Source organism: Leptospira johnsonii (assembly GCF_003112675.1).
Lineage (GTDB): Bacteria > Spirochaetota > Leptospiria > Leptospirales > Leptospiraceae > Leptospira_B > Leptospira_B johnsonii.
This window is the reverse complement of sequence record NZ_BFAY01000011.1, coordinates 1383009-1440679: the sequence shown is the minus strand read 5'-3', so window position 1 is coordinate 1440679 and position 57671 is coordinate 1383009. Positions and strand designations below refer to the sequence as shown.

The following is a 57671-nucleotide window of genomic DNA, read 5'->3' as shown; positions in this document are numbered from 1 at the left end:
TCGGTCCTGATCTCGAATAACTTCGAGGACTTCTTATTTAACCCGAACGCGGTTTTAGATTATTATTCTAAGATCACCGTTCCTAAAAAACTTTTAATGAACGAAGGGATCCATGCAAGCGCAGAGTTGACCGGTATATTAGGGATCTCCGGTTTTGTATGGGATAACGCATACGATTGGTTCGATTATTGGTTGAAAGGGATCAATAACGGGATCATGGAAAAACCTCAGGTGACTTTCCAGAAACGTTTTGCGGGTCCTAGAGTAACTCTTCCTTCTTGGCCTTCTCCTACCGTTTCCGATAAAACTTTTTATCTAAAACCAAGAGGTTTATTCTCCAACGGAGAATTATCCACGAGCCAGAATACTACCACTACGAACACAGGGATCCTCTCCGGAGCGGATACAGTTGCCGGCACTGGATTTCCTTTGCTTTCGGATATTCTTGCCGCTCATGCTGAAATTCCCGTACAAACCAATTTAGGTTTCGTAAGTAGAGTGAACGGTATTGTATACCAATCTTCTACATTAGGCTCTGCATTGAAAATTAGAGGTAAAATGTTCTGGAACGGAAAGATCTCTTCCAGCCTTGGAAAGGCTAATGTGAACGTTTACTTCTACGATGTAGATAAATATGGCACCGCTACTTTGATCACTCATGGTACCGGGACTATTTTCGACGCGGGATGGTATGAAACAAAAGATCTATCTATCGATCTAAATGCGGTAGCTTATGATGTTCCTGCAGGAAATAAGATCGCGATTGCAATCGATACTTTCGATTCTCAATACGCGGTGCCAACTGTGCTGATTTATGGTCTGGATGTGAAACACTCCAAAACCCAACAATCCACTTTAGTGATCCAATCGGAGAATTAATTTCGGATTTCCATTCCTTTTTTAACGGCGGGCTTTGCCCGCCTTTTTTTATGCCTCTCTTTCCTTTCTCCACTGGATATAGTCGGGCAATTCTACTAGTTCAATGAATCCTTCTTCTTCAGGATCGTCGGGAAGCATTCCGATCTCATAATATCCTATTTCTTTGGTAAATGTATCTTCGCCCAGAAGAGTTTCCAATAATAGACCGACTGCTTTTTTGAGATGAGGATTTGACTCTACATTCGGGAAATCGGGGAAACAGATCCGAATTCCGAAACTTTTAGGAAGATTTGTGTTCTCCAAAGGAAGAAACCAAGTCTCTTCCGAATCTAACTCCAAACCTTCGTGAAAAATAACTGTGCCTTTTTCTTGGTACTGGTCTACGGAGAAGACATCCCAGCCAGAAATCTCGGGAGCGAGGTCTACGAACCTTTCAGCCTCCGCGTACAGATCCTCATCTCCTGCTGTGACTACAGTGAATTCGTGAGGGCTCTCGTCTCCCCCTCCGATCTCGAAAAAAAACTCGGAATTCACTTCCTGGAGTCGGTCCATGAGATCGTCTAGAAGACGATCTCTTTCTTTATCGTCCAGATCGTCTAGTTTAGTATAATACCGGCTGTTTTGGGAAAACCAGGTCCAAAACTTTTCCGCTTTTTCTTCCATTCATCCGCCTCAGTCACGAATCTATCGGAATTTCTAACCAAGAGACTCGATAAAAATATCCGAATGTATGAAAAGAATGTTTAAAGGGAAAGGATTATTTTCCGATTTCCGAATCTATCCAATGCAAATACTTTTGGTTCGCCTCTTTGATCTCCCAGGAAACGATACAAGGGACCGTGTAACTATGTAATTCCGAAATTCTTGCTACGACTTTTTCCGCCTCGGAATCTTTGGTTTTTAATAAAAGAACCGTTTCCTGATTATGCTCTAACCTTCCATGCCATCTATAGATAGATTTCATCCCAGGGATCAGATTGGCGCAAGCAACCAGTCTTTCGTTCACTAAAGTTTCCGCAATTTCCAAAGCTTCGGTTTCATTCTTTGTGGTGACGTAAAAAGTTCGATAGCTCATATCATAGTGATACTCCCGAAATTGAATTGTTTCAAGGATGATTCTCCTAATTCGTAAAACTAAAGCCCTAAAAGTTAAGGTAAAATTCTGGACAAAGTTCCCCTCTGGATTAAGAAACTCGCAATGGCTTCCAAAAAATCGCCGAATCTTATCTTTAAAAAATCGTATGACGCATTGGCTTTGAACTCCGCATTTTTCGGTTTTTATGCTCACTCCGGTTTTTCTCTCGGACTAAAAGAGATCGGTTTTAAACCCGCAGCGATCACAGGTTCCAGTTCAGGAGCATTGATCGGGTCTCTAGTTGCAGCAGGACTTCCCCCAGAAGAGATCACAAGATTCATTCTTACTTTGAAAAAGAGTGATTTTTGGGACGGGAATTTTTTTAGCCAATTCCTAAAACCGTTTAGAAAAGGACTTAAAAATTATTCCGGCATTCTTTCCGGAAAAAAGATCAGGACCTTATTGGAACCTTACTTGGGAGGTAAGGATATTTCTGAGATGCCTATCAAGATTGGGATTGCAGTTTCTAATCTTACCAAAGGTATCAGAGAATTAAAGACCGAAGGAAATATCATCGATATGATTATGGCCTCCATGACATTCCCCCTTCTTTTCGAAATTCCTAATCTTAAGGGAGAGGAATTTTTGGACGGTGGAGTTGCAGATGCGGAACCGATCAAAGAATTTATCTTGGATCCAAGTATCAAAAGGATTGTGATCCATGATATTGAGAACCGCAAACCTGTTTCGGGTAAAATTTTGATGAGAGCTTTCGACTCTTGTGTGAGTGTGATCGCAAGCGAGACCAGAGATCTAAAAGAATTATTAGCGAAGAAATACGGTAAAAAAATTATTAGAGTGGTGACCAATACCCCCTATCTTCATCCGAATAAAATGGAAAATGGAAGATTAGCTTTGGAGTTAGGAAGAAGGTCCGCTCATTTTATGAAATCCCAGATCTTAGGGAACTAAACGCAAAAGCCGTCCAATTGTGTCGGACGGCCCCGGAGAAATTGATCTAGATAATAATCGAAGTTCGGAAATCTTCTTTCCGTTCTTATATTATTTCTTTGCGTCTTTTTTAGGATCAGCTTTTGGAGCTTCTTTCTTTGCTTCTTCTTTTTTAGGAGCTTCTTTCTTTTCTTCCGCGCTTAAAGCAAAAGCTGCTACAAGAGACAAAGTGGTGATTGCTAATACTAGTTTTTTCATCTGGATTCTTCCTTTTCCTTAATTCCACCTTCCGTTTTCGCTTCCGGTGTGCAAAAGACCATATCAAAAGGCCATCCGTTTTACAAGCAAAATTTACGCTATAACAGATAAAAATCTGTAATTACATACAGGTTCGTCAAAAGGCAGCACGGGCCTAATGGGGAAAAAATAGCTGACAATGAGGGGAGGATCTTATGAATAAGAAACGGGAGTCTTTGGACTCCTATCGTCGCTTCACTCTTATATCCGGTGCGGTCTGACCTGCCGGATTCTTTTTTGAAAGTCGACTAACACAAAGTTCTTCTTAGCTGTATTGAAATAAAAAGGGCCTCCTTTATGGGAGGCCCTTTGTCGCTGCACTCTTATATCCAGTGCCGACGTCAATAAACCCTTTCGGGATTATTTTTTTGCTTCTTTCTTAGCGTCGGCCTTAGGTGCTTCTTTCTTTGCTTCCTCTTTTTTAGGAGCCTCTTTTTTCTCTTCTGCGCTTAGTGCGAAAGCTGCAACGAGAGAAAGAGTGGTAAGCGCTAATACTAGTTTTTTCATCGAAATTATCCTTTTGATTGTTTTGGCTCCGGTAAATGATCCCGGGTCCGAGGTTAAAGATAATCCGAAAAATTACGGACCGCCCACAATCAAAAATCAAAACTTTATATAAAATTTCGCTAATCTAGCCTTCTTCTTTTTTTATAAAACATATTTAAAAGAAGGATTTGAAACCTATATCATGGAACTAAATCGAAACCCATTCGGGTCTTAACGGAAGAGAGTTTGTCGTTCAGTTAATCTCAACTGGAAATTTATTTCCAACAGAAGTTTCAAAACTGATGCCGTCCTTTCGGCATTTATACGATTTCAGGATTCTTCTCACTTCTTCTAATCCAATCGTACGTTCTTGACTTGGTACCCTTCCGCTTAGAACCTGTTCCTTAGGGTTTTTCGTCGGGACCTTTTATCCGGACCGGTTTACCGGACGGTAGTCCCAATTTTATCCTTTCAAAGATCTTTTGTCTTTTGAAAAGAAACGCGGTTCGTACATCGCGTCTCCCGAAGAGACCCTTCATTCCAATTAAGGTTAGTTATAATGGATTTCGCTCTTTCAGACGATCAAAAAGCGCTTAGAGGTCTTGCCAGAGATTTTGCAAAAAATGAGATTCGCCCAAAAGCGGAGCATCATGATAAAACTGGGGAATACCCTCTTCAGATCTTGAAAAAGGCCTGGGAGATCGGTTTGATGAATATCCATATTCCGGAAAAATACAACGGAGCCGGAATGCATGAATTGGATGATGTTATTATCGGAGAAGAATTATTCTGGGGTTGCTCTGCGATGGCAACCGCTATCCTTGCGAATAACTTGGCATTAGCTCCAGTCTTGATCGGAGCGAGCGACGAAGTTTTGAAAAAATGGGTTCAGCCTATGACAGAGCAATTCCAACTCTGCGCTTATGCTGTTACTGAGCCTGGTGCAGGTTCTGATGTTGCAGGGATCCGAACTACTGCCAGAAAGGTTGGAGACGAGTATATCATCAACGGTTCCAAGATGTGGATCACTAACGCAGGTTATGCGGATTGGTTCTTCGTTCTTACTAAAACTGACGCTGCTGCGGGTCACAAAGGTATCACCGGCTTTATAGTTAGCTCCAAAACTCCTGGCGTGGTCGTAGGCAAAAAAGAATTGAATATGGGACAAAGATGTTCCGACACAAGAGGGATCACTTTTGAAGAAGTGAAAGTCCACAAAAGCCAGATGATCGGTAAAGAAGGCGACGGATTTAAGATTGCGATGGGAGCATTTGATCATACTCGTCCGGGAGTTGCAATCGGAGCTGTCGGTGTTGCAAGAGCTGCCATGGAACATGCATTAGAATATGCTAAAACTAGAACTGCATTCGGTAAACCTATCATCGAGAACCAAGCTATCTCTTTTATGATCGCAGAGATGGCGAGAGATATCGAAGCAGGAAGACTTCTTTGCCACCAAGCAGCTTGGTTGATCGATAACGGTTTCAGAAATACTTACCAAGCTTCTATCGCAAAAGCGTTCTGCGCGGATGCTTGTATGAGAATTACGACTGACGCAGTCCAAGTTTTAGGCGGTTACGGTTTTAACTCCGAATATCCTGTCGAAAAACTCATGAGAGACGCGAAAATTTTCCAAATTTACGAAGGAACTTCTCAAATCCAAAGATTGATCATCTCTCGTTACCTAACAGAAGGTAAAGGGATAGAAGGACCGAACCTCTGAAGGAATTTTCCTTAACATACGAAGAATTCCTGGAAAAAACGAAGTCCGGGAATTTGATCCCGGTTTTCAAACAAGTCTTCTTGGATTTGGAAACCCCGGTGTCCCTTTTTGCAAAATGGGGAGGCACCGAGGCCAAACATTCTTTTCTTTTAGAATCAGTAGAAGGCGGAGAGAATGTAGGCAGGAATTCCTTCTTAGGAAAAGATCCGTATAGATTGCTCTACGGTAAGAACGGTCTATTTTATGTTTCCAAAAGAAAAGAACCGGAAACTGAGATCATCACATACGATCCCTTATTCCTATTGGAATATTCAATGGGAGACGACAAATACGTTCCGGATCATAGGCTTCCTTCTTTCCAAGGAGGGGCTGTAGGTTTTCTTTCCTTCGGAGCTGTACGTTATTATGAAAAAATCCCAGATACTAAACCGGAAGATGAACCTGCTCCAGATGTTTACTTTGCTTTATACGACGAAGTACTGGTAGTAGATCATGTGGATCGTCTATTAAGGATCGTCGTCAATGCTCGTCTTTCCGAATACGAAGATCCTAAAGCTTGTTACGAAGCTACATTAGAAAGAATTGATGCGATTGAAAAAGAGATCAGAGAAGGAGAACTTCCCGGTTGGGTTAAGCATCCTTTAGTAACTAAGGAGAAATTGGAATACACTCCTAATATTCCCGACGAGGACTATAAAAAAGCGGTCCAGAAAGCGAAGGAATATATTTATGCGGGAGATATCTTTCAGGTCGTTCCATCTAGAAAGTTGGAATTCCGACCAGGAGTTCCTCCTTTCCAAGTTTATCGCGGATTAAGGACCGTAAATCCAAGTCCTTATATGTATTTCCTCAAGCTGGATGATATTTCCTTGGTTGGATCTTCTCCTGAGATCATGGTAAAATGTAAGGATAGAAAAACTTACCTCCGGCCGATTGCAGGTACGAGACCAAGAGGAGCCAATCCGGAAGCGGACAAACTTCTGGAAGAAAATCTTTTAGCGGATCCCAAAGAGATCGCAGAACATATCATGCTCGTAGACTTAGGAAGGAACGACCTCGGTAGGGTTTGCGAAGCGGGAAGCGTTCGAGTAGAAGATTTTAAAATTATAGAAAAATATTCCCACGTAATGCATATCGTAAGCCAATGTTCCGGCATCTTGGAAGAAGGAAAATCGGTTTACGATCTTCTTCGAGCTACTCTTCCTGCGGGAACAGTTTCAGGCGCACCTAAGATCAGAGCTATGGAAATCATAGACGAATTAGAAAGGACCAGAAGAGGGATTTATTCCGGGGCCTTAGGTTATATTTCCTACCAGGGAGATACGGACATGGCGATCGTCATTCGTACCATCTCTTTTTATGGAGAGAAGGCATTCGTCCAAGCTGGAGGAGGAGTTGTTTATGATTCTTCTCCAGAAGGCGAATTAGAAGAGACCAAAAACAAAATGGCCGCATTACTCCGAGCAGTGGACTTTGCAAGAAACGGATTGAAAGGAGAATGGAATAGATGATCCTTCTCGTGGACAATTACGATTCTTTTACATACAATCTGTATCAGTATTTTTCGCAGATAGGCAATAAGGTAGAAGTTTTTCGGAACGATAAGATAGATCTAAACGAGATCAAAAGATTGGCTCCGAAAGGGATCGTACTGAGCCCTGGTCCGGGACGTCCTGAAGATTCAGGAGTTTGTATAGATATTTTAAAAGAATTAGCGGGACAGCTTCCGATCTTAGGTGTATGTTTAGGTCACCAAGCCATAGGACTTGTCTATGGCGGAAAGATCGTAAACGCTCCAAATATTATGCACGGAAAAGTAAGCTTGATAGAACATGATGGAAAGGATATATATAAGTCCTTGCCTTCTCCTTTTTTAGCCACTCGATATCATTCCCTTGTGATACAACCTGAAAGCCTTCCAGATGTATTGGAAGTTTCCTCCAAGACGGAAGATGGGATCATCATGGGAGTGCGTCATAAGACAAAACCTCATTTATACGGAGTTCAATTCCATCCGGAGTCCATCATGACCCAAAACGGATTGGAACTGGTGAGAAACTTTTCTCGAATCGTGTCAGAAGCATAAATCAAATGAAAATTTTCTTCCGCTTAATGAGTTATTCAGTACGTTATAAGTACAGATTTTCATTAGGCATCGCATTCGCTCTTCTAACTGCGATCTTGAACGCGGTCTCCTTAACCTCCATTATCCCTCTTTTCGATACTATGGCAGCGGATCCGAATACCCGCTTCCAATTCGAATTTACGGAGGCAGAACAAGAGATCATCACAAAGGAAGAATCCAACTTAGAGATCCGCTTAAACCCGGTAGAAAGAGCTAAGAAAGTCCTGATCGACGTTAAAAGATGGTCTAACGGACGCACCAAATACATGGAGCCCAAGGAAGTTGTTTGGGCGGTTTGCCTTTTGATACTTCCTCTATACGGACTCAAACTGCTCACCTATCTTGCTTCGGTGTATTGCCTCGCGACTGCGGGTTATTGGGCTGTGCGGGATATACGACAGAACTTATTCGAGAAGAACCAAATGCTCCCTCTTACTTTTTTCTTTAAGGAAAAAACGGGACTTTTGATGAGTAGGATCATCAACGATGTAGAAGTGGTGGCTGCAGTTATCTCTTCTAACTTTAGAGATGCGACGATCAACTTTTTCTACGTAATCACTCACCTCCTAGTATTACTTTATTTGAACACTGAACTTCTTCTTATCGCATGTGGAACAGTACCTTTGATCATCCTGCCTGTGACCTTATTCACCAAAAAGATCACTAGATCCACAGAAAGGTTTCAAGAGAAATTGGCGGACTTGAACGCGAATCTACAAGAGATGATTTCCGGAATTAAAGTGATCCGCGTTTTTAATACCGAAAAATATGAGAGGGACAAATTCCAGAAGATCAACCAAAACGTTTATCGTAGGAATTTTAAAGGGCAGTATTATTTACAGATCGCGCCCAGCCTAGTGGAGTTAACTTCTTCTTTAGTGGCCCTGGGATTTTTTGCATTAGGTGCACGGTATATTCTCGCAGGGAACGTGGGCTCTCCTTTCACAGTGGGACAGTTCATGGTATTCCTTCTCACACTTCTTTTTCTTCTCCGCCCATTAACACAGTTATCACAAATGGTGGGAAAAATCTCCCAAGCAATCATCGCCGGAAGAAGGATTTTCGAGATCATAGATCTGGAAACAGAGGATCATAGCGAAGAAGAAAAAGTAAAAGTTCACAAGGTCACAAACTCCATCCAGTTCAAAGGTGTAACCTTTGCTTATCCAGGGACCAACGCAGAAGTATTAAAAGATATCAACTTGAACGTGAAAGTTGGAGAAACAATCGCGATCGTAGGTGCAAGCGGTTGCGGAAAGTCCACATTGATGGACTTGATCCCTAGATTCTTCGATCCGAGTGTCGGATCGATCGAGTTCGATGGGCAGAATATTAAAGATCTTTCTCTTGCCGATCTACGTAATAAGATCGGGATCGTAACACAGGACATTTTCTTATTCCACGGAAAAGTCGCAGACAATATCGCTTACGGAAAACCTGGAGCGAACAGAAAAGATGTTATCCGAGCTGCACGACTTGCTCACGCCCATGACTTCATCAAACAAATGGACAATGGATACGATAGTATCTTAGGAGTGAGAGGTTTAAATCTTTCCGGTGGACAAAGACAAAGACTTGTGATCGCAAGAGCTTTGTTAAGAGATCCTGAAATCATGATCTTGGACGAGGCCACATCCGCGTTAGACGCAGAGTCCGAAAGATTGGTCAGTGACGCTTTCCGTAGATTATTCGCAAACCGTACTACGTTTGTGATCGCTCACAGACTTTCCACCATCAAGGACATTCCACGCATACTTGTTATGGATAACGGAAGGATTGTAGAGGAAGGAAATCACACTTCTCTAATGGAGAAAAACGGTCTTTATCGAAAACTTACAGACAATCAATACGCCGGAGCGGGGATGCTGCCTTGAAACCATTAGTTCTTGTAGTGGACGACAACGATCGTTATGCAAATAATCTCAAAACTTATCTCCAAGAAAATGGCTGCGAAGTACTTCGCGCTTTAGATGCATCTCAAGGTTGGGATCTTTATCTTGCGAATAAGCATAAACTGAAAGCTGTCATCACCGATATCACAATGGAAACCCAGACCTCCGGCCTTTGGATGATCCGTAGGATCTACCAAGATGGATTCGAAGGAATTAAGGTAATCGCCACTACCGGTTTCGATGTTTCCGGAGTAATGGCGATAAGTAAATATTTCCTTCCGTGGTTTGCAGGAGTGGAATATATGGTACCAAAGGTTCCTTTAAAAAGAGGAGAAGTGGTTCTCATTCCTACGGATGGAGCGCCTGCGGACTTTTTGGGCAAACTGAAGTCCTAAAGCCAAACATTATACATTCTATTTTTATTATGTTTGGGAACTAAAACTGTCTCCGGCTTTCCATTACATAAGATAAAAGCCTGGCCGTCCGACCCCAGGCTTCCTTCCTCTAAACCCTTTCCATAAAAGCAAGAACTGATCCCAAGCGCCTTCCCTATATCCAAATCACTTTATGTTTTATTAATTTAAAGTAAACATTTGTTCATTAACTTAAGATTCATTTGCGACAAGCCAAATAATGCCGAGCAACAAACTAACAGAATTAACGAACAATTGTTAACTAACTTATTTAACTAACAAATGTTCATCAGCATAATATTTATGCATTCATATTATAAAATAGGAAAATAGATATGCATAGCATTTGTTACATCGTGCCAAACGAGTGTTCATAATTACGATTTTGATTTTATTAAGTATAAAAAAATTTTTTCTTGAAATCAAAACGTAAACTCTTCCATTTCAAATGAAATCTTATTAAATGAAAAATAAAATGGAAGGGTCAGTAAATGAAAACGAATTATTCAAGCGGAGCTTTATCTTCCGAACAAGTATCGCCAATCTATAAAAATCTTTCAGCTCAGTCTGCTAAAACATTCGTAACCTTCGCCGGACAGGGAATAGATCCTATTCCTGAATTACGCTCTTTCTATGAAGAAGGCAATTCTCGTTCGGAATTTTGGACAACTGTCTTCTCTTCTATCGAGGAAGAATGTAAAGCAATCCATAAAGACAGACTTTTAGGAGCATTGCCTTTAGGTTTTCGTTTAAAGGATTGGTTGGATCAGCCGGAATTAACTCCGGACCATTCTATCTTAAAGAATTGCTCATATAGTATTCCTCTTATCTTTTTAGCTCAGGCTTCCGCTTTATACAGAGTAATCCAAGACGAATCTCACTGGGAGTCTTTATATAACGAAATCTCAGGTATATTTGGTCATTCCCAAGGAGTGTACGCTGGATTTTTATTATCTTCTTCTCCTGATAAAACCACATTCTTAAAAAATTTATCACTGATACTTAGAAACCTGATCAGTCTAGGTATAAGAGTCCAAGAGGAATTTCCAATTTTAGAATTGGATGTTTCTGCAAAAAGACTTTTGAAGCCCGATGAGATCCCCTCTCCTATGGCGGCTTTAAAGTCGGAGAGCGACTCCTTATTAACGGAAGAATTAGAAAAATTTAACTCAAACAGAAGTTCCGAAGACACAATATATTTAGGACTGAAGAATGGACCAAAGGCCAGAGTGGTCTGTGGATCTCCAGAATCTTTATTAGAGTTCAGAACTTATCTTTCAAACAATAATTTCCCCAACCTGGATTCTTGGACATTTCTCAAAATTTCCGCTCCATTCCATAGCCCGTTATTAAGAAGGGTCCCTGTACTTTTGGAAGAAGATGTCAAAAGAATAGGATTCAACCCGAAACAATCCGATCTAAAAATTCCTCTATTCGATACAAGAGACGGAAGAGATCTCAGAACAGAATCAGATCTCGCGCTTGCCTTATCCAGAATGACAGTGGCAGAACCCTTGGATTGGGAAATCTGTTTGGGAAGTTTAGAAAAAGAAGAAAGTAAAGTTTTATTAATCTCTTTCGGGCCGGGAGTGGATGCCGAAAAATTATGCTCTCCTATCCTTAAAGGTAAATCCTATCTCACTCGAAACTTAAGCAAATCGGAGTCCTATAGATCTTTCACAAAAGAAACTAATTTAGAATTTCCTAAATCATGGAAGGAATTCCAACCAGAAACGGTAGAACTTCCAAATGGAAAAATTTTCTTAAAGAACAATTACTCTGTTTGGACGGGAAGAGCTCCTGTATTTGGGGGAGGTATGACTCCTTCTACCGTTGAACCTGCGATCGTGATCGCTGCGGCAAAAGAAGGATACTTAGTAGAATGGGCTGGAGGAGGACAAGTAACGGAAGAACTATTCCGAAAAAGAATGGAAGTATTTCGAAAAGAATTACCTCCCGAAGTCGGCATAGTTGTGAACCTTCTATACTTAGATGCCTATTTATGGAATCTACAAGTTCCCTTAGTAAAAAAACTCAAAAGTGAAGGAGCTCCTATCGAAGGAGTAACTATATCAGCTGGTATTCCGGAAACGGAAGAGGCCATTCGAATACTAAAAGATTTTGAATCTCATGGGATCTGGTTGAACTCCTTCAAACCGGGAACCCAAAAACAGATCCGACAAGTTATCTCTATTGCAAAACAAGTACCAGATTCAAAAATCCTAATGCAAATCGAAGGGGGAGCTGCAGGAGGGCATCATAGCTGGGAAGATCTAGAAGGATTGGTCCGATCTACTTATAGTGAGATCAGAGATTGTAAAAATATAATTTTGGCAGTCGGTGGAGGGATCGCGGAACCTCAAGATTCCAAGTCTTGGTTGTTCGGAACCTGGGCAGGAAAAAATCCAATGCCTGTAGACGCGGTATTCTTAGGCACCAGGCTCATGGCTGCAAAAGAGTGTGCTACATCAGAAAAAATTAAACAAGCTTTAGTAGAGATCTCAGGATCCGAAAATTGGAAAACCACTCAAGAAGGAAAGAACGCCGGCGGAGTTATTTCCGGACGATCAGGATTAGGTGCGGATATTTATTACGCAGAGAATACTTGGACCAAACTCTCTTCTCTTGCAGAAGAACTTACAAAAGGAAAAGAAACAGAAGAAGCCAAAAAAGCGGTTCAATCAAAAAAGAAAGAATTAGTCTCTCTTATCAACTCTACTGCAAAACCATATTTCGGCGATCTAGAAGAAATGAGTTACACTCAAATTCTTTCAAGATACTTAGAGCTGACCTGCCCTGGGCAAAGATTGATCTCTCCGGAAGGGTGGCCGGATCATCCTTTTATAGATAAAAGTTTCAGAAACAGATTGATAGAATTGGTGCAAAGATTCGAGGCCCGTATCTCCGAGCCTACGGATCAAAATTCTATATTAGAAAAAATCGGTCCAGATTTCGATCCGAATGTTTTTCTAAATGAATGGAAAACAAGTTATAAAAACGCGGATACGATCCTTATCTTACCGGAAGATACTATATTCTTCTTAGATGTTTGCAAAAGACCAGGCAAACCGGTAAACTTTATCCCTGTTATCGACGAGGATTTAGTAAAATGGATCCGCTCCGATTCCCTTTGGTATTCTCATTGTGTTGATATGGAACCGGATTCTTGCGCTTGGATCCCCGGACCAAAAGCGATCAAAGGAATTCATGAGGCGAACGAGCCAGTCTCCTCAATCTTCCAAAACTTTCTACAAGTAAGTTTGGAAGATTCTAAACCTAAAAAAATTCATTGGGAGGATCTGTTCGCTTCGGATGTCCAAAGTAAAAATATCTCTAATTTATTCTCAGAAGAGCAGATCAGAAACAATTCGATCTCCATATTCGAAACCCTTGATATAACTCCGAACGATTGGATGGTTCATTTAGCAGAATTAGGAAAAGGTTTCTTAACTGCCGTATTAAAATCTCCCAAAATCGGGCAAACTGCGTCGGATCTGAAATTATTCTTTGAACCAAGGATCGGCAGAAAATTTATCTGGGAAACAAGCGGCTCAGAAGAATTATTGCTGATCCAAGTCTGGGAGGAAAACAAACTAAAAGTAGAATTAAAACTTTCGGAAAAAGATTCTGCAGAGTTAAAATTATTTTTCTACGATCCTAAAGACGGGACTGCAATTCCTTTCCAAAGAAAATTCAGCGCCGGAAAAACTTTAGGAACATTTATAGAAGAAGATCATGTTTTCAAAGAAAAATCCGGTTTGGATCTTTATCTTAAAACATGGGGACTGGATCAAAAAATCGATCTGAATTATTCAAAGAATATTTCAGAAGAATTAGAATCAGAGGTAATAATCGATAAGGAATCCATTTTAAATTTCCGGAAAGCGATCGGAGAATTAAGAAGAACTGATTTAAAATCAGATCCAAATCCTCCTATTGGAATGAGTACCGCTTTTGCCTGGAAAGTACTTCTTTCTCCTTTATTTACATTAGAAAATAAGAATCTATTTAGGCTTTTACATTTCTCCCAAAATTTCCAATGGGAAAAAGAAGCAACCGAATTGGTTCCTGGGGATAAACTTAGATCCAAAGCAAGACTTGCAAAAGTCCGCAAACTAGGTTCGGGACAAGAGATCCAGATCTTGGGAGAAATTTCAAAAGACGGAAAGAAGATCTGCTCTTTCCAAACTGGATTTTTGATCCGAGATGTTTATTCTAAATTCGAAGAGTTCGACTCCTTACCTTTCGAAAAAAGTATCCTGATCAAATCGGAAGCGGAATCCAATCTTCTAAATTCTATCCCTTGGATTTTTAAAAAAGAAGACCAAGAACCGAACTCAGTCGGATCTAAATTAAAATTCACTTCTGAAAATCGCCACGTTCGATATTTGGGCGTAAATCAGGAACTTCATACAATCGAAGGTAAAATAGAAAAAGTTTCAGGCTCTCATTTTAAAGAATGGGGAAAATTCCAATTAGAAGAGAAAGTTCAGGTAGGAACTCCAACATCTTTGGATCGATTCTTCTCAAGTCTTTTAGAGGCGGATCAGGAAGTCCCACTCACTAAACCTTACAAGGTCGTATCAGAAACTTTCTTTGCTCCTTCCGATATGAGCGAATATTCTGCGGCATCAGGAGATACAAATCCAATCCATACGGATATTGATTTTGCAAAATATGCAGGCTGGAAGGACAGAATAGTCCACGGCTTATGGACTTCTTCTAGAGTAATTAAACAAATCGTAATGGATGTCGGACAAGGAGATCCGTCAAGATTATCGTCCTTCGAAGAAATTTTCGAAGCTCCAGTATATTTAGGAGAAGAATTACTTTTAGAAGCAGTACACATTTCTCAAAAAAAAGGATCTCACATCCTTTCGATCAGCTTACAAAATCGAGATGGAGAAAGAAAATTAAGCGCGAAAGCAATCGTTTCTCCTAAAAAGACCGGCTACGTATTTACGGGTCAAGGTTCCCAGTCCCAAGCCATGGGAATGAAGCTTAGAGATGAATTTCCGGAAGCCAGAAACGTTTGGCAAAGAGCGGAAAATACCACGAGAGACGAGTTAGGCTTCTCTCTTTTAAAAATTGTACAAGATAATCCAACTTCATTAAAAGTTGGGAAAAAAGTTTGGAACCATCCTAAAGGTGTTCTTCATCTCACTCAATTTACTCAAGTTGCTTTGGTCACTAAGTCCATGGCAGACTGGGAGATTCTGAAAGAAAGAGGATTCTTAGATCCGGATGCGCCATTTGCTGGACACTCTCTAGGAGAATTCTCGGCCTTATCCGCTAGAGGATTTTTAGGATTAGAAAATGTGATCCGGATCGTTTATGGAAGAGGGCTTACTATGCAAAGTCTTGTTCCAAGAGATAAGGAAGGGCGAAGTCCATTCGGAATGAGCGTAGTATTAGGAAATCGTCATGTAGGCCTGGATGAAGAAACCATTCTGAAAGTTGTTTCACAAATTAAAGAAGAGACAAGCCTTCCTTTAGAAGTAGTTAATTTAAACATAAGAGACAAACAATACTCCGTCACCGGCGATCTCAAAGCTCTCACTGAAATGGAAAACCGTTTTAAAGAGATTGTAAGAGGCAAAAAAACGACGATCCGTTTAGAAGGAATAGATGTACCTTTCCATTCCAGAGTGTTGGTAAACGGGGTTTCTGAATTCAGAAAAACTCTGGAATCGAATATCCCTCAGATAACCGGTTTTGAGGAATTAGACGGTAGGTATATCCCGAATTTAGTGGCGAAACCATTCTCCATTGATAAGGAATTTATAAAGTATGTTTGGGAAATATCTGGAAGTCCAATCTTAGAAAAGATCCTAAAGGAAGATCAGAAACTTTCTAACGAAAAACTCAGAAGGATCTTGCTGATCGAACTACTTGCCTATCAATTTGCGATGCCTGTGCAATGGATAAAAACTCAAGACCAATTCTTCCAAGACCTGAAAGTCCGAAGATTGATCGACCTAGGCGCAAGAGGAGATCTTGCGGGTATGGCAAGGCAAACTCTGAGAGATTTTCCGGATCCTTCTTCATTCGAGATCCTACATATAGAAGAAAATCGAAATGTAGTCTTTTCAGAATTAGAAGATTGTGATACCGCTGAGTTTTCTAAACTCAGAGAAATTCCAGAACCAATAGCGACGGAAGTTCCTATTGCAAAAGCGGAGACCAAGATTGCATCGGCACAAGTGCAGGAAACAATCCAAGAACCCCAACAGTTCGGCGGAGAAGAATCGTCCGTAAATCTTACTAAGAAGGATGCATTATTCGTATTACTTTCTTTAAAGGCAGGAATACGACCCGAAGAAATTTCTGAAGAGGAAAATATAGATACTCTATTCGGAGGAAATTCTTCCAAACGAAATCAGGTGATGGCGGATCTGGGAGCGGAATTCAAAACCACAAGTTTGGATGGGGCTCATGAGAAATCCTTAAAAGACCTTGTAAGATCTTTGGAAGAGCAATCTGCATACACACAACCTGGGCCTTATCTCAGAACTTCCTTCGAAGAAACCTTGAAGAAATTTTTCCCGCCTGATTTCGGCAGAACAGAGATCTTTAAATATCTAAAAGAAGAAAGAGGCTTAAGTGCTTCGGGGATTTTTGCGATCAGTATCTTTCTTCCTTTATACGTAAGAGAAGGAGAGTCGTTACGAAAGGGTCCATTGAGTTCGATCGCATTAAACTCTCGGATCGGAAGTTCTAAGGACGCATCCAAATGGTTGGACAAAGCAGTGGATCTGTTTGCCCAATCCAAAGGAATACGGATCGGAAAACTTTCCGCAAGCAATTCAGGATCTGGCGGAGGGGCAAAAGTAGATGCAGCTGCGTTAGAAGAACTGGAAAGAAAGTATTTCGGAGCGGAAGGAATTTTTGGAAAAGCAATTAAGAACTTCCAGTCTAGGCTTTTAGGAGAAGATCCATTTGCAGAATTTTTAATAAAAGATCTGAATGTTATAGAAGAAGCTAGGCAAAAGATCCAAGCAGAGTCTGCTCCTTCTTCCCTATTCGACGAAAAGAAAATAGTTCGTTTTTCTAACTCGGAACAATGGGCAAAGAAAAAACTTTTGCAAGGTTTAACCAGATTCAGAGTCGGAACTGTAAGTCGTTTAAGTCAGGAAGAAGAAAAGTATTTTGCAAATCATGCAAGTCCTCTATTATCCCAAGTTTTAGAATACTGGGACCAAATCTTGGAGAAGGACGAGATCCAATTTCCTGAAAAAAAGAAAAACATCGGATCCAAAAGAGAATATTTGAGATCTCTCTCCTCTCACTGGGATCAGAATAAAAAACCGATCTTCCAGGCAGAAAACTCAGTATTACGTCCTAAACTAGAGATCTCTGAAGAAGGAAATTTAAACTTTAAAGAAGTAGAATATTCTGCTAAATTAAAGGACTTTTTCCAAGGAAAAATTTCTATCGGAACAAGTGAAGATCAGGGAGGGAGTTGGACAGAGAACCGGAAAGAAACCGAATCTATTCTGAATTCTATTTTGAGTTCTTCCGAGACTGGGATTTCGTTCTCCGGTCTAAAAGTTTTAGTAACAGGGGGAGGTCCAAACTCAATCGCATTAGAGACCGTATTCGTGTTACTCTCGGGTGGAGCGGATATTATCCTAACTACCACTTCTTATTCTTCAGAAAAAGTTAAGTTTTACAAAAGAATCTTCCAGAAGTACGGAGCAAAAGGAGCTTCACTTTCTTTAGTTCCATTCTCTCAAGGATCGTTCGAAGATATACGTTCTTTATCCGAATGGTTGGTCCAAAAAGATTGGGAGCCGGACGTTTTAATTCCATTCGGCGCAGTCGGAGAAGAAAATACAGGATCACAGTTAGATGATTCTTCTTTAACATCATTGAGAGTCATGTTACTCGGTGTGGAAAAACTGATCGGAACTCTGGGAAGAGTTAAGAACACGCCGACGGAAACTTCTCCGCTTCATGTAATCCTACCTCTCTCGCCGAATCACGGTATCTTTGGAAGAGATGGAATGTATGCAGAAACCAAATTGGGTCTCGAGACTTTATTCCGCAAAAAATTCTCGGAAGAAGACGATTGGGGAAAACATACAAGGATCCACGGTTGTGTGATCGGTTGGGTAAGAGGAACAGGCCTCATGGAGGCGAACGATCTCGTTGCCCAAGCATTGGAAGAAAGATCGGGAGTCCTCACATTCTCCAAAAGAGAGATGGGACTTCTTTTAGGAAATTTGATCCATACTTGTGTATTTCATTCTTCCGAACAAATCACTAAGGTAAATTTCACAGGCGGTTTGGATTCTCAAACCGATCTTGGAAAAACTTTAGGCAAAATCCGTGTAGATATTCTTTCCGAAGCAAAGATCAAAAAGGAAACCTTTTTGCTTAAGAGCAAAGTTACATTAGAAAAACGTGATACTAAAACAAGAGAATTCTTACCTAAAGAAGTGTATAAATACCCTTCTGTCCCTAGCCAAGCACGATTGAATGAGATCGGATATTTAAAAGGATTAGATTTATCTAAAACAATTTGTGTCGTAGGTTTTGCAGAACTCGGACCTGCGGGCAGTTCCATGACCAGATGGGAATTGGAAAAATCCGGAACACTGTCCTTAGAGGCTGCTCTCGAACTCGCTTGGATGATGGGTTATATTAAGTACCAAGCTGCAGATAAAGGAAGAAGTTGGACCGATTCCGAAACTGGCGAAGCGGTCGCAGAATGGGAAATCAAATCTAAATACGAAGAGAAGATCTTAGCTCATACGGGCATCCGGATAATCGATAAGGAATGTGTGGGTTTTGATCCTTCTGCTTTATTCTCCTTCGTAGATGTGGTTTTAGAAGAGGACTTCTTCATACCTGTTTCCAACTCGAAAGAAGCGGAAGAATTCAAAAAAGCAGAACCTGAAGCTACGGAGATCTATCATGATTCCGAAAAAGACAAATGGTTTGTTAGAAGAAAAAAAGGAAGTACGATCAAGGCAAGAAAGGCTTCTGACTTCAATAGAAAAGTGGCAGGGCAAATCCCGAAAGGTTGGGATCCGGCCAAATATGGACTGACCAAAGATCTGACCGCTCAAGTCGATCCGATCACAGTATATAATCTTTATTGCACATGCGAAGCGTTCTTACGTTCCGGAATGGAACCTATGGAATTGTATGAATTCCTACATCCAGGACTTGTCGGCTCCACAGTCGGCTCCGGTATGGGAGGAATGGGAAAACTCAAAAGAATGTTTCATGACTTCTTACTCGGAAAAGAAAGACAGCATGACGCGTTACAAGAATCGCTGATCAACGTTACTACAGCTTGGGCACTCACCTCTTACGTAGGAGGATATGGTCCCGTCCAAACTCCAGTAGCAGCCTGCGCGACTGCGGGAATTTCTTTAGAAATGGCGGCGAGTTTAATCAAAGAAGGAAAAGCGGGCTTTATGTTAGCCGGTGCCTTCGATGATTTTGCGATGGAAAGTTTGGTTGGATTTGGAGACATGCAAGCGACTGCAAGCAGCGTAGAAATGTTGGAACAAGGCATCGATCCAAAAGGAATGTGCCGCCCGAACGATATCCGAAGGGGAGGATTCGTAGAAGCGCAAGGAGGAGGAGTCGTCCTACTTGCAAGAGCAGACTTAGCTCTCGAAGCAGGACTTCCAGTGTATGGAATTTTAGCCTATGCAGGTTCTAAAACGGACGGTATCCAAGCTTCTATTCCTGCGCCGGGCCTCGGACTTTTATCTTTAGGTGCAGAATCCGAAAAAGAAAAATCCCCATTAAGAAACGCGTTAGCTCCTTTCGGTCTCACTGCGGACGATATAGGTGTCGCCTACAAGCACGATACTTCCACAAAAGCAAACGATAAGAATGAAAACAAACTTTTGTATAATTTATTATCCAAGTTAGGAAGAACTCCAGGAAACCTATTACCCGTAGTTTCTCAGAAATCTCTTACAGGACATTCCAAAGGAGGAGCCGCAGCCTGGCAGACTATTGGAATATTACAAACTTTAGAAGAAGGTATCGTAACCGGAAATCGAAATCTTGAAGAAGTGGATCCCGACATGAACGAATATCCTTTCATCACTTTTACGGACGAAAGCATTCCATTCGGTAAACATAATATTAAAGCCGGAATGTTGACTACTTTAGGGTTTGGACATGTGGGAGCACTTTGCCTTTTCGTTCATTCGGACTATTTCTTAGCGGCGCTCACACCAGAGCAAAGAGAAACCTATCTGAAATTAAGAAGAAAAAGAGAGATCACCAATCGGAACAGATACCATGAGATCAGAATGGGGTTAGGAAAACCTATGTATGAAAGACATACTAAGTCCTACTTCCAAGAAGAAGAGATCGGGTTACTCCTAAATGCTGGTTATAGATCCAAGCAGGGAGAGAAAAAATGAAATTAGGATCACAAACTCTTCCAAATTTTGAATCGGTAACCAGTCCGTACGCTTCCGTAGGAGTGGATCTAACTTTCATTCCGGAGTTCAAAGAAAGTTTACAGGATAAGGCTACCTTCTTCTTTAGAATCACTTTTACGGATTGGGAAAGGAAGCAGGGACAGACAAAACCTGAAAATCAAAAAGCCAGCTTTTTTGCAGGAAGATACGCAGCAAAAGAGGCATTGATCAAGGCCTTGGACGGATATCGCCTATTTCAAAAGCCTGACTTAACTGTAAACTATTCCGAGATTGAGATACGCAACGACGATTATGGTCGTCCCTATTTTCGTTTTTACGGAAACTTTGAAACTTATCTGAACAACTTAAAACCGAATTCTATTCGGTTAAGTATTAGCCATACGGGGGATTATGCATTTTCCGAAGTCCTCCTGATCTTTTAGGAGAAAAAGCGAATGATACCCACAAGAAAACCAGAACCAGATTCATTTACCCAAGGAATATTAAGCATTCCTGAAATAGATTCCGTCATCAGAGAATTGAAAATTTTAAACCCAGGGCGTTCCGAAAAAAGGGAAATTTTACCGGAAAGAAAAGGTGTCCTGAAAAAAGTACTGATCGCAAACAGGGGAGAGATCGCCAAAAGATTCTTTTTAGCATTAAGAGAAGAAGGTATCCGCTCCGTTGCAGTAGTAACCGACCCTGATAGAGAACAATCCTGGTATGAGTCCGCAGACGAGATCATATACATAGGAAGTTCCGATAAATATACGAATTCCCAGACAATCATAGCCGCCACCTTGCTTTCTGACGCAAACGCTGTATATCCAGGATACGGATTTTTGTCCGAAGACTTCAAATTTGTGGAATCATTGGAGGAAGCATCCCTAATATATAAAAAAAATATAATATTCATGGGTCCCAAAGCCTCCGTAATGAGAAAAGTGGGAAACAAACTGGATGCTAGAAAGTTGGCATTAGAGAACGGTATCCCACTTTTATTGGGAAGCGGACCCATCACAGGCGGAGAAGAGATCGCAGTCCAAGAAGCGGAAAGGATCGGTTATCCTATCATGATCAAATTGGACAGCGGCGGCGGTGGAAAAGGAATGGTCATCGTACGAAATTCCAAAGAGCTAGTTCCTGCAATAGAAAGTGCGGTCCGTATCGGCGTCCAATCCTACGGAAACGGTACCTTCTTCTTTGAAAAATACGTAGAGAGACCTGCTCACTTTGAAGTGCAAATTTTCAATTCCACCGCAGTAGGTATCCGAAAATGCGCGGTTCAAAGAAGAAACCAAAAAGTTGTGGAAGAAAGTGGAGAAACTTTTTTAGACGATAGGACCTTATTACAATTATTATCATCCGCAGAAAAGATCGCTCATATCTCAGGTTACTCGGAAGGATGTGCCGCGGGAACCGTGGAATTCCTACTAGATTGCGAAACAGGCAATTTTGGTTTTTTAGAAATGAATACTAGATTACAGGTGGAATATCCTGTGACGGACCAATCTCTTGGGATCGATCTAGCTAAATGGCAAATTCTATTTTTTGATGGAAGAGAACAAGAGATCCCTTATGACTCGGTGATCCGCAGAAGATTCTCTGACAGAAATCATTCTATCCAATGCAGGATCTATGCGGAAGACCCTTTTCAAAACTATTCACCTTCTCCGGGAAAAATAAAAGATCTGGAATTACCTACATTCAACGGAGTACGTTGCGATTTCGGATTCAGAAAAGGTGATAGAGTATTAGGTGATTATGATCCCATGATCGGAAAATTAATCACCACGGGAACCACGAGAGAAGAAGCGCTTCTCAGAATGGAAAGAGCTCTTTCCGATCTCTACATCCGAGGGATCACCACAAATATCGAACAATTGCTCAAACTAGTAAGACATGATCTGTTTCGTTCAGGAGAATATGATAATTTAATTTTATCTAATAATGAAGAGCTTACGAAAGCGGAAAAAGAATCAGAGGAAGTAGGAGCAGTCATCTGTTCCCTCGCTGAATCCGTTTTTATAACCGAAAATGATCTAAAAAGATCCTTTAGAGACAGGGATCTTCCCAAACTACTTCATTCCCAAGAGTCTGAATATTCACTTTATGAATTCGAATTAAAATCGGAGACGAAAACTTTTAAGACCCGCCTATTCCGAACTTCCATTTCCAGTTACAGGATTTTACTAAATGGAAAAGATTTTGGGACTATTGGAGTCTCTTTAAGCGGCGAATTGGGAGAAGAATTTTTAGTAGAATTTGCAGGCAGGACAATTCCAGTCCGAGTAGATCGTAGGCCTTCTTTTCACTTGGTGAGATTTCCGGATGAACAAGGAAAACTTAGGTATCTCCGATTTTCCATTTTATCCAAAGACAAAAAGAATAACGCATCCAGCGAAGGAGTATTACGTTCTCCTTTCCAAGGAACATTCGTAAAGATCTGTAATAACCCTCAAACGAACGAGACATGGAAAGAAGGAGAAACAATCCAAGAAGGAGATCCGATCTTAGTCATTTCTGCCATGAAGATGGAAACAGTTCTTACCGCGCCTGTTAGCGGAAAACTAGGATATCTATTAGAACATGGAGATGGTAGCAAATTAGTTCGAGGAATGACCGCTTCAGGAATGGTTCTGGGCAAAGGCTTGAGCGAAGGAGAAATACTCGCAAAAATCGAAACAGAGCAAAGATCCGAAGTCAAAAAAGAATTAGAAAATCATAATACTTTTGGAGGATCCATCTGGGAAATCTGGGCGTCCCTAGAAGCGGATATAGAACTAAAACTCTCCCCGATAGAAAAAACTTCGGGCTCCGATCTGAGAATTTTACTGAAGTCCTGGATCTTGGGAACCTTTAGAGAACAAGATGCAGTAGAAAAGATAAATTCTATACTTTCCAATTTTGAATTTTCCAAACTTCCAGATTCGGAAAATCGACAATGGGGAAATTTCTATTTAGAACTTTTGAAATTCCACGTATTAGTGCGCAGAATATTCTCTTCAGATCCTGGAACAAAATTTTCTCACTATGGAGAGATACAAAGAGCTCTATCGGAATGGGATACAGAAGGATATAATCCGCCTAAAACTACGAAAAAACTTCTATCGAATGCATTTCATTATTACGGAATAAAACCATGGAATCCTCTTCGAAGGACTAAAAACCAAAAGGATGCATTCATATTTTTGGTAAAAGCATACGCGAATCTTAGAGAAGGAAAAGAACTCGTCGCAAAACTTTTGGAAATACTTTCCATTTATGCTCCGCCTACTCCTTCCATCGATCTTGCATTGAATGGCATCTTGTATCTGGAAGAAAGAGAGAAGGAAAGTTCTCTCGAAAAAACGGTCAGAAGAATATTAAGCTCCAGAGGAAATCGTCCCCAAAAATTCAAAGGGGGAGATGCAACCATTTCCAGGAAACATGTATTCGATTATGTACGTTTTCTAAAATCACCTTGGTCATCCGTATCTGAGCAAAGATCCGAGATCTTAGAAGAAAAATTCAAAAGATCCTTTTCGGAAGACTTACCATTGATCCCTGAAAACTTCGATGAGTCCCTCACTTCGCAAATCCGAAAAAAAATAGCACATTGGCAATCCCAAGGAAGTATTAAGAGATTATTCTCCCCTACTCCCGGACATTTTTTGTATTTCTTAGAAACCGAAAAAGAAAAACAATATATACTCTTCTCCACTTTAAGCGCTGAATCGGAAAAGAAAACTTCTCGATTCGATCTGGAAACCACCGCGAAAGTAGGGGCGTGTATTTTGCAAGGCTCCCAAATATTCAAAAAAGTGGATATTTTCAGATTAGAAGTTCTAGTTTCCGGATTCAAGGTCAAATTCGATCCAGGATCCAATGACCAAGATGTATTCAATTATAATAATATAATGGAATCCTCCGGATCGGTTCTTCGTTTCTTCTTACACGGAGTTTACAGTCAATTCACGATGGATTTCCTTCCGGAAAATTCCGAAAAAACGGTAACTCTTTCCTTCTTCTTTAAAGATGGAAAGCTTAGGATGGACATAGCGCATCGTAATGATCCTAGATTTCCGTACTGCACAGGAACCGATCCAAAAGATCTGACTGTTTTCCAAAAAGGAAAATGGCCTTTGGAATGTTGGGTTTCCGAAATATTCGATATGGATTCCGCAAAAGAGATCATGATCCCGGGAACAGACGGTCTTCTCAGAAAAAATCCTAAAACAGGCAAAGAAGAGATCTATATACCAGGAGCAAAAATATTCGAAGGAAAGATTGGCGGAAAACCTGCATTATGTTTTTTTAAAGATTCCAGAGTAGCAGGCGGCGCTACAGGAGATTTAGAAGGAAGAAAATACATAGCAGCCGCATACTATGCCTATCGAAAAGACCTTCCTTTGTATATCTGGAATGACGGAGCAGGCGCTAACATTAAAGAAGGAATGGTTTCTTTAAATAGAGCCGCAGAAGGATTCTTCATGAACTCACTTTTAAGTGCAGGTTTGAAAGCTTCCGAATTCAGAGCCGCAATCGAATCACATTCAGATCCGGTCTTAAAAGAAGTATGTTCCGAAACTGAAAAGAAATACGGATCAGAATTCAGAAGATACAACTCTGAAGAAAGACCTAAGTTTTGTTTTACAGTCGCAGTTGGAACAGGATCCTCTACAGGACTGGATGTTTATGGCTCTTCCCAAGCCTCCTTACAAGTTCTCTTAAATGAAGATGAATCCTACCGAGTTCTAACAGGGTCTTCAGTAATCGAATCCGTAACCGGCGAAAAATTCACCAATTATGAGATAGGCGGGGCTAAAATAATGGGCCAAGCCACGGGAACTGTGGATTTTGTAGCAAACGATAAGATACAGCTCATTTGGATCATCAGAAGGATACAAGACACTTTATTGGGATGTAAACTTCTTCCAAAAGATAAAGGCCAAAGAGTCATATCAGAAAATTGGAATGTTTTAGATGAGAACGAACTCACCTATCATTCTGAGAGCGGATTTTTCCTGCCGATCAAAGAAAACTATTCAGGTTCAGGATCATTAGTCTCCGGATTCATTCGATTGGGAGAAGCTTCCGTACTTTCTATGGGGCCAAGAACCAGCGACGGATTCCATTCTCTTCCCTGTATTATCAAAGCGAAAGAATCAGTTCGGATCGCAGAAAAAACTGGAACAAGCCTGCTCTTAGTATACGGAAGCAAATGGTTCAGAAGTTCCCATTTGGATGATTACGATTCCTTAAGACCCAGAAGGGACTTCCAAAAATCATTACAAAATTTTAAAGGAGCCTGCTTACATTTCGTAAAAAATCCGGAAGGACTTAGAGTCTCCGAACTTACTTCAGAGGCGGATGTATGGTTACTTTTAGAACCGAACGAAAAGAGCAAAGCTTCCATACATAAGGAATTCTTGAATAAAAAAAGATGGGCGACATTCACAGCTAAAAACGAATCGGAAGCTTATGAGATCATTAAAAAGTTTTTCCATTTGTTAAATCATAGAAAGATCGAAAATTCTCCGGCAAACGGAAACGAGATCAAACTTCCGAACGAGATCACGGTTTCTTACGATATGAAAGAAGAGATCGTCCAAAAAATTTTAGACGAAAACACTTTCTTAGAATTCGGAGAATGGGACCCAGGTTCCAGTTTGATTACAGGACTCGGAAGAATACAAGGCAGAACCATTGCGATCATTGCGGACCAACCGAAAGGAGGAGGCTCTCCTGACGCACCTGGAACGGAAAAATTCAGAGTATTCACAGAATTCGCGAACAAACATTCCATTCCTTTATTAATGATCTCTGATGCTCCAGGTTTCGTTCCAGGTACCAAACAAGAAAGAGCAAGGATACAACAAATCGGCGGGGAATCCTTGGACGTAAACGTTCTCTCTGAAATGCCTGTAGTCTCCATCGTATTAAGACAAAATTACGGAGGAAGACAGATACATGCGTTCAGCGGATTTTTAAGACCAGGGATCGCATATTATTCTTTAGCAGAAGCAACTCTCGCTGTGATGGGAGGAAACTCAGCGTTCGACCTGTTCCAGGGAGCAAAAGTAGCCTCGCTCAGAAAAGAAGGGAATATTCAAGAAATCGAATCTATCCAAAAAGAATTTTTCGGATCTTTCATAAAGAAATCCAGGGCGGACTTCGACGCAAAAAATACCGGAGTCTTGGACGGCACTTTCAAATCTATTTCAGAGTTAAGAGAAGTTTTAAAAACAGGTTTAGAAGAAGCCGACCTTAAACTTTCCCTTTGGAGAAAGAACAAAAACAAGTACTCCGAAGGAGAAGTATATCTTTGTCCTCAAACTTCAGGAGAAGATTGGAAGGATCTAATCCTTCCTTAATTTGAACGATCCGTTTGTAGGAACTCCTACAAACGGATCCAACGAAAACGAAAGGTTCTTATCTTTTCCGGATTGCGATCATAGCGATATCGTCCGAAAGTTTAGAGAACCCTGTCGCACTTAGATCTTGTTGTGTATGAGATTCCACATCAGCGACGATTGTTTTGATCAACTCTTCCGGACGTTTTTCTCCGTTCGCGTGCAGTAATTTTGCAAGCCTTTCTCTGGTGTACATATCCGAGTTAGGACTTCTTGCCTCATCCAAACCGTCCGTATATTCGAAGAAAATATCTCCGGAATCCAAGGTTAATACTCTTTTCTCTATCGTAGTTTCAAAGAAGGAATTTTCATCCATACCGATCGGCAAACCACCAGCAGGAAGTTCTTTGATCTTTCCATCGGAAGCATCAAAGAATAAAGGCTTAACGTGGCCCGCAGAAATATATTCCAATCTGGAAGTATTGGAATCGAAGATAGCTAAGAAGAAAGTAATAAAAATATGATCGGGAGTGTCTTCATATTGATAAGCATTTGCCTCGAGTAAGATCTTTTTCAAATCCCTTTCTCCTTTCCGGAGAATCGCCCTGATCTGAGACCTGAAAAGAGCCATCACTATCGCAGGGCCCACACCGTGGTTAGAAACGTCGCCGATACAGATCGCGATCTTCCCTCCACCCAATTCAATAAAATCGTAATAATCCCCGCCGACTCCGGTCATCGCCTTATAGAACGCACCGAATTCCACATAGTCGTTCAAACTAGAAGGAAGTTTTTCAGGAAGAAGTCGTTTCTGGATCTCTTCTGCTGCCAAAAGTTCTCCTTTCATCTCTTCTCTTTCTTTCAAACCGTGAACCATATCGTTCAGGGATTCGCTCAATACTCCAATCTCGTCGTAACCTGCAGGAGGAAATTCCACATTCAGATTACCTTCCCCAATTGATTCAGCATTTTTACTGATCACTCTGATCCTGCGAACCACAAACCAAGCCAAACCGTAAGCTAAAAGAATTGCGATCGTCCCGATGATCCCGGTATACCGGATCATTTCCTCCCGGTTGGATTTCATTTGACGGACACCTTCGGTCCTATCTATTAGAATAATATTATATCCTAATAAGTCTTTTCGGAGAAGATCATAGACCAATCCTTTGCCCTCCTCTTCTCCCGGAGCTACAAGAGGAGTAGAATCCAAATCCCACATTACTTCTTCCGCTTCACTTCTGCTTCGGACTAGAATTCCGGAATCCCAAGCAATTCCCTTCGGAGCTTTAGGAAGTTCCGTCTCTGAATTCCCGGAAAGGATCCATTCTCTCAAAAGTCTCCATTTGATCCGAACGGACTTTCTTTCATTTTCATCCTTATAATATCTTCTAATTCCAGCAGGCCCTGTTTTGAAAGGAATAAAAGTAAAGTCCTCTAGAGCCGCTTCTCTCAGGCCGTAAAACGCATCCTCTGCTTTTCTTTCGTAGGAATTCCCCCAATCTCCCTTAGTAGATTCCAAACGAATTAAGGAATCTTTATATTCTTCTTGCTGGGATTCTAATGTCCTGATCTTTTCTTGGATTTCCTCCGGAGAAGTTTTATTTTCTCCCTCTTTAGGAGGGAATTTCAATAGCTTCTCCCATTCCAAAATTTCTTTGGAAGTGCTGGCGATCTTGTCTTTTAGAGATTTATGATCATCGTTCCATTTCTTTTCATTTTTCTCAAAAACCGATGTATACGGCTGTAACTGCTCCAACTTTGTGTCTCGTTTTTTGAGCATCTGTCTATAAGCAAGAGCTAGATTTTTGAATTCCTTATCGGAAGAAGGTTTGGCCTTTCCATCCTTACGAAGTTCCGACATTCTGGCCTTTAATCTTTGGGAAATCTCAGCAATCTCTGCGGAAATTTTTCTATCTTCTTCTAGATACTTTGCCCAATCTTTGGGATTCTCTAAGATCTCTTCCGCCATAGATCTGGATCTTTCCGCTGTGCTCGGGTTCCTGAAAACGGGACGATACACTACTTCATATTGTCTTCCACCTACCTCGTAACTTTCCGGCTCCGATTTGTTTTGAATGACTTCTAAAACATCCGAATCTCCAAAAAGACTCTTGCGGCTTTCGGTAAAATCCGCTTGCGAGAGTAATTTTTTGCCTGTCTCCGAACTTTGGGAGAAGAGTAAACCCGTATCTAAAGTTTCCTTTCCCACTCGATCATATGCTAAAATTCTAATTTTATCCGGAAGAAGTCCTAAAGAGGAAATCCTATCCTTAAACGATCCTCTGAAAAAATTCTGGAGCGCTTTTGTTAAAGCAGTCTCTCCTGATGCCGCCTTCTTCTCTCCATCCGGGATAGCCTTTTCTGCAGTCTTTTTTTCCTTCTCTAGTTTGTCTTTATCCGAAAGGTAAGTCTTTTTCTTTTTAGGATCCAAATCAGCTTTTGCTAATTCAGTATCTAGAAACTTGAGTTCTTCTCCAATTTCCTCTATTCTGATCTTAGAAGTCTCCGCACTGATCCTCGCAAGTGCAGTCTTCTCCGCAATGGACCTGATCTTTTCATAAACAGGAGCATCAATCGGAGCTCCATTCTCTTTTCTTAATTCGTTACGAACCTTGGACTCGAACTCTTGGATCTCTTTTTCGGAAAGATATCGAGTAAAATATGTATCAACGGATTTATAAACATTCCCTCTTTTAACATTCAATCCTATGGATTGGCCGAATGCTTTTAATGCACCAAAAAGTCCGCCTTCCTTCTGGACAACTGTCCTCTTGAACTTACTTAGTTGTTTCTTTTTCTCTTTTACCCTGACCTTGAACTCTTCTATCAAGATCATACTTCTGCTCAGATTTTCCAGATCTAAAACGACCGAGTTCACATATTCCAACGGAGCCTTTAACTCTGACTCAAGCTTCTCTTCTAAAGCTTTTGTCTGTTGGGAATAATGAATTATAGAAGTAAAACCTAATATGGAGATGACCAATGCGGCTGTGAAAAAGGAAAGTTTTGCCCGTATTCCGGGTAGAACCGCTCTTAGGAATTTGTTTTTAATCATCTTATTATCTCGTATGAATCAGAGTGAGTTTGTTACGCGGAGGATTTTTGAGACGTTGGTAACGTACGACCATTATCTTTTTAATGGAACGTAATCCGAAACCTCCGTCGGCCCCGCTTTCGTATAATTCCTTCCAGGTTTCGCTTTTTTCTTTGGTGGGATCGAAAGGAACGCCTTGGTCCAGGATAGAGAACTTCCAGCTTCCTTTATTCTTTTTCATTCTTAATTCGATTTTAGAAGAGTCTGGCTCCGAAAATCCATGCTCTATTACATTAGTCATAGCTTCATCTAAGCAGAATACGATCCTGCCCTTGACTATATCCGAACAGTCTTCTCCTAAAAATTCGCGAACCTCTCCCCGAATTTTAGAAAGCTCATCCAGATCGACGGAGTAATATAGTATTTTTTCCGGAATGGAATCCATGAGAGGATTCAAACCCCGCCTAACGCATCATCTAAAGAAGGAAATACTCTCACCTTTTTGGTGAAATACATAAGTTCCATCGTATCCTTCACTTCCTTTTTAAGGTTGCAGAAAACGATCTCTCCCGATTTTTCCTTCAGGAATTTTTGGATCGAGTTTAGAACGCCGATCCCTGCGGAAGCAATATAAGTAAGTGCCGAACAATCACAAATGATGGTTTTGATACCGTTCCCTACCGCCGCTTCCAATTTGATTTTTAGGTCCGGAGCGGTTTTAGCATCAATCTCTCCTGCGACCTTGAGGATCAATTTGCTTCCGTCCACTTTTTCGTTGAATGTGAGGTTTGCCATTACACACCCTTCCTTAATTCTTTCATTAAATCCTTCGCTTGGATGATTCCGTATAGTTTTCTTTCTAAGGAGTCTATTTCGTAATAATACTTTGTATTTGGATCCCCTTCGAAAATATGAGCGTATTTCCGAATGCCCTGGATCGCCTTCTTTGCATTTCCTTCTAATATACCCTTTGTTATGGAAAAGTAAAGTTCAATGGCAAGAGAATCTTTTAAGGTTTCCCTGAAACCGACTTCACGTTTTCCTAATGCGTCCAGAAGATTATCTACCTCTTGTTCGCTATAAGTTTCCGAATCACTGTAGTTAATTATATATCTGGAAAGTAGTTTTTTGCATCGGACTAGATTATTCACCTTTGCTGCAGAAAGTATCTGCTGGTATAAAGTATGGACTTCTGTATCCAGATATACCTTTTGTCTGGTCCCGTCCAGTTTTACAGGCTCGAAAGCGGACTTTAATTCTTCCTTAGAGAAATTCTTAATGGAATCTTCGAAAAGTTTTTCGTTATTATCGCTGGTTACTTTTTCGAATTCCTTCAGAGGTTTTTCCAATACAGCAATAAATTCCAAAGCTTCCGGCGAAGAAGCTATATTTCCTGATTCTTGGATCTTCTCCAAAAAGAAAATGCAAGAGTCACCCAAAGCGGAAAGACTTTCTATAATCGCCTGGGAGATCAAACGTTTGCATTGGTGAGAGAGAGTATGCAAATAAGAAGGATTATTAGAATCCTCTTGGATCTTATCGATCATCTTGCTTGCAGCAAGTGCAGAATGGGATTTTTCCTTTTCCCAACCCGCATAGATAAACGGATCGTATAGATATTTTTTAAAATTCTTTTTGCCAGACATGGCAAGAAGTCGAACGATTTTTACAAGTTCCTGTGCGAGATCCGAAGGGATCGATGTTCTTTTTTCGGCCATATCCAGGTCAGAATGATTTTATAAACTCTTAAAAAAAGCATAGCAAATTCCGAAATTCGAACAGAATACCGTAAAAGTAATAGGACATAAGAGCCGACCCCATGGTCGGGCCATTGAAGCCCAAGACATGTTATCGATAGATAGTTAGTTAGTTTTTGAACGGACTATAAATAGATTTCGAAATTGTAACAAAATCGACTTAAGTCGATTCGATGCTGATTTTTATGACATCCGCCAGGTTTCTGAATTCATCTACAATCTTTAGGATATCAAAATCCCGAGGCATCGCTATCGTAAGTTTGATCTGAGCGCTTTTAGCTTGATAATCCTGCATAAAAGATTCTGAAACCAATCTTAACTTATTTCTTAATAATAATTCCTTAAATCCTTTTCGGTGGAATTTTTTCTGTTTCAGATCTAAGATCAAGACCTTATATTCGTATTTTCCAAAATACCTTTCTTCTACTAGATCGAACAAGATCAGAATGATCAATGTAGCAACCGTGGTTAAAAATGCGGCAAAGTATAAACCTGCACCAACAAGCAAGCCGATCGCAGAAACGATCCAAATAGAAGCTGCGGTATTCAACCCCTTGACGGTTAATCCGAACTTCATGATCGCACCCGCGCATAAAAATCCAACTCCGGAAACCACCTGAGCAGCTATCCTGGAAGGATCTCCCCCCACTACGGAATAGAACTCCGGAATAAAAATAGACAATAACATCAGAACGGTAGAAGCAAGACCTATCAGGATATGGGTCCTAAATCCTGCCCCATGATTTTTACCTTCTCTATTCCAGCCTACCGCGCCCGCAAAAAGAATGATCAAACCCACCCGAATACTTACCGTGAAGGTATCGATCGTTTTAGAATCCAAAATGGTTAGAAATTCCTGCATATTCCAAGGAATGACTTAAGGTTTAAGTCGGTAAACTTCTTTTAATAAATCTTGGTCTCTACTTAATAAGGCAGACATACGGATCCTATCCCATTTCAAAGGATTGCCTACTTTATCCAAAGCGATCCCTCCTGCTTCTTCCAATGCGAGCACTCCTGCAGCAAAGTCCCAGACCTTGGCTCCACTTAAGTTCATGAATAGATCCGTCTTACCTTCTAATAATTCCAAAAATCCTGCCCCGGTCGCAGCCAAAGCACGGGTCGCTAAAGTATTTTTACTAGCGTTCGCAATCCAGCGATAGTCCTCATCTTGAAAAGTATTATTGATCTCAAGAGATAGAACGGAACGATCCAGACTTCCTCCTATTTTCAGAAGGATCTTTCTCTCATTTATAAAAGTGCCAGCTCCCCTTTGGGAAGTGAGATACGTATCCAATGCAGGAAAATAAATACATCCTACTTTAGGAGATCCTTTCTCCACATAAGCCAGAATTACACTGAACTCTTTGATCCCTCTAGAAAACAAAGTGGTACCGTCTAACTCGTCGCAAACGATAAAAGTTTCGGGAAGAGGCTCATGATTATTTTGCTCTTCCATCACCAAAGGAATTCCAGAAAATTCTTTTTTTAGAATTCCTTCCAGAACACGATGAGAATCCAAATCTGCTTGGGTCAAAACCTGCATAGGATCTTTCAGATCGAATGTGGATTCTTTTCCGAATAATTTTAGGATCTCTATTCCTGCTGATTTAGATGCAGATTTAAAAACGGAAAGAATTTTAGAAGGATCCATTGCCTTAAGGAAAGGACGAAACCTTATTAAGGATTCGGATTTTCGCTCTGAGTACTAGGAGCCGGATCAGAAGTTTCCATATCGTCCAGGATAGAAGGCTTTTTCGGTTTCTTCTTCTTTTCCTTCTCTTCCTTAGGCATGGAAATAGTCCTAACTTGGATATATTTTCCAAACACCCAGCCTTGGACAGTTTCCGTAAAAGCGTCCTTGTATTTGGTGTTTACCAAAACCTTATAATAAAAGTCCTCAATTCTCTGGCCTTCGATCGGAATGATATAAGCCACGGAATTTTTGCTGATTACCTTTCCAACTTCTCCCGCTTCCAGGTCACGGATCTTAGGAGCTCCTACATAAGGTTCTCTCAGAAGAGGAGTATTATCGGAAATAATAGTCATATATTTTCCGACAGCTTTTAATTTATACAGTCTAGCGCTGATCTCGTTTACTATTTCTTCGGAACCGGAGTTAGCATTAAGAATTCTTAATAATGCAAAGATCGCGAAAGAATTTTTCTGTTCCGTCAAAGTATCGAGGATCTGATTCCTTAGATTCGTTTTATCTTTGAAAGAATCTTCCAAAATTTTCATGGAAGTTCTGGTCTTATGCCGGCCTAAGGCTTCCACTGCCGCCTTTTGGAATTCTTCGTCTTCCGAATTCAGATAATCTATAAAAATGCGAAGGTCTTCCGGAACTTGGTAATATCCCAGACCTAAAAGAGTGGCCTTAACGATTTCTTTATCGTCCGACTTGAGGCCTTTTTTTAAGAGAACTTCTCTTGCTCCAGGATCTAAAGTTTTGCCCATCCCTCTGAAAGAGGCTACTCTAATCTCCCTGTCGGAAGACTTTGCGCCTACATAAAAGTAATCTAATGAACGTCTGGAACCTATATCCGCAAGTCCCTTATATGCCGCCTGACGCACCCACTCTCCGTCACGATCGATCATTTGATGTAAAATGTTAACACCTGCAGGATTTCTCAATCTTCCCAAGGCCAAGGCTGCGGCTGCTCTAACTCTCGGAATGGGATGGGTCAGACCGAAATGTTTTAATCTGCCGTAATTATATGTAGCTTCCGCTTCGAAAACCTTCAATAAACCGGTTTTTAAAAGATCATTATAACGTTTGGATTCAGGATCCAAGACCTGCTTTTTAGGTTTCTTTTTCTTGGTTTCTTGGTCATCGGAAGAAGAGGGATCTTCAGAGTCCGAGGAATTGTTCCCTACATCTGAAGTATTGTTAGTATCTTCGGGAGTTTGAGCGAAAACAGGTGAAAACCAGACTCCAAGGGAGGCGATCAGTAATAATCCTGGAAATAAAAATCTGAAATTCAATAGGGCAAACATTCTTTTAATCGAAAAGCAAGCTTTGGTCCAGGAAACATTCCCCTGCGTCAGCCTCTATTCTTTTTTTCGACCATCCGTTATCGTGCGATTACCTTTTTTTAAGGCCAAATCCATGATTGCAAGTAATGTAACCGTAAAAGTAATAATTTCTTTCCAGAACAGGATACGGATTTGCCCTCTAAACCTTTATATCTATAGAATTCGATCTTCTTACATTTTTTGCGATCGGAACTGCTTGACTCCCTTTTTGGAAAATGGTACCGTCTAATTCTTAGAGAAGAGGCAAATTTATCAGTAAGCTCAGCGGAAACCTTTCCGGACTCAAGTCCAACCAGATCCAAAGACTCAAAAAACTCTCCGAGCGTAGAATTCGGGAAAACGTGATCATCACGCCCGAAGTTTCCAGAACACTCACAGAACTTTCCTTCGAAATCAGCAGACAAATCGGGATCCTAATTGATAGGAATGGATACGTAACTCACGTGATCGTGGGATCGGATAGCTCCATCGACATCCCTTGGCTGGATCGTATCAGGACATCCGAAGCAAGGTTAAGAGGTGTCCGACTGGTGCATAGCCATCTTAAAGAAGAGAGTCTGAACCAAGAAGATCTTACCGACTTAGCTTTATTACGTTTAGATTATATAACTGCAGTTACAGTAGACGAAAAAGGTCTTCCCAAATCCTATTATTCCGCACATGTAAATCCGGAAGACGAAGAAGGAGAACCTTGGACGGTCCTTCCTAAAAAAGTTCCGGGACAATTGGAAGAAGGTATACTGGACGAAATTCTGGAAATCGAAGGACGAATGACCAGATACCGCAAGAATCTTAAAGGCGCTCAAAAAGAGAACAGAGCCTTTTTAGTAGGAGTGTATCCTGAGAATAATAGAATACGTCCTCCTGCACAGTCTATCGACGAATTAAAAGAACTCTGCAGGACTGCAGGAGTTCATGTAGTAGATTCATTTATACAAAGAAAAAATCGTTTAGATCCCTCTACCGTATTAGGAAAAGGTAAACTAGAAGAGATCGTACTAAAAGCGATCCAAAAGCAGGTGGAATTATTAGTATTCGATCTGGAACTTACACCTTCTCAAGCGAAGAAGATCTCCGACTATGCCGATCTCAAAGTTTTAGATAGAACCCAATTGATCTTGGATATTTTTGCAAGAAACGCAACAAGCAGAGATGGTAAGCTTCAGGTAGAACTCGCCCAATTAAAATATCTGAAAGGAAGACTTTCAGAGTTGGACGATAATATGTCCAGGCTCACCGGTGGGATCGGGGGAAGAGGGCCTGGGGAAACCAAACTGGAAATTGGAAAACGTAGAGTAGAAGAAAGAATTTCCAGATTAGAACAAGAACTTAAGTCCTTAAAAAAACGAAGAGAGATCGCAAGAAGAAGACGTAAGAAAAATGAGATCCCTGTCTGCGGTATCGTCGGTTATACGAACGCAGGGAAATCCACTCTGCTGAACGCGATGACAAATTCTACCGTACTGTCCGAAGACAAATTATTCGCAACCTTGGACCCGACATCCAGAAGAATACGTTTCCCGGAAGAAAGAGAGATAATAGTCTCCGACACCGTGGGATTTATCCATGATCTTCCCCCGGAACTATCCAACGCATTCAAAGCAACGCTCGAAGAGTTGGGAGATTCGGATCTTTTGGTACATGTGGTGGACGTTTCCAATCCTGACTTCAGACAACAAATGGAAGCTGTGGAAACTATATTAGAAGATTTGAATTTATCCGATATCCCTAGGATCTTAGTATTCAACAAAATAGACGGATTACCGGAAGAAGGCCGAAACGAACTCTTAAGAGAAGCGGATCTGGATACGATCTACGTATCCGCTATCCAAGGTTTTGGATTAAACACTCTATTGAATCGGATAGAAGATAGAATTTACTCCCAAGCAGAGGCAAAACTCTCTAGTTCTAAACTTTGGGAAGAAGATGAGGAATGGAAAGAGGAAACGGAAAAAACCTACGTTTAACGCAGGTTTTGGGACAGGCTTCTTATACTAGACCGGCTAATTTTTCTTGGTCCATAGCCAATCGGATCACAGAATTAATATAAGTTTCCCTATCTGATCTTCCGGTGATATAATCTTGATACACGGATTGCAAGAGCAAATAAAACATATTCTTTCGGCCCCTAAAAGAATGTTCGGACCGACTTACTCTTCTCATAAGCCTTTTTTAGGCCTTAGACTTTTTTCTTGCTCCTAGATCCGAACGGGGAAACTTGAATAAAGTGACCATTCTTTCCGAAATACAGATCCGAGAACTAAAGAATTCCCTAGAAAATTCCGGTCTACCCTACCGGGAAAATCAGGATTTGAGCGTTCATTGCTCCTTTAAGATCGGAGGCACTTCTCCCATAATGGTCGAGCCTGAAACCCAGGAACAAATCCTAGAAACACTTTCCGTATTCAAAAAACTGGATCTACCATGGAAGATCTTAGGGGGCGGTACCAATATCCTGATCTCAGATCACCCGGATGATTTTGTGATCTTAAAACTCTCCGGAGGATTTAAGGAATACCAAGACATGGGAGAAGGTATCTTCCGTGTAGGAGCTGCAACCAACACCACTCCGGTGTTCCGTCAAATCTCTCAGAAAGGATATACTGGCGCAGAATTCCTAAGCACCATCCCAGGCTGGACCGGAGGAGCGGTCATCCAAAACGCTGGATGTTACGGAGGAGAACTTTTCGATCTTATCCAAGAAGTAGAATTCTTGAGAAATGGAGAAGTCCTAAAAAGAAAACCTTCCGAGATAGAACACGGTTATAGATTTACTGAGTTCTTAAAAAGAAAAGATTCCATTATTCTTTCCATTCAGATCAAATTAAAGCCTGGAAACTTAGAAGAGATTGAAGCTTCTCTCAAAGAAAAAAGGGACAAACGAAATTCTTCTCAGCCCCAGAACAAAAAAAGTGCCGGTTCCATGTTTAAAAACCCGAAGGTGTTCGACGAACAAGGAAAAGAGATCAAAGCTTGGCAATTCATAGACAAGGTAGGCCTGAGAGGTTTACAAATAGGCGGAGCCCAAATCTCTCCGGAACATTGTAATTTTATAGTGAATACCGGAGGAGCAAAAGCCTCCGATGTCTATGGACTTGTAAATACTGTCCAAGAAAAAGTGGAAAAAGAAACCGGTGTGACATTACAAAGAGAAGTGGAATACTTCGGTTCCATTCCCTAATTCCAGGAAAACCAGATGCCAGTAGTTCGAGATCCGGAAGATAAAAAAGAAAGAATACTCACCTCTGCCTTAAGGTTATTTACCGAAAAAGGTTTTGAAGCAACTCCTATACCGGATCTAGCTAAGGACGCAGGAATAGGCGCAGGAACAATATATAGATATTATAAAAACAAAGAAGAACTAGTAAACGAGTTATATCGTTTCTGGAAAAACAAACTGAGAGAAACTCTCGCAGAAAATTATCCTGAAAAAGCAAAGTCCAAAGACCTATTCATTCATTTATGGAAGGCACTTGCAACTTTCTACCATCGTTATCCGGAAGCGTTCGAATTTTTAGAGTTACACTATCATTCTCCTTATTTGGACCAAGCCAGTAAGAAGGCAACCTCCCAAACCATGGAGTTCATTTGCACATTTTTAGAACAAGCTAAAGCCAAAGGTGATATCAGATCCGACCTAGGTTCCATGGAGCTAGTTTCCTTATGTTATGGAAGTTTTGTGGGAATGGTGAAGATGGCCAAAGGCGGTTATATCCGACTTTCTACAGAGACCTTACATGCTTCCGGTTTAACTCTTTGGAAAGCATTGGCAAAATAAGCGTTTCTCAAATAACATCTCTTTCTAATATGTTTATATATTAGATTCTAACGATTTATGGAATCTGAATTCAGATTCCGGCATTATGTTTCGCCTTACTCATTACTTAAGTATCTGATCTGTTTATGTAAAGAACCTTCAGTCTCCCAATTAGAGTAGTATTCCTGAACATTCAATGTCTTAATCAATAAAATTTATTAGAATCCTTGCCAATTCTGAATCAATTTCAATGGTTGAATTGAAAATGATAGATAGTTAGGAGAAATCGTTTGTCCCTCGTGCCTTCTATAGCTCTTCTTTGCTCAGCGATATTTTTTTATATTAAATCCGATAGACGAAAGCTATCTTTGGCCTTCACTTCGATTGCTTCCTTAATGGCTCTATGGTCAATATTATTATTTTTCTTAGAATCTGGAATAGATCTCGAAATTAAATTCACAATCGCAAATCTAATACCAATCCCTCCCCTTTTCATTCCATATTTAGTAAACTATATAATTCGAAACTATTCTAACCCAAATAACTTAACTCCTGTTCCGCGTCTTTTCTCAATAGCCCATACTATAGCAATTATAGTATTTTCTATCCTATTTATATTAGGGATAGGTTCGCCTTTCTTATTCAATGGATCTTCTTTTTATTTTCACGGAGGATTGATTTATAATCTTTCTATATTTTATATTTATACGGCACTTGCTTGGGGGATGGGCAGGATCGTTTATAACATGTTCCAAGGAAGCTATTTCGAAAAACTTCATTCAATTTACCTTTTTACGGGGATTCTATTTTCCTGCCTCTTCTCAGTCGGTTTTCTTTTATTTAGCTCTTCGAAAGAATTGATTCATAATTCCATTTTGGCCATTGGATTGATTTTTTTCCTTTGGTTTAGCTGGATACCGGTTACAAAATATAGATTATTTAACGTAGATATAGAGGACTTCGGAAAAAATCTTAGAAGTCCTCGAATTTCTTCCATTGTAATAACCATCAATCGATATCTATTGAATAAAATCGACCCAGTTGGATACAAGGAAATCTGCGATAGATACGAAAAACTAAAAGCTGAGGAACTCAAGAATATTCAAATGTCCGGTATTCAGCGTCTTTTGTTAGGCAGGGTTTCGCCAATTGAATACTTAGCTGAAGCCTCAGAAAAAATAACAAAATCGTTTTTCAATTAGATCTATAAAGAAAGTCTTACTTTCAATTAATCGTATACTTTCTTTTCTAAGCTCAATAATTGTTTGTATGCCGATTCATAAGAGGATCGAGGTAAATTCAAAATCAGTGAGATTACAGATCGTAAATTCTTATTTTTCTTTTCTTGCAATAGCTTATGACACACGTTGATCAGCAGTTCTTTATCACTTAATTCCAATTTAAGGGTTAGATCGATAACCCTCTTCATCTGAACGTCTTCTTTTACTTTTTGTGACTTAACAAGATCAGTCACTAGGTCGCCAAAAATTGACATCTGCTCTTCGGTGGTGGCCTGCCAGATACCTTTGCCGGTTTTAATGTAAGTTTTTGATATTCCTAGCTGAATTAAGAGCTCATTTAAGATTAATTCCTCTATTTTATCATCATTTCGCGCCCATCTCTGAAAGGTATGCTGGGTAATATTTACTCTTTCGACCGCTCGCTGTATTCCATATTGATGCACCGCATGTAACAGCCGTTTACCTTCAGATCCTAGGGCCCGGGAAGGTTTTAATGTTTCAGGGTCCTTAACTTTCTTCATTTTTGATCCTTAGACAAAAAAGTACTTTTTGTACATTTTTTTACTTGATTACGTATATTTTGTACCTTTCATGGAACCGATATTAAACCTGCTGGTGCGAGTAAATCATTATTAATAATGATAACTACTGTTCCCAAATTTCAGTTCAGTTATCTATTTTTTTGATTTATTACAATAGGTTTAGAATGCTGGGTCCGGAAAACTAATGTTATAGATCCTCGGAATATTACAATCTTTGTTCTAAATAATTCAATCTGCAAAATTGGATTATTTATTTTTTCAGAGAAAATAAACTCGGCACATTCTTAATTAGGTATAACAACTTAATAATAGGAAAATTGCATATTTTTTATTACTAAGTCGTTGTATTCAAATTTACTAATAGTTAAACTCGCATCTCCGATCCTGAGAAATATAAATGAGTCAGTTCCAAAGAGAAGAATTAAAAAAACTTAATACTAAACTAAGGAAATTCTTAAAAGAGAACGAGACCATTGAGGAAAAATTTAAGAATGCTTGCCCAAATGGAAAATAGTCCTTTATCAGAAAACATAGATATTCCCTCGGACCCAGAGGTCACACCCGATCAGGACCCGAAATATCAAACCGACAAGGAATCGGCAGAAGAAAGATTTCACAAAAGACAAGACGAGTCCAAAGAGAGGATCATTCGTTCCGCTCTTAAGTTATTTGCAGAAAGAGGATTTTTCGAAACAAGGATCCCTGAAATTTCCGCTCACGCAAAAGTAGGAGTCGGCACAGTATACCGCCACTACCGGAACAAGGACCATCTTTTCAACGAGGCTTTTCGGATCTCAGTCCAAGAATTTTCCGAGTTCTTAGATAAATCTATCTCTAAGAGCTTATCCGCGAAAGAACAGTTTTTTGATTTTTGGAAAGGGCTTGGACTATTCTCCCAAGGAAAATTCGACCAGTTGATCATGATAGAAAGAAATCTATCTTCTTACATACTGGATGAGGAAAGCACGAAAGAGGCTGTGGCCTTAAAACAAAAAATTTCAGAATACTTTGAACCTGCAGAGAACGATAAAAATCTCAAACAACTTTATCCTTATCTCATTCTTGGCTCTTTTACTGGAATCCTACGGTTTCATCGGATCCAGGAGAATCACATAGAAACTTCTCTTTTGGAACAATCTGCTGAAATGTTATGGGAAGGATTTTCTAAGGTCCGCCCGCCCCTAACTTCTAAAAAGAAAGAAAAACCGACAAAAAAAGCCTGAAATCAGGAATGGGATACTTTTTTTTGTCGGAGGATTATCCCCGATGAGATAGGGATATAAGTGTTAAAAACTTATTTACTAAGTGGAAATAGATCAGAGGATAAATTCGTCCTTTTGTTAGTAAACCCACTCTCAAGATAACAATATGCGGGCTCGCTTTTTAATATTTTTAGTTGGATTCGGAATGTTATGCAAACCTATAGAAGTGCATAACCCAGCCATCCCTTTTTCGGATGCTTGGTGGGAGACAACCTTTGTTCGTTGTATCTTGGGAGAATTAGATGTATGTCTTCCAGGCCCAGCTGTCAGCGGCAGCCTTAGCGCAAAATTCGTAAGTAATAATCCTGGAGCAGTTACCTCTTCTGATCTCACATGGAGATCGGATACTGCCGGACCTTATGATGTTCGCATAGATGCAGACTCTTGCACAAGTGGTACAAGTTTGATCACAGGAACTGCTATAGCAAACACAGATAATATCACCACGATCAATGCGAGCCTTCTTCCTTTGGGAGCAAGTCATGTTCGAGTTTGCGTGACCGACCCGGAAGAAGATATAACTGGGTCCGGGATTTTCAAGATCGTTCGGGATGATAGTTATCCCACTGTGAGCACGAATCCAGCAGGTGGTGCTTATACTTCTTCTCAAAATGTTTCTATTCTTTGTTCGGATACTGGAGGAGCGGGTTGCGACAAAGTAGCATATGTTACCGATACTTCTACTCCCGATATAGACGGAGCGACTGGGACAGTAAATACAGGAACGCAATATTCTACTGCTATCAATGTACCAGCAAATAGTACTACATCTTTCAAATATCTGGCAAGAGATAAGGCGGGGAATGTATCCGCTGTTTCCACTTCTGACGTAACTGTGGATACTGTTACTCCAACGATTTCTGCATCTAATCCGAGTGACGGTACCACTGGAGTCGCTCTTTCTCCTGGATCACTTAGTCTGAGTTTTGCGGAACCCATGAACACCGGTCTCACTATGACCATGACCACAGAGATTTATAATGGAACCTCATGGGTTACAATTCCGAACAGCAATACAATATTCGATTGGCAGGACTCTCAAACCTTAGTCATTACCGTAAGCTGGGTTTATTTTCCGGAAGAATCCCAAATCCGTTGGACCATTCCTTCCAGCTCTTTACAAGACGAAGCGGGAAACTCAGTGAGTCATCAATCTACTTTTACTACCACGACCGGAGCCACTGTTACCGGAGGTCAGGTCTATTCCGGTCCGACTACACATGGAACTTATACTTTGGATGTTACCACTACCGATACTTCCACTGGACTTGTTTGGAAAACTTGTTGGGAAGGAAGAAGTGGACCGGGTTGTGCATCAGGTTCTGCTACAAATATTTCTTGGGGATCTGCGTTAGATGGATGTGCCTACCTGAACACCATACATGGACCAGGAATAGGTTATGCAGACCGGGAAAACTGGAGACTTCCTAGAGCGGAGGAACTATATTCTTTGGTAGAAGGAGGTGCAGATCCGTATATAAACACCACTGCATTTCCCAACCCAGTTTCTCCTGCAACTTGGACCGCATCTAAAGGAATTACAGGTTCTCCAATGGATCAGTTTGCGAGAACAGTAGTATTCATGTATGGAAGCCTAAACCAATTCGATAAAAGCCTAGGTTACGCGTTACACTGCGTAAGCGATTGATCTTATTTTGCTATTAAACTAGGATGATATCCTTCGGGGGTTTCGTATCCCATTATATCTAAGATCGTGGCAGCAACGTTAGCCAGTCCAGGTTCTTGCAAGTCTGTTCTTAATTTGATCTTGTTCTCAGGGTCCAAAACGCTAAAAGGAACAGGATTTAAGGTATGAGAAGTTTTAGGAACAGGTTTGCCTTCCTTGTCCTTCTGCACATTTCCCTTTTTGTCCAATTGGTACATCTCATCAGCGTTCCCGTGGTCCGCACTTACCAATAGAACTACATTATTTTTTTTGCATGCTTCTGCAAGACGACCCATACATCCGTCCAAGAATTCCATAGCCTTAACTGTTGCCGGATAATTTCCAGTATGACCTACCATGTCTCCGTTCGGGAAATTAATCCTATAGAAGTCAGAATGATTTTCTCCTAAAACTCTTTCGAGTTCTGCAGTAATCGCTTGTGCTTTCATTTCAGGTGTTTGATCGAATGGAATTACATCGGAAGGAATTTCCTTATATTCTTCACTTTTGGAGTCAAATTTTCCGGAACGATTTCCATTCCAGAAGAAAGTCACGTGTCCATATTTCTGTGTTTCGGATAACGCGTATTGGTTGATCCCGGATTTGGCCATATATTCGCCCAAGGTGCGATCAATCGCAGGAGGACTTACTAAAAAGCGTTCAGGTAATTGTAGGTCCCCGTCGTACTGCATCATCCCTGCGTAACATACTTCAGGGAAATTTCCTCTATCGAATTTATCAAAATTTTTCTGGGTGAATGCTTGGGAGATCTCAATCGCTCTATCCCCTCTGAAATTTGTAAATACTACAGAATCTCCGCTCAGAATTTTTCCGACCGGCTTTCCAGATTCTTCTACCACAAAACTTGGAAGATATTGATCGATCACAGCAGGATCTTCTTTTCTAAAAGTTTCGATTGCGGTCTTTGCATCAGGGAAAGCTCTACCTTCTCCATGAACATGGATCTTCCAGCCTCTCTCTACCATGGACCAATCCGCTTCGTAACGGTCCATGGTGATGGTCATTCTTCCACCGCCGGATGCGACCTTTACGTCAGCACCTTTAGACCTAAGAGTGGTTAGCCATTCTTCGAAAGGGGTCAGATAATCTAATGCAGATTTTTCAGGCACGTCCCTTCCGTCTAGAAGAATGTGCAATCTGATCTTTGGAACCTTCTCCTGGATCGCAGCTTGTATCAAAGACTTTGTATGATCGATATGCGCGTGAACGTTTCCGTCTGAGAACAAGCCGATCAAATGAAGTGTGGAATTTTTAGTCTTGGTATTTTCGACAATTTCTTTCCAAGCTTTTCCTTCGAATAACAGTCCTTCGGCGATAGAGTTATTGACCAGCTTAGCACCCTGATCGAAAATACGCCCGCAGCCCAATACATTATGACCTACTTCGGAGTTGCCCATGTCCTCATCAGAAGGCATTCCAACAGCGGTTCCATGTGCTTTCAAAAGTATGGTGGGAGATTCTTTCCAAAGTTTATTGAGGAAAGGAAGATTGGCGCCTGCAATCGCGTTCCCGAATTCGGGTCCTTTAGGAGTATAACCTACGCCGTCTAAAATTACGAATAATAGCTTTTTGGGAGAGAAGGGAGTCTTTTTCTTCAGTTGCATTCTATTCCAGGAAAGCTCTTCCCTATGCTTCGTCAAGAGGATTCACATAGGGACTTTGGCATACGTCCTTCGGTTTATATGGGTTTTATCGAAAAAGAAGAAGGATTTAGGTTTTTCGGTGGAAGCGATTAGAATGCATTATATGATGGTTTTGAGTATCCTCAGGGATATTCATATCTTTACGTGGATACTTTTCCGCAACTATATGCTAAATTCTTAATATTTAATTATTTATAGACAAAGATGAACGCAAAAGGTCCCAAACCCTTAGATCCACATACAGGCAATGCAGCCGTTCCCAACTTTTTAAAAGTTAAGAAGTTAAACGAAGTAGTGAGTTACTACATGAACGACAAGATAACTCACTCCGTATACAAAGCGATTTCGGCAGCGACATCTTTCAAAAACGTAAAGAAGAGGCAATTATTCGAACCTCATCATAGAGTTCCAGAAGTTGGGGAGTTAAGCCCTAAAGATATCGATCTTCACTTAAAACGCCTGTTGGAAGACGGCACAGTTTCTCAGCTTGCGTATCTGATCAGTGATAGTGCTGAAAAACAACCCGAAGCACTTCCTTGTTACGCTTCTTTTCCGGAAGCGGAATCTTTGGATCTGAGTAGGATCTATCTAGAACTTCTGGATTATTCCGTTTCTTCCCTCTTAAGTTATCTAGATCGAAAGCCGGAAACAAATAAAACCCTACTTTGGGAAAATCTGGAATCAGATCTAGAATGGGGAGCAAGAAAAGAAGCTCCATTTCCTCAGTTATTTTTATATTTAAGACAGTCATTCCATAATGAACATTTCCGAATTCCTGCAAATGCTGAATTCATTAAGGATTTCTTATTCGAATTAGAGGACGATCTTCATAAAAAAGGAAGAGTCATAGATGTTCCCGGATACGGACTCTTCGGAATCAAAAATTCGAAAGAGGCTGTCGAGATCATGGACTACATAGACGATTTTATCCAATCCAAAGGAACAAAACAATTACGCCATGTTCTAACGGAAGAATTCCAAAAGATCGCCATGGAAGAAAAATTATATTATTCTAATACTTCCAATCCGGATACTACAAAATTCAAAATAGAAAGAGCAGAAGCCTTTGCAAGAGCTCTACCAGGCAGTCCAAGTCCGGGAAATCCTGGAATGTTGAGTGTGGTTTTAGTTCGGAGCCTTTCCGAGCTTGCAGAAAAAGAACTTCATAAACAATCCGCAGAAAAAGACAGGAATAGATTCCACGATATCAAAAAGAATCTTCTCTCAGAATCGGGTTCTTGGGAAAAGAAAGTGCTCTTAGTCCCGGACAAAGAATTCAAATCTTATCCGGAAGAATTAAAAAGAATGCTGATAGACGATCTAGAGATCGGTTATTCCACCTGGGAAACCAAAACCACCACTATCCATGCATTCTTTCATAAAAATCCGAACAGCGTCAGACAGATTATCCTTAGTTTGGGAGCTGCCACAAACGTAGAAACTTGGAAAATCCTATGTATCCGACAGCTTGTAGAATCCAACGAGCCTCAGATCAAATCGATCTTCCGAGAACCAGATCTGGTAAGAGCTTACGGAAAAGTATTAAGAAAAGGTTATTTAGATTATTTCCCTTGGTATTATACAATTCTGGATCTTTTGGGAATAGGAAGAATATTCCAAGACGTATTCTTTGCCCAAGCAAAAGAAAAGATCAAAGGGCAACAAAACATACTCAAGGCCAGAAATCACGAGACTTCCAAAAAAGAAGAGCAGGCAAAGATCCAAGAAAAGATCAAAGAAGAAGAAAAGATCCGCTCGGCAGAACAGAAATCTAAAATTTCTTCTGCAATGGATGAGTTTTATTTTAGACGTAGTGTTCCGCCTACCGTTTCTGAGATCCAAGGAAATGTAGGAGAATACTCCGCGGATCTATATTACCAAATTTTGGAGCGGGAAAAGTTCGTTTTTATAACCTGGGAAAAAGGAAAGGAAAGAATGGACCAAATCCTTTGTTATCCGGCAAACGAATCCTTTAGGAACAAAGCCAGAGAATTACATAGAATACTATCCGAAAGAATGGAAGTCCTGCAAAACAAAGTCCGGACCGCAGAGGAAGAAGATAACAGAAGTCGGATTGCAAAAGTAATCAAACATGTGGACGAATGGTTTACTTCTCACAAATCTTCTTCAGATAAAACAACTCCTCAAAAAGGAAAGGTGGATCCCGATGATCCGTACGAATCTTTCCGAAAGGAAATTGATAAAGTAAGAAAAGTAGATAAATCTTAAGGGATAAATTTTTTCTAGTAATAAACGCTGTTCGCTCTATAAATCCGAAAAAAAGTGAGCAAAAACTCGCAATTTGATTTGTGATCCCTAAAAAGAAATTACCTAACCTAGAACTATGAATTTGAATCCAAAGACTTTTTTCAGATTTATCCCGATCGTATCGTTATTCTCCCTATTCTCTTTTTGCAATCAGGCAAACCCGATCAATTTGGACGGCAGCAGCAGTGCTGCCGGCGTTCTTTTGAATGTTGTTTTACCGAATATTATCGGAGCCGAGACAGTTCCCAAAGGTCTTCCACAACTTTCTTCTAATATTATGTATGATGCGGGAAATACTTCCATTGATCTTACATTTTCGGAACAAAGCGCCGTAGACGAGAATTTTACGATGCAGATCGAAAGTTATACTACAGTATCCTCGCCTAGTTTTGTGGGGTATAATACATTTACTCTTCCCGCAAATACAGGCACTCATTCTATCGGTTTTGCGTTAAATGCAGATGATGATAACTGCTTGGATCGTGCAGGAGACAAGTTTAGTTTCAGAATAACGAAAGATTCTACAGGAGATACTTTCGTATATGATGTAAACGTAAAGGATGGGGATTATTGTATTTTCGAATCTTCCTCTAAAACCGTAGCTCAATTAGGTGGGCTCGGTGCAATGGATAATCATTGTAAAAACTTGGCGAGCGGAAAAGGTCTACCCAGAAATCCTGCTTATTATAAAGCGATGGTAGGTGCTCTCTCCACTACCTACGGAGATAGAAATCCTGGAGAAACATTATCTTCTACTTCCTTCTTCCGAACTAATAAAAGATACGTTCGTAAAAAAGGGGACGGAACTTGGGTAAAAGTTTTTTCCATTGGTGGCATCTGGCCTCCAAGTTCGGACTTTGATAATCCTCTGATAGATTCAGGACAATATTGGACTGGAATGCATTCAGGTTGGGGAAGAATGGACAGCAATACCTGTTTGAATGGCTCTGAAAGTTGGACGGATACTAGCGGTTCATCTAGTGGAAACTTGGGCACTTCGAGCGTAGTTACCGGAGATGCTGCCTATATGACTCTTTCTAGTTGCGATGCTCCTTTGGCTCTGCCGTTTATTTGCGTTTATTCCCCGGATTAAACCAAAAAAATCGTTCAATTTTTTTCCTGCTTGGCTGTTTTCATACTTTAAGGGGTATTTTCCTCTGAGAGATCGGGCGGGTGCAAATATGAAAGGATCTAAATCATTAAGGACGGCTTTCATTCTATTATGTCTTACTTTATGGATTTCCAAGTGTAATAATGCGGAATCCACAGCCCTAGATGGAAGTAAGCCTAGCTTAGCAGGCGCGATCACTATAGATCCCTCTATCTTCTGGAATTTATTCGTTACGCTTCCCCCTTATCCGATCGAACCTTTTTTGAACGAGGGAGAAACCATTCTTAGCGTAGATGAAAACGATGCGGCGGATATTTTGTTCGGAGTGCAAAATCCTCCTTCCGACGGAAGTACCATCCAATTCAGGTTTTATAGAAATGATAATCTTACCTTCGTAACTGATTATAATCCGGACCAAGGGGGGTATCAGGATTATCTTACCGTGGATTTCGGGCCGAACCCTCAAAACTCCAACTTCGATTATAAAGGTGGATTCCAAATCAATTCCCTATCCGACGAAAATTGTATCAATAATTACTATGATCTTGTTGCAGTAGATGTAGCGTCCGGAATTTCTCAGACATTTAAAGTTAAGGTAAATGATTCTGATAAATGTATCTTCGTCGCAACAAATAATGGAGCAGGATACCTTGGGAACTTTGCTAAAAAGGGGATCGATAATCTAACTTTCGCAGGCCCGATAGAGGTAGCGGACAATATATGTAATTCTAATATTCCTGACGGTATTAATAAGGATGTAGGTTACAAGGCGATGATCGCGGTAAGTTATAGTCCGAGTGGAAATCTCAGAAATCCATCCACCGATTGGGTATTCAGTTCGTTCCGTAAATATTTCAGCCAGAGCGGCAAGAAGTTAGCATATAGTTTCAGTTCTTCTACTACGATCGGCTTTGCAAATGCAGATCAGTGGACAAATGCTCTCGGAACAACAGGTAAAATTTGGACTGGTTTCAGTTCCATAGATTGGACAACTGATACTCCTACACAAACTCAGTGTGCATCGTTACAACCATCCGGAGCGCCTTATTCTTCTTGGTATTCTGCCACTGCAACCGGAACCCAAGGAGTTCTTTCTGCAGTAAACGGAAACTCTATTGCGGAAATGACAACTACGGATCCTGCTCAAGTGATCCAGACTTCGTGTGCTCAAAGACGTAATATCGTTTGCGTAGGACAATAGTGTTACGTCTGTAGCAATTCGTTTGACCTAAACTTTTTACGTTCTTTAGAAAAAAGTTTATCAAGATCCTTTCTTATAGGATAGTATTTGAGCCTTGTCTTTTAGACGAGGCTCGATATGCGTTACGCTCATTCTCTGCCCTTTCTTTTTCTGGTCTTATCATTCACCTCGACTCATTGTAATAAGGCGGATAGTATCGACTTCGATAGTAGTAAGAGTCCGATTACCGGAGCAATCATGATCGATCCTACATTGTTAGTCGGTGTAGGAACTCCTGCTGTCCCATTACAACTAGTTGATTCTCCGGGAGCTGCTGCTCCGAATACAGTACCGGAACGTTCGACTTCTTCCAATACAGTAGTATTAGAATTAGTCACTCCTTTAAGTCCAGATACAGGAGAAACAATCACATTCATCTTTAGCACAAATAATCCTAGTGCCATTGAGATCAGAAGTATTGCAGGAAGTAACGATAATACTTATACTTTTAATCCTTCTCTACAAGCTTATCAGGCAGTGATCTCTCTTTATTTGGATGATCCGGATTGTGTGGAGCAAAAGTATTCCATCATAGCAATTGATTCGGTTAGTAACGTTCCGCAATCGATCTCATTTGATACTAAGGATTTGGATAAGTGTGCATTCGTGGCAACTAACGATGGAAAAGACTGGCAAGGGAATTTCGCTGTGGACAGTAAGTTAGATGATGATGCCAGAGGTTTTGCAGATGCTGCTTGTAATTCTTCTTCCAATAAACCCGGAAATTTTCCGAGTTCTATGACTTATAAAGCTCTATTGAGTGTGACCGGTCCGAATAACGGCTCTAAAACTAGAGGCATTCAGTATAACGATTGGCCTTTTGCTGCTAATACGAATTATTATTTCGGAACTCAGAACAAGAGGATGTTCACAACCGATTCGGGTAGGATTTATAACTTTAATCCGGAACTTTCTCAGGCACTTGGTAGTGGCCTGATTTGGACAGGCTTATTGAATACATGGTCGGATGCCACTTCGAAGATCCTAAGCGAATGTGCAGGAACAAACCAAGCAGGTGGCCTGGTTTCCTGGTCTACCAATTCGGTATCTATTTCGGGTATCGTGGGGAACTTGGGAGCTACGGATTCCAATCTGATCTCGAAACAGACAGCTCTTGGATTGCCTGATTACAACGTATGTAATAAGTTTAGATATTTCCTTTGTGTAGGGCAATAATCTTTCAATTAAACGAATAAAGCCAATCTGGCAGAATCAATAAAAGTCTCTCTATAAGGGACCTTCTATTTTCGAACAAACCTGCGATTTATAGTATATCCTCATATATTTTAGTAAAAAAATTATTCCCCTGAAAAAAAGGGATCAAAGACCTAAGAATGGATTGTTGCCCTTGTTATGGGGAAACCTACCCGAATTTCCCATCTTCGCAGTGGAGAGCTAAAATGAAAAGATTCCTGAATTCAAACAAGGCCCTAAAAGGTTTTTACCTATTCATTCACGGATGTTTTTTACTCTCATTTCTATTGTTGCAAGGTTGTAACGATGCAAAGGCAATCAGTATCGACGCCAGTTCTTCTGCAATTGGTGCTCTACTCTCAGACGGTAACTTTGGTATATTCGGCAATTTTGGAGATGCCGGCGGGACCACTCCTGCAGCTACTTCTGCGGTAAACATTTCTCTCAGCGGCTATGTAAATGTTACCTCTAACGATCTAAATCTTACCCTATCGGATTCTACTGATAGCACGACCCAAACTTTAACATTGACTGCTGACGGTTCCTATTCTTTCTCCACAGAACTTACAAGCGGGGATTCTTATTCGATCTCATTAGGTTCCTATACCCAAGGACAGTCTTGTAGCATCAGCACAAATGCAAGCGGCACGGCTGGAACTACCGGAACCGCTACGATAGTCTGCGAAAGACAATTAGCGATCGCAGCAGGCTGGAAAACCAATAGTGGAACTCCCGTTTTAAGATTATTCGGAGTAAATCATTCCGCTTCTCCTTATGTGGTAACTAAAAACTTTGCAGTTACTGTCGGTGGAGCACCAGGCTCTGTAGATCCTGAATTGGTATGGAACGGAACTAACTATTTACTTGTTTGGAAGTCGGCCGATACGACTATCAAAGGGCAGCTTTATGATATAACTCTTACGTCAATCGCGGCAGCATTCACAATTTATACCGGAGCAGGTGTGACGATCGGAAAGATTTCCGCTGCCTATAATCCAAGCGGAGAATTCGCAGTGGTTTGGACGGAAGCTGCTTCTACTAGGGCTGCAAAATACCAAAGGATTAATGCTTCTACGGGAGCTCTTGTCGGAACTGCGACTACAATCGCCTCTTCCACGAGTACGAATTATTTTAACGCGGATGTTATTTGGAACGGCGCCAGTTATACTACAGCATTCCGTCAAAGAACAAGTCTAAATGCGAATTCATTGACCGCCTTTAGTTTTTCGACGGGATCAGCTACTTCCGTAAAAACTTATACTGCAACAAACGGTACAGATTCCCTTGTTTTAGATTATCCTTCTTTGCTCATGCAAGGTTCGAATACTTGGCTATTCTTTAGCCAGACAAACACGGACGGTTCCAGCACGATCACTTCAGCGAGTTTGAAAAGTGCTAAAAACTTCCAAACCACCCCCACTAATTTGGTAACGGAAACAAATCCATACGGATGCGGCCCAGAAGGCGGTGGAGATCAAGATATGATTCCATCAGTAGCGATAGCAAGTATTACAAATCTTTTGGTTTCTTACGACTCTTCCTGCGCGGACGTTGGAGGCAATTATAATGAAGTATCCGATCTTCCGATCACCATCACTTCTGGCGCTGGAGGAACTCGAACGGATTATTCCGACTCTGAGCTAGGTGGTGGAGGCGGCAGTCCTAGCCCTAGCCAAACTTTAGGATCTTCCGTTACCTGTAGAACAACTGCATGCTTTATCAGCGCAGGAAACGAATCTAGCGACGCGATTTACTTATTTGATCCCGATTTTATCGGAGGAATCAATGGGACTTCTACTATTTATCCGACTGACGCAAGCGGAATAGAGTTCCCTGTAACAGTAATTCAATAAATAAGAACAATTCAAAACAAAAAAAACTCGGATCACTTCATAGTGGCCCAAGTTTTTCATTTTGAAAAACCTAGTTTCTTTAAACTAAATAACTTTTTTCGGATCCTTAATATCTAATCTCGTATTTGAGTTCCCCATTCCAACCTAAGCCGTTACCTCCAACAGTCATCGGCTGGTAAGAAGGAGCAAAGCTGAATCTAAAACCGGAGCTGGGTCCTTCAGCAATCCCTTGTTCTGCTTTTACTCCTAAATAATAAGAGTAAAAGAGCTGCAATCCGTATGCAATCCCGAACAAATATTGGTAATTATTGGATTCCTCTGCGAGGTTTTGGTAATAATTGAATGAGCCCTTATTTACCAAGAAAGCTCCGAGCAAACGTTGGGTAGTATTTGCAGGCAGGGAGAGGACAGGATCATTCAATGCAAATATGAAATAATTTCTTGCGTTTTCCTCGTACGCACCCTTGGCAGCACCAAAATCGTTTTGGGCCTTAACCGCCAGATAAGCTGCCCCTAAAACTGCTACAAAGGCCGCAGAAGCCCTGTATTTTTTGTCTGCCTTCCAAATCCCCCAACCTGGAACAACTGCCGATCTGAGCGAATAATCCCAGCGAGGTTTTTGGTACCATCTCTGGACCAGTTCCTCCTCGGTTTTTTTAGGTTCCTCTTTCGGCTTAATAGGATCCTTTTTCACTTCCGGCTTAGGGGTATCTTTTAAGTTTAACTCAGCAATCTCGGTTTTTGGAATGGTTAGGACCTTTCCATCCACTTCGATCTGAACATCCGTACGGGTTTGATTTACCACTTTCCCTTGCAGTACCTTTCCGCTTTTTAAGGTTAGGCTAGATCCAAAAAGGGAAGGGGTAACAGTTAGTAAACAAATTGCAAAAAGCCAACGATAAGGCATGTTATCTTAAATCCCTTTGGTTTAGGACTACAGACACTAAAATTGTCTGGCTATAACCGTTTTAAAACGGATTGCTTTCTACAAGAAAAATCCGAATTTACTTGAAAAAAGACCAATAGAAAAAAATTTCTATTCTACCGTGTCTGAAACCTTATTTTTCGAAAAACTATACAATAAAAATAAGGATCACTTGTTTTCATTCATTCGGCGTTCTGTCCAAGATGAATCCACAGCCTTGGACCTATTACAAGACACTTTTTTGAACTTCTTTAAACATTATTCCGGCAAGGAAATACCGGATGAGCAGGTTTCCAGAATGATCTTATTCAGGATCTCCAGGAACCTAATGATCAACCACGGAAAGTCCTATTATCAAAAGAACGTTGCTCTCGTTGGGGAGGAAACTTCTTCTTTATTTAGCTCCAAAGGCCAAGGACCTGAAAGCCAGGTCCTGGACGAGATGGAAGCCCAAAATCTCGGAAAGATCGTAAGCGAATTATTGAGCACCTTACCGGAAGAACAAAAGACAGCTATAGAGCTGCGTTATTCCCAAGGTTGCAAATTAGAAGAGATAGCCTCCGTACTGGACTTATCCGTATCTGGGGTTTCCCGACTGCTGGAAAGAGCCGAAAAGCAGCTTTTACAAGAGGGGAAGAAGAGAGGCATCCAACCTTCTTCTTTTCTAAAATCCTAGGATTTTCGCTAATTATGTATTTCGAACAATCGATTCATTTCGTCAAAAAAGCCATCCTCACTCAAAAAAATGAGCAAGGTACCAGCCTTCAGTTTGTTGATCCAACTGAGCGGGCAGGACAATGTGAAGCGGCCCGGAACTAAAGGAAACGGTAAAGAGGATGGAAAGAATGAACCCTGAATTCCAAACATTCGCAGAGCTCCTCAAAAAGTCTCTACCGAATTCTAAGGCGCCGGACTTCGATCCAAAATGGATCGGCATGTCTCCTCGCTTCTCTGTGGAGGCAAATATTATGCAATCTCCTACTAAGGACAATGTAGTTCAACTGAGCGGCTCCAAAAATAAAGTATGGTTCTTAGCTGCGGCAGCAATCTTATTCGTAGGGATTGGAGCCGGAACTTATTTCACTATTTTCAAAAAAGAAGCCGCACCTGTAGCCGAAGGTACACTGCTTAAAGCGGCAGTCGTATTCGTTAAAGGCGACGCGAAGAATGTAAAAGAAGCTCCGGTCGCATTACATTTAGGTGATATACTTAGCGAAGGCGATAAGATCGTAACAGGCAAAGGTGGATCGATCGATATCGGTCTGACCGATTCCAGTGTGATCCGTTTAAAAGAAAACTCCGAGTTAGTTCTCAAAAGTTTAAGACAAACGGACGCTTCTCAAATCAGGATTTCCCTAATGTCAGGTAAGATCCTGAACCTAGTCGAGAAGGAAAAGAAAAACGCAAACTACTTCGTAGATACTCCTACTGTGGTGGCGGCGGTTCGAGGAACTTCTTTCGAAGTGAACGCTTCGGATAAAGAATCTTCCGTCTTCGTAGTCGAAGGTGCAGTCGAAGTGACTCCTTTGATCCATGATAAGACCGAAAGAGCTTTAATCACCGGCGGATTGATCATAGTCACAGACGAAAAAGTCCTCGTGATCGAAGACTCAAAACGTGCTAAACAAGAAACTCCTGAATACGGCGACATGCGCAAAAACTTGAGCGGCCTGGATAAAGAAGTTTTAGCAAGCACTCAAAACTTAAAGACCGCTAAAACCGAGCAAGAGCTGGAAGAACTTTATGATAAGAGTATCGAACATATCATAATGAAAGATGGCCGTGAGATAAGAGGTGTGGTGGTTTCTCAAAAGAAAGGAAAACTGATCGTTCAAACCCTAAAAGGATCTTACATCCTGGATGAGAACTCGGTTGAAAAGATCATCTATTAAGAAAAATTAAAAGGTGACTCCTTAAATTAAAGCCCGGGATTTTGATCCCGGGTTTTTTTATGCCTGCTTGTCTACATGCAGACTCCAAAGACCTTGATCTTTAAGGATCGGTTCTTATACGGACCATTCTCCTAACTTTTTATCGAAAGAGAAAGAACCTGCTCCTCTGAATAAAAGGGAAAGTGCTGCTGATACAGCAAGAATATGGTATTCGAAACCTTCTCCCCCTTTATCACCAAACCAATTCATAAAAAAGCCGTATTCTTTATGAGTGAAACCGGCGACTGTCAAAGTGATTGTAAGTCCCAAGGCCCAGAATCTAGTTAAAAATCCGAATACCAAACAGATGGTCCCAATGAATTCAAAACCAATTACCAGAACTCCTAAAACATAAGGAGCCCCCAAGGTCTCTGTAAAATAATCCATAGCCGTATAAAACCCGGCACCTTCGAACCAACCCAATGCCTTTTGAGCTCCATGTGGGAAAATGCATATAGCGAGACCCAAGCGTAAGAATAAAGGCCCTAAACCTTCTTTCGTTTGAAATAAATTGTATAACATGCCGAATATGCATCCTATAGAACTCCAATCCGGACATATTTCCATTCTAATTTATCTTCTCTCCTGATTGGAAACAAGCTCTGGGGCCAAAATAGGTTGTCGAAAGAGGTATTTCCGTAAATTTTGGCAATACGAACGCATCGGAAGGTACCTATGTCTGAAGAGACAGCCGAAAAGAAGAACAAAAAAATCAACAAGATGAGCGCCGGGGAGCTTGACCAAGCTTTAAAAGACGCAGTCGAGAAGATGAACGGGGAAACGAGCAAGTACGTACAACATCTTAAAGCGAGAAAAGAAGAACTCGCGAATAAGAAGTAAGCACTACTTTAAAAACCCTCAATAACCTCCGCGGACTCGTGCGGGGGGTTCCTCAGAAATTCCTTGGACCATGCTACAATTCATCGATATCAAGCACCGGTTCGGTAGCTCCACACTTTTCGAAAACTTCTCCTGGCATATCAAGCCCGGCTCTAAAATTGCCTTAGTAGGACCAAACGGTTCCGGCAAATCCACTTTATTCAAAATGGCCGTTGGAGATCTGAATCCAGAGGAAGGGATAGTCAGTCGTTCCAAACATACCGAGATCTCTTTATTCCAACAGATCCCCGATTTCAATTTCGAAGCAAGGGTGATCGACACCGCACTTTCTAAACATAAGCATTATAACGAATATATAAAACGTTCCGAGGACATTCATGCAAGAATGGATCGCACGGATCATGAATCTCCTGAGTTCGAGGCCTTATTAGAAGAACAAAGCCAACTGGAAGAATACGCATTTACCTACGGTGTTCATGAATTAGAAGCTCAGGCAAAAAAGATCATTGGTGGTTTAGGTTTTTCTAATGATCAAATGGAGAAGAAGGTAAAAGAATTTTCTCCAGGTTACCAGCACAGACTTGGACTCGCGATCGCAATTTTAAATCCGGGAAACCTTCTTCTTTTGGATGAACCTACCAACCATTTGGATCATGCTTCTAAGGCTTGGCTTGCGGAATATTTAGCGGATACGAATCGTTCCTTCGTTCTTGTAACCCACGATCCTGAATTTTTGAATGCGACTACTGATACAATCGCAGAATTAAATCCGTCAGGTGTTCTAGAATTTAAAGGGACTTTGGAAGACTACTTCGAACATAAAAACGAACTTTTGGATAAGTTGAGACTTCAATTCAAAAAAGAGGAAGCTTACTTAAAGAAAAGGACCGAATGGATAGAACGTTTCCGTTCCAAAGCTACAAAAGCAAAAGCTGTCCAAAGCGTTATCAAAAGATTGGAAAAAAGGGATAAGGTAGAAGAACCTGAAGATTCCTTCTGGAACTCCAAAACAGAATACAGGTTCAATTATACTCCTTGCGGAAATCTGTCATTCAGGATCGAGAACGCATCATTTGCTTACGAAAAGACAGGTAAGAATATTTTTTCCAACGCGGAGCTTCACGTTTCCAATGGGGACAAGATCGCGATCATCGGACCGAACGGTGCGGGTAAATCCACATTCTTAAGAAATATATTAGGAATTCATAAATTAACCGAGGGTTCAGTCACTTTCGGACCTAAAACAAAGATCGGCTACTTTTCTCAGAACCACCATGAACATCTGGATCCTGAAAAAAATCTTTTAGAAACTGTGCTTTCCGTGTATCCGGATCTTCCAGACGTAGAAGCAAGAAAGCTATTGGGTTATTTTTCTTTCAGCGATGATAGGGTTTTCAAAAAAGTGGGACTTCTATCGGGAGGAGAACAGAGCAGATTGAGATTAGCTCTTTTGGTAAGATTCTCCTCCAACACCTTATTTTTGGACGAGCCTACCAACCACTTAGACTTAGTAGTTCGAGATAATTTAAAACGTGCACTCCAAGAATATCCAGGAGCGGTTTTAGTCATTTCCCACGATCCAGATTTTTTAAAGGACTTATGCACCAGGACTGTTTCCGTTTCTAACGGAAAAGTAAAGGATCTGAATACAAGCTTTTCGGATTATCTAAAATTCCCCCCGGAAGAATTGGAAGCGGAAGGCGGTTTTACCGTCAAGGCTCCGTTCGAAAACGCGGGCAATGAAAACAAGAGCAGATCCCAAAAGAACGCTGAC

At 40.8% G+C, this 57671-nt stretch carries 41 protein-coding genes (2 of these 41 cut by a window edge); 25 read left to right on the top strand and 16 right to left on the bottom strand.

Going from position 1 to position 57671, the window contains the following annotated elements; translation table 11 throughout:
- On the top strand, positions 1-879 hold the 3' portion of the coding sequence (locus LPTSP_RS15615; RefSeq protein ID WP_108929593.1) for an alpha/beta fold hydrolase. 819 nt of this gene lie to the left of the window's left edge; 879 of the gene's 1698 nt are visible here — the last part of the coding sequence; the start codon falls outside the window, past its left edge; the stop codon is at positions 877-879.
- Between the two features lie 48 nt (positions 880-927).
- Here the strand turns inward: LPTSP_RS15615 and LPTSP_RS15610 are convergent, their stop codons facing one another.
- Positions 928-1542, bottom strand: a complete 615-nt coding sequence (locus LPTSP_RS15610) for a hypothetical protein (protein ID WP_108929592.1) — start codon at positions 1540-1542, stop codon at positions 928-930.
- 94 nt (positions 1543-1636) lie between these two features.
- Positions 1637-1954 (bottom strand): divalent-cation tolerance protein CutA, encoded by a 318-nt coding sequence (gene cutA / locus LPTSP_RS15605; protein ID WP_108929591.1) that lies wholly within the window; start codon positions 1952-1954, stop codon positions 1637-1639.
- A gap of 123 nt (positions 1955-2077) precedes the next feature.
- Here cutA and LPTSP_RS15600 point away from each other — a divergent pair, with 123 nt between their 5' ends.
- A complete protein-coding gene (locus tag LPTSP_RS15600) occupies positions 2078-2926 on the top strand; it encodes a patatin-like phospholipase family protein (RefSeq protein ID WP_108929590.1) in 849 nt (282 codons plus the stop codon).
- Positions 2927-3016: 90 nt separating this feature from the next.
- Here the strand turns inward: LPTSP_RS15600 and LPTSP_RS19140 are convergent, their stop codons facing one another.
- A complete protein-coding gene (locus tag LPTSP_RS19140; RefSeq protein ID WP_165782587.1) occupies positions 3017-3163 on the bottom strand; it encodes a hypothetical protein in 147 nt (48 codons plus the stop codon).
- A gap of 399 nt (positions 3164-3562) precedes the next feature.
- Positions 3563-3709 carry a hypothetical protein gene (locus tag LPTSP_RS19135; protein WP_165780212.1) on the bottom strand — a complete coding sequence of 49 codons (147 nt, stop codon included), beginning with the start codon at positions 3707-3709 and terminating at the stop codon, positions 3563-3565.
- A 538-nt stretch (positions 3710-4247) separates the two neighbouring features.
- Here LPTSP_RS19135 and LPTSP_RS15595 point away from each other — a divergent pair.
- The 8 genes from LPTSP_RS15595 to LPTSP_RS15560 all read left to right on the top strand — a co-directional run bounded on the left by LPTSP_RS15595 (position 4248) and on the right by LPTSP_RS15560 (position 26594).
- A complete protein-coding gene (locus LPTSP_RS15595) occupies positions 4248-5411 on the top strand; it encodes an acyl-CoA dehydrogenase family protein (protein WP_108929589.1) in 1164 nt (387 codons plus the stop codon).
- An 86-nt stretch (positions 5412-5497) separates the two neighbouring features.
- The gene (trpE, locus tag LPTSP_RS15590) at positions 5498-6922 is read left to right on the top strand and encodes an anthranilate synthase component I (RefSeq protein WP_174704491.1); all 1425 of its coding nucleotides are present in this window, start codon (positions 5498-5500) and stop codon (positions 6920-6922) included.
- The gene (locus LPTSP_RS15585) at positions 6919-7497 is read left to right on the top strand and encodes an anthranilate synthase component II (protein ID WP_108929587.1); all 579 of its coding nucleotides are present in this window, start codon (positions 6919-6921) and stop codon (positions 7495-7497) included. The genes trpE and LPTSP_RS15585 overlap by 4 nt, the downstream gene beginning before the upstream one ends.
- 5 nt (positions 7498-7502) lie before the next feature.
- On the top strand, positions 7503-9410 hold the full coding sequence (locus LPTSP_RS15580) for an ABC transporter ATP-binding protein (RefSeq protein ID WP_108929586.1): 1908 nt from the start codon (positions 7503-7505) through the stop codon (positions 9408-9410).
- Positions 9407-9823 carry a response regulator gene (locus LPTSP_RS15575; protein ID WP_108929585.1) on the top strand — a complete coding sequence of 139 codons (417 nt, stop codon included), beginning with the start codon at positions 9407-9409 and terminating at the stop codon, positions 9821-9823. Before LPTSP_RS15580 ends, LPTSP_RS15575 begins: the two co-directional genes overlap by 4 nt.
- Before the next feature lie 509 nt (positions 9824-10332).
- A complete protein-coding gene (locus LPTSP_RS15570) occupies positions 10333-20238 on the top strand; it encodes a type I polyketide synthase (RefSeq protein ID WP_108929584.1) in 9906 nt (3301 codons plus the stop codon).
- Positions 20235-20681 carry a holo-ACP synthase gene (locus tag LPTSP_RS15565; protein WP_108929583.1) on the top strand — a complete coding sequence of 149 codons (447 nt, stop codon included), beginning with the start codon at positions 20235-20237 and terminating at the stop codon, positions 20679-20681. Before LPTSP_RS15570 ends, LPTSP_RS15565 begins: the two co-directional genes overlap by 4 nt.
- Positions 20682-20693: 12 nt before the next feature.
- Positions 20694-26594 (top strand): carboxyl transferase domain-containing protein, encoded by a 5901-nt coding sequence (locus tag LPTSP_RS15560; RefSeq protein WP_108929582.1) that lies wholly within the window; start codon positions 20694-20696, stop codon positions 26592-26594.
- A 58-nt stretch (positions 26595-26652) separates the two neighbouring features.
- On the opposite strand, the gene LPTSP_RS15555 is transcribed toward LPTSP_RS15560, so the two are convergent.
- The 7 genes from LPTSP_RS15555 to LPTSP_RS15525 form a co-directional block, all read right to left on the bottom strand.
- Complete coding sequence (locus LPTSP_RS15555; protein WP_108929581.1) at positions 26653-29631, bottom strand: PP2C family protein-serine/threonine phosphatase; 2979 nt, start codon at positions 29629-29631, stop codon at positions 26653-26655.
- A gap of 4 nt (positions 29632-29635) precedes the next feature.
- Positions 29636-30055, bottom strand: coding sequence for an ATP-binding protein (locus LPTSP_RS15550; protein WP_108929946.1), 420 nt, complete (start codon positions 30053-30055; stop codon positions 29636-29638).
- Between the two features lie 8 nt (positions 30056-30063).
- Complete coding sequence (locus LPTSP_RS15545) at positions 30064-30405, bottom strand: STAS domain-containing protein (RefSeq protein WP_108929580.1); 342 nt, start codon at positions 30403-30405, stop codon at positions 30064-30066.
- A complete protein-coding gene (locus LPTSP_RS15540; protein WP_108929579.1) occupies positions 30405-31328 on the bottom strand; it encodes a hypothetical protein in 924 nt (307 codons plus the stop codon). The genes LPTSP_RS15545 and LPTSP_RS15540 overlap by 1 nt, the downstream gene beginning before the upstream one ends.
- A gap of 199 nt (positions 31329-31527) precedes the next feature.
- A complete protein-coding gene (locus LPTSP_RS15535) occupies positions 31528-32229 on the bottom strand; it encodes an MgtC/SapB family protein (RefSeq protein WP_108929578.1) in 702 nt (233 codons plus the stop codon).
- A gap of 15 nt (positions 32230-32244) precedes the next feature.
- Positions 32245-33021, bottom strand: coding sequence for an inositol monophosphatase family protein (locus LPTSP_RS15530; RefSeq protein ID WP_108929577.1), 777 nt, complete (start codon positions 33019-33021; stop codon positions 32245-32247).
- A gap of 26 nt (positions 33022-33047) precedes the next feature.
- Entirely contained in the window at positions 33048-34364 is a 1317-nt protein-coding gene (locus LPTSP_RS15525) for a HEAT repeat domain-containing protein (protein WP_245915588.1), read from the bottom strand.
- Between the two features lie 335 nt (positions 34365-34699).
- Between LPTSP_RS15525 and hflX the strand changes: the two genes are divergently transcribed.
- On the top strand, positions 34700-36370 hold the full coding sequence (gene hflX, locus LPTSP_RS15515) for a GTPase HflX (protein ID WP_369689664.1): 1671 nt from the start codon (positions 34700-34702) through the stop codon (positions 36368-36370).
- Between the two features lie 22 nt (positions 36371-36392).
- Here hflX and LPTSP_RS19345 read toward each other — a convergent pair whose 3' ends face one another.
- Complete coding sequence (locus LPTSP_RS19345) at positions 36393-36518, bottom strand: hypothetical protein (protein WP_279305031.1); 126 nt, start codon at positions 36516-36518, stop codon at positions 36393-36395.
- A 112-nt stretch (positions 36519-36630) separates the two neighbouring features.
- Here LPTSP_RS19345 and murB point away from each other — a divergent pair, with 112 nt between their 5' ends.
- The 3 genes from murB to LPTSP_RS15500 all read left to right on the top strand — a co-directional run bounded on the left by murB (position 36631) and on the right by LPTSP_RS15500 (position 39362).
- Positions 36631-37584, top strand: coding sequence for a UDP-N-acetylmuramate dehydrogenase (gene murB, locus LPTSP_RS15510; RefSeq protein ID WP_108929944.1), 954 nt, complete (start codon positions 36631-36633; stop codon positions 37582-37584).
- 15 nt (positions 37585-37599) lie between these two features.
- On the top strand, positions 37600-38181 hold the full coding sequence (locus LPTSP_RS15505) for a TetR/AcrR family transcriptional regulator (protein WP_108929574.1): 582 nt from the start codon (positions 37600-37602) through the stop codon (positions 38179-38181).
- Between the two features lie 278 nt (positions 38182-38459).
- Positions 38460-39362 carry a hypothetical protein gene (locus tag LPTSP_RS15500; protein WP_245915622.1) on the top strand — a complete coding sequence of 301 codons (903 nt, stop codon included), beginning with the start codon at positions 38460-38462 and terminating at the stop codon, positions 39360-39362.
- 26 nt (positions 39363-39388) lie between these two features.
- Here LPTSP_RS15500 and LPTSP_RS19285 read toward each other — a convergent pair whose 3' ends face one another.
- The gene (locus tag LPTSP_RS19285; protein WP_245915587.1) at positions 39389-39922 is read right to left on the bottom strand and encodes a hypothetical protein; all 534 of its coding nucleotides are present in this window, start codon (positions 39920-39922) and stop codon (positions 39389-39391) included.
- Between the two features lie 512 nt (positions 39923-40434).
- On the opposite strand from LPTSP_RS19285, the gene LPTSP_RS15490 reads away from it, so the two are divergent.
- Together LPTSP_RS15490 and LPTSP_RS15485 are read left to right on the top strand one after the other, a co-directional pair.
- A complete protein-coding gene (locus LPTSP_RS15490; protein ID WP_108929572.1) occupies positions 40435-41166 on the top strand; it encodes a TetR/AcrR family transcriptional regulator in 732 nt (243 codons plus the stop codon).
- A gap of 145 nt (positions 41167-41311) precedes the next feature.
- Positions 41312-42853 (top strand): Lcl C-terminal domain-containing protein, encoded by a 1542-nt coding sequence (locus tag LPTSP_RS15485; RefSeq protein ID WP_108929571.1) that lies wholly within the window; start codon positions 41312-41314, stop codon positions 42851-42853.
- Between the two features lie 2 nt (positions 42854-42855).
- Here LPTSP_RS15485 and gpmI read toward each other — a convergent pair whose 3' ends face one another.
- Complete coding sequence (gpmI, locus tag LPTSP_RS15480; RefSeq protein ID WP_108929570.1) at positions 42856-44496, bottom strand: 2,3-bisphosphoglycerate-independent phosphoglycerate mutase; 1641 nt, start codon at positions 44494-44496, stop codon at positions 42856-42858.
- 243 nt (positions 44497-44739) lie between these two features.
- Between gpmI and LPTSP_RS15475 the strand changes: the two genes are divergently transcribed.
- From LPTSP_RS15475 to LPTSP_RS15455, 5 genes are all read left to right on the top strand, one after another.
- Positions 44740-46764 (top strand): hypothetical protein, encoded by a 2025-nt coding sequence (locus tag LPTSP_RS15475; protein ID WP_108929569.1) that lies wholly within the window; start codon positions 44740-44742, stop codon positions 46762-46764.
- 115 nt (positions 46765-46879) lie between these two features.
- Positions 46880-47896: a DUF1554 domain-containing protein gene (locus LPTSP_RS15470; protein WP_108929568.1), complete on the top strand. Its 1017-nt coding sequence runs from the start codon at positions 46880-46882 to the stop codon at positions 47894-47896.
- A gap of 88 nt (positions 47897-47984) precedes the next feature.
- Positions 47985-49115 carry a DUF1554 domain-containing protein gene (locus LPTSP_RS15465; RefSeq protein ID WP_108929942.1) on the top strand — a complete coding sequence of 377 codons (1131 nt, stop codon included), beginning with the start codon at positions 47985-47987 and terminating at the stop codon, positions 49113-49115.
- A 117-nt stretch (positions 49116-49232) separates the two neighbouring features.
- Positions 49233-50330 carry a DUF1554 domain-containing protein gene (locus tag LPTSP_RS15460; protein WP_108929567.1) on the top strand — a complete coding sequence of 366 codons (1098 nt, stop codon included), beginning with the start codon at positions 49233-49235 and terminating at the stop codon, positions 50328-50330.
- Between the two features lie 224 nt (positions 50331-50554).
- On the top strand, positions 50555-52201 hold the full coding sequence (locus tag LPTSP_RS15455) for a hypothetical protein (protein WP_108929566.1): 1647 nt from the start codon (positions 50555-50557) through the stop codon (positions 52199-52201).
- Positions 52202-52307: 106 nt separating this feature from the next.
- Here LPTSP_RS15455 and LPTSP_RS15450 read toward each other — a convergent pair whose 3' ends face one another.
- On the bottom strand, positions 52308-53108 hold the full coding sequence (locus tag LPTSP_RS15450; RefSeq protein WP_108929565.1) for an LA_0442/LA_0875 N-terminal domain-containing protein: 801 nt from the start codon (positions 53106-53108) through the stop codon (positions 52308-52310).
- 139 nt (positions 53109-53247) lie between these two features.
- Between LPTSP_RS15450 and LPTSP_RS15445 the strand changes: the two genes are divergently transcribed.
- Both LPTSP_RS15445 and LPTSP_RS15440 read left to right on the top strand, forming a co-directional pair.
- The gene (locus LPTSP_RS15445; protein WP_439957016.1) at positions 53248-53802 is read left to right on the top strand and encodes an RNA polymerase sigma factor; all 555 of its coding nucleotides are present in this window, start codon (positions 53248-53250) and stop codon (positions 53800-53802) included.
- Positions 53803-53962: 160 nt separating this feature from the next.
- Positions 53963-55018 carry a FecR family protein gene (locus LPTSP_RS15440; protein ID WP_108929563.1) on the top strand — a complete coding sequence of 352 codons (1056 nt, stop codon included), beginning with the start codon at positions 53963-53965 and terminating at the stop codon, positions 55016-55018.
- 114 nt (positions 55019-55132) lie between these two features.
- On the opposite strand, the gene LPTSP_RS15435 is transcribed toward LPTSP_RS15440, so the two are convergent.
- On the bottom strand, positions 55133-55579 hold the full coding sequence (locus LPTSP_RS15435; protein ID WP_108929562.1) for a DoxX family protein: 447 nt from the start codon (positions 55577-55579) through the stop codon (positions 55133-55135).
- Between the two features lie 153 nt (positions 55580-55732).
- Here LPTSP_RS15435 and LPTSP_RS19130 point away from each other — a divergent pair, with 153 nt between their 5' ends.
- Positions 55733-55897: a hypothetical protein gene (locus tag LPTSP_RS19130; RefSeq protein WP_165780203.1), complete on the top strand. Its 165-nt coding sequence runs from the start codon at positions 55733-55735 to the stop codon at positions 55895-55897.
- Positions 55898-55967: 70 nt separating this feature from the next.
- Positions 55968-57671 carry the 5' portion of a ribosomal protection-like ABC-F family protein gene (gene abc-f / locus LPTSP_RS15425; protein ID WP_108929560.1) on the top strand. The gene runs 237 nt beyond the window's last position, so the window shows 1704 of its 1941 coding nt (coding positions 1-1704); it begins with the start codon at positions 55968-55970; its stop codon lies off the right edge, out of view.

Bases quoted from the DNA above. Each gene is read 5' to 3' on its own strand.
- LPTSP_RS15610 (WP_108929592.1), bottom strand. From the start codon at position 1,542: ATGGAAGAAAAAGCGGAAAAGTTTTGGACCTGGTTTTCCCAAAACAGC.
- cutA (WP_108929591.1), bottom strand. From the start codon at position 1,954: ATGAGCTATCGAACTTTTTACGTCACCACAAAGAATGAAACCGAAGCT.
- LPTSP_RS15600 (WP_108929590.1), top strand. From the start codon at position 2,078: ATGGCTTCCAAAAAATCGCCGAATCTTATCTTTAAAAAATCGTATGAC.
- LPTSP_RS19140 (WP_165782587.1), bottom strand. From the start codon at position 3,163: ATGAAAAAACTAGTATTAGCAATCACCACTTTGTCTCTTGTAGCAGCT.
- LPTSP_RS19135 (WP_165780212.1), bottom strand. From the start codon at position 3,709: ATGAAAAAACTAGTATTAGCGCTTACCACTCTTTCTCTCGTTGCAGCT.
- LPTSP_RS15595 (WP_108929589.1), top strand. From the start codon at position 4,248: ATGGATTTCGCTCTTTCAGACGATCAAAAAGCGCTTAGAGGTCTTGCC.
- LPTSP_RS15585 (WP_108929587.1), top strand. From the start codon at position 6,919: ATGATCCTTCTCGTGGACAATTACGATTCTTTTACATACAATCTGTAT.
- LPTSP_RS15580 (WP_108929586.1), top strand. From the start codon at position 7,503: ATGAAAATTTTCTTCCGCTTAATGAGTTATTCAGTACGTTATAAGTAC.
- LPTSP_RS15570 (WP_108929584.1), top strand. From the start codon at position 10,333: ATGAAAACGAATTATTCAAGCGGAGCTTTATCTTCCGAACAAGTATCG.
- LPTSP_RS15565 (WP_108929583.1), top strand. From the start codon at position 20,235: ATGAAATTAGGATCACAAACTCTTCCAAATTTTGAATCGGTAACCAGT.
- LPTSP_RS15560 (WP_108929582.1), top strand. From the start codon at position 20,694: ATGATACCCACAAGAAAACCAGAACCAGATTCATTTACCCAAGGAATA.
- LPTSP_RS15555 (WP_108929581.1), bottom strand. From the start codon at position 29,631: ATGATTAAAAACAAATTCCTAAGAGCGGTTCTACCCGGAATACGGGCA.
- LPTSP_RS15550 (WP_108929946.1), bottom strand. From the start codon at position 30,055: ATGGATTCCATTCCGGAAAAAATACTATATTACTCCGTCGATCTGGAT.
- LPTSP_RS15545 (WP_108929580.1), bottom strand. From the start codon at position 30,405: ATGGCAAACCTCACATTCAACGAAAAAGTGGACGGAAGCAAATTGATC.
- LPTSP_RS15540 (WP_108929579.1), bottom strand. From the start codon at position 31,328: ATGGCCGAAAAAAGAACATCGATCCCTTCGGATCTCGCACAGGAACTT.
- LPTSP_RS15535 (WP_108929578.1), bottom strand. From the start codon at position 32,229: ATGCAGGAATTTCTAACCATTTTGGATTCTAAAACGATCGATACCTTC.
- LPTSP_RS15530 (WP_108929577.1), bottom strand. From the start codon at position 33,021: ATGGATCCTTCTAAAATTCTTTCCGTTTTTAAATCTGCATCTAAATCA.
- LPTSP_RS15525 (WP_245915588.1), bottom strand. From the start codon at position 34,364: ATGTTTGCCCTATTGAATTTCAGATTTTTATTTCCAGGATTATTACTG.
- LPTSP_RS19345 (WP_279305031.1), bottom strand. From the start codon at position 36,518: ATGTTTTATTTGCTCTTGCAATCCGTGTATCAAGATTATATCACCGGA.
- LPTSP_RS15505 (WP_108929574.1), top strand. From the start codon at position 37,600: ATGCCAGTAGTTCGAGATCCGGAAGATAAAAAAGAAAGAATACTCACC.
- LPTSP_RS19285 (WP_245915587.1), bottom strand. From the start codon at position 39,922: ATGAAGAAAGTTAAGGACCCTGAAACATTAAAACCTTCCCGGGCCCTA.
- LPTSP_RS15490 (WP_108929572.1), top strand. From the start codon at position 40,435: ATGCTTGCCCAAATGGAAAATAGTCCTTTATCAGAAAACATAGATATT.
- LPTSP_RS15485 (WP_108929571.1), top strand. From the start codon at position 41,312: ATGCGGGCTCGCTTTTTAATATTTTTAGTTGGATTCGGAATGTTATGC.
- gpmI (WP_108929570.1), bottom strand. From the start codon at position 44,496: ATGCAACTGAAGAAAAAGACTCCCTTCTCTCCCAAAAAGCTATTATTC.
- LPTSP_RS15475 (WP_108929569.1), top strand. From the start codon at position 44,740: ATGAACGCAAAAGGTCCCAAACCCTTAGATCCACATACAGGCAATGCA.
- LPTSP_RS15470 (WP_108929568.1), top strand. From the start codon at position 46,880: ATGAATTTGAATCCAAAGACTTTTTTCAGATTTATCCCGATCGTATCG.
- LPTSP_RS15465 (WP_108929942.1), top strand. From the start codon at position 47,985: ATGAAAGGATCTAAATCATTAAGGACGGCTTTCATTCTATTATGTCTT.
- LPTSP_RS15460 (WP_108929567.1), top strand. From the start codon at position 49,233: ATGCGTTACGCTCATTCTCTGCCCTTTCTTTTTCTGGTCTTATCATTC.
- LPTSP_RS15455 (WP_108929566.1), top strand. From the start codon at position 50,555: ATGAAAAGATTCCTGAATTCAAACAAGGCCCTAAAAGGTTTTTACCTA.
- LPTSP_RS15450 (WP_108929565.1), bottom strand. From the start codon at position 53,108: ATGCCTTATCGTTGGCTTTTTGCAATTTGTTTACTAACTGTTACCCCT.
- LPTSP_RS15440 (WP_108929563.1), top strand. From the start codon at position 53,963: ATGGAAAGAATGAACCCTGAATTCCAAACATTCGCAGAGCTCCTCAAA.
- LPTSP_RS15435 (WP_108929562.1), bottom strand. From the start codon at position 55,579: ATGTTATACAATTTATTTCAAACGAAAGAAGGTTTAGGGCCTTTATTC.
- LPTSP_RS19130 (WP_165780203.1), top strand. From the start codon at position 55,733: ATGTCTGAAGAGACAGCCGAAAAGAAGAACAAAAAAATCAACAAGATG.